Origin of the sequence: Paraburkholderia sp. SIMBA_054 (assembly GCF_046534875.1) — a bacterium.
GTDB lineage: Bacteria > Pseudomonadota > Gammaproteobacteria > Burkholderiales > Burkholderiaceae > Paraburkholderia > Paraburkholderia hospita.
The window spans coordinates 229,615-287,285 of the sequence record NZ_JAWRXV010000006.1; the positions used below are offsets into that span (position 1 = coordinate 229,615).

The window sequence follows — 57,671 nt, forward strand, 5'->3', positions numbered from 1 at the left end:
TCTGGAGACAACACCATGGCAACGCAAGCGGCAGGACTGGGCGCAGTCATCGAACCGAAAGATGGGCTGTCATACGTGCGCGGTTCGACTGACATACCGCTCAGCGAGTCGACGGTCGGACAGTTTCTTGTCGATACGGCACGGCGCTTCCCCGAGCGGCCGGCTGTGGTGTTTCGTGAACAGGAGATTCGTTGGTGTTGGCAGGAGTTTCAGCAAGAAGTCGACATTTTGGCGTCGGGATTGCTGGAGCTGGGCATCCAGAAGGGCGACCGCGTTGGCATCTGGTCGCCGAACCGCGTCGAGTGGTTGATGACGCAATTTGCGACGGCGCGTATCGGCGCAGTGCTCGTCAATATCAACCCAGCCTATCGCCTGGCCGAGCTTGAGTACGCGCTGAACAAGGTCGGTTGCAAGGCGATTATCTCTGCGGAGAAATTCAAGTCGTCGATGTATCTGCAGATGCTGCAGGAGCTGGCGCCCGAACTGGCGTCGGCCACGCCCGGAGATCTGCGCGCCGCACGGCTACCCGACTTGCGCATCGTGATCCGGATGTGCGACACCGAGACGCCCGGCATGCTCACGTTCTCGGACGTCATCGAACGGGGGCGCACCGCATTCGATCCCGCAAGACTCGACGCAATCGGCGCAACGCTCGACGCGAACGACCCGATCAATATCCAGTTCACGAGCGGCACGACGGGCAATCCGAAAGGCGCGACGCTGACGCACCGGAACGTCGTGAATAACGCACGCTATATCGCGATGGCGATGCGGCTCACGGAGCAGGATTCCCTGTGCATCCCGGTACCGCTGTATCACTGCTTCGGAATGGTGCTCGCGGTGCTGGCGTGCGTTTCGGTGGGAGCTGCGATGGTGTTCCCCGGCGAGGCATTCGACCCGGGCGCGACGCTGAAAGCCGTCGCCGAGGAGAAGTGCACGGCGCTGCATGGCGTGCCGACCATGTTCATTGCTGAACTGGATCATCCCGACTTCGCGATTTTCGATCTGTCGCGGCTGCGCACGGGCATCATGGCGGGCTCGCCGTGCCCGATCGAAACGATGAAACGCGTCGTGTCGCAGATGCACCTCGCCGAAATCACGATTGCCTACGGAATGACGGAGACGAGTCCCGTGTCGTTCCAGAGCTCGACGACCGATCCCTTGGACAAACGGACGACCACAGTCGGCCGGATTCAGCCGCATCTGGAAGTGAAGGTAGTCGATCCGCTCGGCAATATCGTGCCCGTGGGCGAAACGGGCGAGCTGTGCACGCGCGGCTATTCGGTAATGGACGGCTATTGGGGCGACGAAGCCAAGACACGCGAAAGCGTTGTCGACGGCTGGATGCACACCGGTGACCTGGCGACGATCGACGCCGAGGGTTACTGCAACATCGTCGGCCGCCTGAAGGACATGCTGATTCGCGGCGGCGAGAACATCTACCCGCGCGAAATCGAGGAGTTTCTGTTTCGCCACCCGAAGATTCAGAGCGCGCAGGTGTTCGGCGTGCCGGATTCGAAGTACGGCGAGGAAGTGTGCGCGTGGATCGTCGTGCGGGCCGGTGAGCATCTTACGGCCGAGGATGTGCAGGAGTTTTGCCGCGGCCAGATCGCGCACTACAAGATCCCGAAGTACATCCGCTTTGTCGACGAGCTTCCGATGACGGTGACCGGCAAGGTTCAGAAGTTCGTGATGCGCGAACGGATGATCGACGAGCTTCGTTTGAAAGAAGACAAGACCGCCTGACGTAGCGAAGTTGCATCCCGAAGCAGAAAAGCGAAACGCCGTGTGCAGGGCACACGGCGTTTCGCTTTGAGGGGAAAGTGCCCGCTCGCGCACAGAAGCTTGATGGCGCGCAAACGTTTGGCAGGGCAAAAAAAAAGCGGGCCTGGAGCCCGCTAAAAACCACACGCTACGGGGTTAGCGCGAGGAGACCATTGGAGGAACCGACTACTCGGCGCGATCGACGCCGATCACGATTCCAGCAGAGATGCCCCTTTGAAGAGCTTCGACGCTTGTCCGTCGACCGGTCAGGAAGCTGTGTTCAAAGACACTACTACCCGGCCGCATCCGTGCTGAACCCGTGAAAGGCATTGTGGGCGAATTACCCGGCTCGCGCGGTAACAAAGTGTTTCAGGTTGTAACGCCCGTCAGATAAGGCGTTGCGGGATTTTTTGCGATATCGAAACGCCTGTTCGGCAAATATTGCCGATACCTTTCGAGGCCATTGCGCCGCCTTTCGCCCGACCGTTCAAATCGGATACTGCGCTGCGCTATCCCGTTTTCAGCGGTTCGCCGTTCGTCCGGCCCGCCCGCGCAAGGCTCCAAAGTCGAATGCTCATACGGATCACGCGGGTACTTGTTTAAAACTGCCGTTTGCCATACAGCGTCAAAAATGCTGCGGTACAGCAATAACCGACCGTCCTGACGGGACTTGTCAGCGATCACGCGAGGACTCAAATACGCCAGAGCGATCTTCAGGCAGCCGCATGTACCAATCGGTAAGTGCGACTGCCCCGGCCGTCACAATCTCGGCGTTATTTCAGCCACTTGTCGGATATCGACTGGTATTCCCCCGACGCGCGAGCGAGGTGCAACCACTGGTCGACATACTGCTGAAACACCACATCGCCACGCGGCACCAGCCATGCCTTTTCTCCATACTGGAACGGTTTGTCAGGATGTACCGCGCACAAACCGGGATTGAGCTTTTGCTGCAACAGCGTCTCAGACGCGTCCGTCACCATCACATCCGCCTTGCCGGCCAGAATCTGCTTGAAGATCGTCACATTGTCCGGATAGAGGACCTGGTTCGCATGCGGAAAGAACTGCTTCGCGAACCGCTCATTGGTGCCGCCCGGATTGAAGATTACGCGGGTAGTCGATTGGTCGATCTGCGCGACTGTCTGGTACTTCTCGACGTCGTCGCAACGCACGATGGGCGACTTTCCGTCCACCTGATACGCGACCGTGAAGAAAGCCCGCTTTTGCCGATCCAGCGTCGTCGACACACCGCCGACGGCGACATCGCACTTCGCAACGAAGTCGGTCATCAGGTTCGACCACGACGTCTTCACGAACTCCGCCTTAACGCCGAGCGATTTCGCCAGCGACTCGGCCATGTCGATGTCGATGCCTTCGAACTGGCCGTCCTGTTTATAGAACGAGTACGGCTTGTAGTCGCCCGTCGTGCACGCCCGCATTGTGCCTCGCGCGAGAATCTCATCGAGCCGCGACGATGCCGCAGGTGCGACACTTTGCGCCTGGACCGCGCCGGCGCAGCAGATGGCGCCAAGAAGGGCCAACGTAGCTTTCTTCATCGAGTCTCCTTTATCGTTATCTATGTGGGTGCAACGGAATCGATAATAGTCCGCACAACTACCGGTGACCATCGACCCGAAGGCATAGGACAAACAGCAATTGCCAGGATTACGGAGGCGGCGTCGGGCGCTCAGCGGTTAAAATGCCTCTTTGCCTTCAGTCGCGAGCGCCGTGGCCCACAACCTCCTCAACGACACTTTCCTGCGCGCGTTGTTGCGCCAGCCGACCGAGTACACGCCGATCTGGCTGATGCGCCAGGCAGGACGCTATCTGCCGGAGTACAACGCGACGCGTAGCCGCGCGGGCAGCTTCCTCGGGCTCGCGAAGAATCCCGATTACGCGACGGAAGTCACGTTGCAGCCGCTCGAACGCTATCCGCTCGACGCCGCGATTCTTTTCTCCGACATCCTGACCATCCCCGACGCGATGGGTCTCGGCCTCGATTTCCAGGTCGGCGAAGGGCCGAAGTTCGCGCGTCCGGTGCGCACTGAAGAGGACGTCGCGCGTCTGGCTGTGCCGGATATCGACAGCACGTTGCGTTACGTCACCGACGCGGTGCGCCAGATCCGCACCGCGCTCACCGACGCGCAAGGCCGTCAGCGCGTGCCGCTGATCGGCTTCTCGGGCAGCCCGTGGACGCTTGCGTGCTATATGGTCGAAGGCGGCGGCTCCGACGATTTCCGGACCGTGAAGTCAATGCTGTATGCCCGTCCCGATCTGATGCATCGCATCCTGGACGTCAACGCGAAGGCGGTTGCGGCCTATCTGAACGCGCAGATCGAAGCGGGCGCGCAAGCCGTGATGATTTTCGACACGTGGGGCGGGGCGCTCGCCGACGGCATCTATCAGCGCTTCTCACTGCACTACATCCAGCAGGTCGTGAGTCAGTTGAAGCGCGAGCACGACGGCAACCGCGTGCCCGTTATCACCTTCACGAAGGGCGGCGGCTTGTGGCTCGAAGAGATCGCCGCGACGGGCGTCGATGCTGTCGGGCTCGACTGGACGGTGAACCTGGGCAAGGCGCGCGAGCGCGTCGGCGGCAAGGTGGCGCTACAGGGCAACATCGATCCTTCCGTGCTGTTCGCGCCGCCGTCGACGATCCGCATCGAAGCGCGCGCGGTGCTCGACAGCTTCGGTAATTTCCCCGGTCACGTCTTCAATCTTGGACATGGTATTTCGCAGTTCACGCCGCCCGAAAACGTCGCCGAACTGGTCGATGAAGTGCATCGGCATAGCCGCACGATCCGGTCGGCGGGTGGCGACGCCAAGGCGTGAAAGGCATCCGGATTGTGACGTTTTTGTTGCGATGCAACGACATGGGCTCTCGGTGTGAGGGGAAAATAGCGTTCCAAAGTCCGCCCCGAGGCCCTCTTAGCGTTGTCAAGACTTGACTTATGCACACTTGTCACGCTGCGGCGCAGTAGAGGGATCGATCGTCGCAGCCGGCTTGAAAAGTACGCGGAAATCTGTTGAAGGCCTTGAGCGACAAGGGTTTCCGGGTTCCTAAGACAAATGTGCGTTATCCCACACAGAGGCCCGTACCACGGCCCTTGCGGGACATCCGGGCCAAGTTCTCAACAAAGTTATCCACAGGCAGGCGAGATCAGGCGCAATTGTCGATGCAAAATCAAAACTTAGCGCCGAAATTGAAGTTTTACTTTAAGTGTGTCGGCAGCGGCTCTCGGCCTGTGAATAACTTTTCATGCGAACGGTGCCTATGCGGGTCGTCGATCTGACGAGCACCTACGTCCGCGTCGCGCTCGATCATCCTCTGCCGACGCTTTTTGATTACCGCTGTGACGCCTCACTGGCGCCGGCGCCGGGCATGCTCGTCAGCGTGCCGTTCGGCAAGCGGCATATTGTGGGCCTCGTCATGGAAGTGACTGCTCACAGTGACGTGCCCCCCGACCGTCTGAAGTCGGTCCATAGCGTCTGCGCCGCTTGCCCGCCGCTTTCAGAACATTGGCTGCAACTCACGCAGTTCGCCGCCGACTACTACCAGCGCGGCATCGGTGAAGTCGCGCTGCCAGCGCTTCCCCAGGCATTACGCGATGCGGCGCGCTGGACGCGGCTTTTCGCTCCCGAGGAGCGCTATCGTCTGTTGCCCGCAGGGCGCGCCGCGTTGCCCGACGCGCTTCCTGCCCGTGCCACGGCGTTGCGCCGTCTTGCGGCCGCGCTCGCGGAAGCCGACACGCTGCCCGCCGCGGAAGCCCGCGCGTTGCACGCGAAGGCAACCGCGACGCTCGACGCGTGGCAAGCCGAAGGTTGGGTCGCGCTCGAAGTGGTCGATCCCGCCGCGCACAGCCTTTCGCGGGATCACACTCCGCGCAGCGCGACGCTGCCGACGCTCACAGACGAGCAAACCGCCGCCGTCGAAGCGATCCGCGACGCGCAAGCCTTCGCGCCGTTCCTGTTGCATGGCGTGACGGGCAGCGGCAAGACGGAGGTCTACTTGCGGGCGCTGGCGGGACTGCTGGCGACCAATCCGCAGGCGCAGGCGCTCGTCCTCGTGCCCGAGATCAATCTGACGCCGCAATTCGAGGCTGCGTTCCGCGCGCGCTTCGCGTCGATGGACGATACCGAAATCGTCACGCTGCACAGCGGTCTTGCCGAGGGCGAGCGCGCCCGCAACTGGTTTGCCGCGCACACCGGGCGGGCGCGCATCGTACTGGGCACGCGGCTCGCCGTGCTGGCGTCGCTGCCGCATCTGGCCATCATCGTCGTCGACGAGGAGCACGACCCGGCGTACAAGCAGCAGGAAGGCTTGCGCTATTCCGCGCGCGATCTCGCCATCTGGCGAGCGAAGCAAGTGGACGTGCCCGTCGTGCTCGGCTCGGCTACGCCGTCGCTGGAAAGCTGGTGGCAGGTCGAGCAAGGACGCTACACGCGGCTCACGTTAACGCGCCGCGCCGTCGCTGACGCAGTGCTGCCAACCGTCCACCTCGTCGACCTGGAAGACGAGCAGCGGCGTGGACGCGCTTCAGTGGAGGGCTTGTCGGGGCCGCTGATCGCGGCACTGAAGGCGCGCCTCGAGCGAAAGGAACAGAGTCTCGTGTTCCTCAACCGTCGCGGCTACGCGCCGCAGCTGGCGTGCGACGCATGCGGATGGGTCGCGGGCTGCCCGCGATGCAGTGCCTACGTCGTGCTGCACAAGCCGGAGCGCGCACTGCGCTGCCACCACTGCGGCTGGGAATCGCGCATTCCGCGCTCGTGTCCGGAATGCGGCAATGTCGATATCGCGCCGCTCGGACGCGGAACGCAGCGTATCGAAGAAGCGCTCGCCGGCGCGGTGCCGGGCGCGCGCGTGCTGCGCATCGATGCCGACAGCACGCGGCGCAAGGGCAGCGCGCAGGCGTTGTTTTCGGACGTGCACGCGGGCGAGGTGGATATTCTCGTCGGCACGCAGATGATCGCGAAGGGCCACGATTTTCGCCGGGTGTCGCTGGTGGGCGTGCTGAACGCCGACACAGCGCTGTTTTCCCACGACTTCCGCGCGAGCGAGCGCCTTTTCGCGCAACTGATGCAGGTGAGCGGCCGGGCGGGCCGCGCCGGTCTGCCAGGCGAGGTGCTGGTGCAAACGCGCTATCCGCGTCATGCGCTGTATCACGCGCTGGCTCGCCACGATTACGTCGGCTTCGCCAATTCGACGCTGGCCGAACGGCGCGACGCGCATCTGCCGCCGTTCGTCTATCAGGCGATGCTGCGCGCCGAAGGCCGCACACTGGACGCCGCGCTGACGTTCCTGCAACAGGCGGCGGCCGTGCTGACCGACATTCCCGCTGCCAGCCGCGTGACCGTCTACGACGCCGTGCCGCTCACCATCGTCAAGGTGATGCACGTGCATCGCGCGCAATTGCTGATTGAAAGCGCGTCGCGGGCGGCGTTGCAGACGACGCTACGTGCCTGGCAACCCGTGTTGCGCACACTGAAAGGCGTGCTGCGCTGGAGCATCGAAGTCGACCCGCTCGACATCTAGCGAGCCGGACTGTAAGCCGTTTGTCGTCAAACCGCGCGTATCTGCCCGTAAATCCATTTAAGTCATATCGATAAAACGAAAGGTCGTTTCGTTTCGCGACATCGCTCGACTATATTTCGCCGGATCGGCGCATGAATCACAACAATCGATAGCGCGTGCGCCGCCAACTTTGATCGGGGCACAACGATGAGCGATACAAGACACACCTTGCCGGCGGGCGCACAGCCTTCGCGACGGGCAAGCACGACAGGCGGCGGCGGACTTTTTTCGACGGAAGACTGGTGGGCCGTATGGGTCGGCCTGCTGGTGATCGTGGTTGCGTGGGCGCTGTTTGCGTCGGGCAGCAGCATCAAGTGGCTTGCGACGGCGCCCGCGAAATGGACCGACCCCGGCGCGGCCGGACAAGACCTGGTCAAGCATCTGCCGAACTACATCGCGCTGTTCGCCGTGTTTGCCGTGCTGTTCGGCGTCAGCCTGAGCGTGCTCAAGCAGCGCATCGCACACTTCCTGGCGTCGTTCGCGATCCTGTTCGCCGTGTCGGTGCTGATTTTCGAAGTCGGCGCGTGGGCCAATGCGTCGAAGTACAACCTGGAGCCGCCGCTCGTCGCGCTCGCGCTTGGCTTGCTGATCTCGAATGTGTTCCGTCTGCCCGAATGGTTTTCGGCGGGATTGCGCGTCGAGTTTTACATCAAGGTGGGGATCGTGCTGCTCGGCGCGACGCTGCCGTTCACGCTGCTCGTCTGGGCGGGCCCGGTTGCCGTCGGACAGGCGACGATCGTTTCCCTCGTCACGTTCTTCGTGATCTTCTTCGCCGCGAAGGCGCTCGGCCTGGACAAGCGGTTCGCCGCGGTGCTCGGCGTCGGCGGTGCGGTATGCGGCGTGTCGGCGGCGATCGCGATTGCGGGCGCGGTCCGCGCGAAACGCGAGCATGCGTCGGTGGCGATCACGCTGGTGATCCTGTGGGCGATCGTGATGATCTTCGTGCTGCCGTTCGCCTCGCGCTCGCTCGGACTGTCGACGGCCGTCGCGGGCGCATGGATCGGCACTTCGGAATTCGCCGACGCCGCGGGCATTGCCGCCGCCCAGGCGTACGGGGACTTCGCGAAGCATGCGGGCGGCGCGATCGCGGGATCGCCCGAAGCGTCGCTTCAGGCGTTCACGCTGATGAAGGTGGTTGGCCGCGACATCTGGATCGGCATCTGGGCGTTCCTGCTCGCGATCGTCGCGACGACGCGCTGGGAGTCCAGCGAAAGCGGCGTAACCGCAAAGGCCGACGCGCGCGAAATCTGGGCGCGCTTTCCGAAGTTCGTGATCGGTTTCGTGATTGCGTCGGCGCTCGTCACGTGGATCGCGAGCCACTACTCGCTCGCCGACTACCGCAAGGTGGTGACGCCGGAATTCGTCGCGCCGATTACCGCGCTGCGCACATGGGCGTTCATCCTCTGCTTCTTCAGCATCGGACTGACGACGCGCGTTCGCTCACTGGCGGCCACGGGCATCAAGCCGTTCATCGCGTTCACGGTTGGCGTCGCCGTCAATATCGCCATCGGCTACGCGCTGTCCGCGCACGTGTTCGCACCGTATTGGAATAGCTTGGGGCAGGGCTCGTGAGCGCGCCCGTCCTCGACGACGCTATCGACGCGCAGCCCGGCGAGCGCCGGCCGTGCTGCGCGGATTGCCGGTTTCGCGCCGAGGATCGGCATTCGCTTGAGCAGAGCATTCCGGGCCTCGCTGTATTCGGGTCGGGCTTCGGCGCCAGTGTCGCCGACAGCCGCCTGTGTCTGGTTCACGACCAGCTCGTCGCGCCGCTCGACAGCTGCCGCCGATTCGCGCGGATGCGCTGACGGCATCCGCGTCATCGAGGCGCGTATTTGCAGCGCGCCTCGCACCTCGAAACGCTTAGCCGCGAATCGACTTCGGCTGCGCGTCGCGCTCGTCGTCGCGCACTTCAATGGGCACCAGTTCGCGGCGCGACACACCCGTCGCGCCGCGGATGAACAGCACCATGCACGTCGCGAACATCATCCAGACCCCGGTCACTACCAGCCATTTTTCCATTTTGGTCACCCCGTATAGCGAGACTTCGAACCCCGTACCGTGCGTCATTGCGCATTCATGACCGGTATAACGGCGCGATTTTCGTTTCGATAAGGGTTGCCTGAAAATAAACCGATCCAGGGAAAACACCGAGCGCAACCGCGTGCATCCAGACGGTGCACACCGGCCGCAAACCCTTGTGTGACGGGCGTTACTAAAGGGTGCAACCGTTTCTCGCCACTGGTTGCACCTTTTTATTGAGAGGGGTACGATTCGGCCAACTCTTAAGTCTTTGGCCGGCGTCCGCCCGGCGCATAAAGAAGGAACCATGGCGAGCACCACTCTTGGCGTCAAAGTCGACGATCTGTTGCGTACCCGGCTGAAAGATGCCGCCACGCGTCTCGAACGCACCCCGCACTGGCTGATCAAGCAGGCGATCTTCGCGTACCTGGAGAAGATCGAACACGGTCAACTTCCCGCCGAACTGTCGGGCCACCATAACGCAACCGAACTGGTCGAAGGCGCCGCCGATTCCGACGATAGCGACGGGCTGCATCCGTTCCTCGAATTCGCGCAGAGCGTGCAGCCGCAGTCGGTGCTGCGCGCGGCGATCACGGCGGCGTATCGCCGTCCCGAACCGGAGTGCGTGCCGTTCCTGCTCGGCCAGGCGCGCCTGCCCGCGAATATCGCGAGCGACGTGCAGACCCTGGCGGGCAAGCTCGTCGAAACGCTGCGCGGCAAAAGCAAGGGCGGCGGCGTCGAAGGGCTGATCCACGAGTTCTCGCTGTCGAGCCAGGAAGGCGTCGCGCTGATGTGCCTCGCCGAAGCGCTGCTGCGCATTCCCGATCGCGCCACGCGCGATGCGCTGATCCGCGACAAGATCAGCAAGGGCGACTGGCGTTCGCACGTCGGTCATGCGCCGTCGCTGTTCGTGAACGCGGCGACTTGGGGCCTGATGATCACCGGCAAGCTGGTGACGACGAATAGCGAAACGGGTCTGTCGTCGGCGCTCACGCGCATGATCGGCAAGGGCGGCGAGCCGCTGATCCGCAAGGGCGTCGACATGGCGATGCGCCTGATGGGCGAGCAGTTCGTCACGGGCGAAAACATCTCGGAAGCGCTGGCGAACAGCCGCAAGTTCGAAGCGCGCGGATTCCGCTACTCGTACGACATGCTCGGCGAAGCCGCGACGACGGAAGCCGACGCACAGCGCTACTACGCGTCGTACGAACAGGCGATCCACGCGATCGGCAAGGCGGCAGGCGGCCGTGGCATCTACGAAGGCCCCGGCATTTCGATCAAGCTGTCCGCGCTGCATCCGCGCTATTCGCGTTCGCAGCAGGAACGCACGATGAGCGAGCTGCTGCCGCGCGTGCGCGCGCTGGCGATCCTCGCGCGCCGCTACGACATCGGCCTGAACATCGACGCTGAAGAAGCGGACCGCTTGGAAATCTCGCTCGATCTGCTCGAAGCGCTGTGCTTCGATCCTGAGCTGCAAGGCTGGAACGGCATCGGCTTCGTCGTGCAGGCGTACCAGAAGCGCTGCCCGTTCGTGATCGACTACATCGTCGATCTGGCACGCCGCAGCCGTCACCGCATCATGGTGCGTCTCGTAAAGGGCGCGTACTGGGATACGGAAATCAAGCGCGCGCAGGTGGATGGTCTCGAAGGCTATCCGGTGTACACGCGCAAGATCTATACGGACGTGTCGTATGTCGCGTGCGCGAAGAAGCTGCTCGGCGCGCCGGATGCCGTCTATCCGCAGTTCGCGACGCACAACGCGCACACGCTGTCCGCGATCTATCACCTCGCGGGTCAGAACTACTATCCCGGCCAGTACGAGTTCCAGTGCCTGCACGGCATGGGTGAGCCGCTGTACGAAGAAGTCACGGGCCGCGACAAGCTGAACCGGCCGTGCCGTGTGTATGCGCCCGTCGGCACGCATGAAACGCTGCTCGCGTATCTCGTGCGCCGCTTGCTGGAAAACGGCGCGAATACGTCGTTCGTGAACCGTATCGCCGATGAAAGCGTGGCGATCAAGGACCTCGTTGCCGATCCAGTCGAAGAAGCCTCGAAGGTCGTGCCGCTCGGCGCGCCGCACGCGAAGATTCCGCTGCCGCGCAATCTTTTCGGTGCGGAGCGTACCAACTCGATGGGCCTCGATCTGTCGAACGAACATCGTCTCGCGTCGCTGTCGTCGGCGTTGCTGGCGAGCGCGCATCATCCGTGGCGCGCCGCGCCGATGCTCGAAGACAACGAAATCGCCGTCGGCAATGCACGCGACGTGCGCAATCCGTCGGATCATCGCGACCTTGTCGGCACGGTTGTCGAAGCGACGCCGGAACATGTGAGCGCTGCGCTCTCGCACGCCGTCGCTGCCGCGCCGATCTGGCAGGCGACGCCCGTCGAAGCGCGCGCCGATTGCCTCGCGCGTGCCGCCGATCTGCTCGAAGCGCAGATGCATACGCTGATGGGTCTCGTCGTGCGCGAAGCGGGCAAGTCGCTGCCGAACGCCGTCGCCGAAATCCGCGAAGCCATCGACTTCCTGCGCTACTACTCGACGCAGATTCGCGACGAATTTTCGAACGACACGCATCGTCCGCTCGGTCCCGTGGTGTGTATCAGCCCGTGGAATTTCCCGCTGGCGATCTTCATGGGTCAGGTTGCGGCTGCGCTCGCAGCAGGCAACACGGTGCTCGCGAAGCCTGCTGAACAGACGCCGCTGATCGCCGCGCAAGCCGTGCGCATTCTGCGCGAAGCCGGCGTGCCGGCAGGCGCTGTGCAACTGCTGCCGGGCGACGGTGAAACGGTCGGCGCCGCTCTGGTCGCCGATGCACGCACGCGTGCCGTGATGTTCACCGGCTCGACGGAAGTCGCGCGTCTGATCAACAAGACGCTGTCGAACCGTCTCGACCCCGAAGGCAAGCCGATTCCGCTGATCGCCGAAACGGGCGGTCAGAACGCGATGATCGTCGATTCGTCGGCGCTCGCGGAACAGGTGGTTGCGGACGTGCTGCAGTCGTCGTTCGATTCGGCCGGTCAACGTTGTTCGGCGCTGCGCGTTCTCTGTCTGCAGGACGACGTCGCGGATCGCACGCTCGAAATGCTGACGGGCGCGATGAAGGAACTGGCGGTTGGCAACCCGGATCGCTTGTCGGCCGATGTGGGTCCCGTGATCGATGCGGACGCGAAGCGCGGTATCGACGCGCACATCGCCGGGATGCGCGAGAAGGGCCGCAAGGTTACGCAATTGGCAATGCCGGACGGCTGCGCAGCCGGCACGTTTGTTCCGCCGACGCTGATCGAACTCGACAGCATCGACGAATTGAAGCGTGAAGTGTTTGGTCCGGTGCTGCACGTGGTGCGTTATCGCCGCAGCGCGCTCGACAAACTGCTCGAGCAGATCCGCGCAACGGGTTATGGCCTGACACTCGGCATCCATACGCGTATCGATGAAACGATCGCGCATGTGATCAGCCGCGCACACGTGGGCAACATCTACGTGAACCGTAACGTGATCGGTGCCGTGGTCGGCGTGCAGCCGTTCGGCGGCGAAGGGTTGTCGGGCACGGGTCCGAAGGCGGGCGGCGCGCTGTATCTGCAACGTCTGCTCGCGACGCGTCCCGCTGGTTTGCCGAAGTCGCTCGCGCAAACGCTGATGGTTGACGGTTCGCAAGCTGCATCGAACGGTGCGCAAAACGGCAACGCGGCAAGCGATAATCCTGCCGCAGCGCTGACAACACTGCGCGACTGGCTGATCGCGGAACGCGAGCCCGTACTGGCCGCGCGTTGCGATGGCTATCTGGCAAACATTCCGGCGGGCGCAACGGCCGTGCTGTCCGGTCCGACGGGCGAGCGCAACACGTACACACTCGGCGCGCGCGGTACGGTGCTGTGTGTCGCGTCGACGGCAAGCGGCGCGCGCGTGCAGTTCGCGGCGGCGCTGGCGACGGGCAACAAGGCGCTGTTCGAAGGCGCGGCGGGCGAGCAGCTGTATGCTGCGCTGCCGGCGCCGCTCAAGCAGTACGCGAGCGTGAAGAAGAACGCGGAAACATCGTTCGATGCCGCGCTCTTCGAAGGCGACAGCGACGAGCTGCTGACGCTCGTGAAGGACATCGCGAAGCGCGCGGGCCCGATCGTGTCGGTGCAGGGCGTTGCGGCGCGGGCGCTGGAAAGCGGCGATGAGGATTACGCACTCGAACGTCTGTTGACGGAGCGTTCGGTGAGCGTGAATACGGCAGCAGCAGGCGGTAATGCGAATTTGATGACGATCGGCTGAGCGAACCTTGCTTGATCGATTCAAAAAAATGGCGCGAGACGGCGACCCCGATCACCGCGCCGTCCACACCTGGTACCAAGGAGAAGCTATGCAACATACGATGAAAAAGCTGGCAGGCGCGACGCTGTTCGCTGCCATGTCGCTGGCGGGGACTGCGCACGCACAGCAGGTCGAAGACGTGAAGATCGGCTTCGCCGGCCCGATGACGGGCGCGCAGGCGCACTACGGCAAGGACTTCCAGAACGGCATCACGCTCGCAGTCGAAGACATGAACGCGACGAAGCCGGTGATCGGCGGCAAGCAGGTTCGCTTCGTGCTGGACACGGCCGACGACCAGGCTGACCCGCGCACGGGCACGACCGTCGCGCAGAAGCTCGTCGACGACAACATCAAGGGCATGCTCGGCCACTTCAACTCGGGCACGACGATCCCGGCATCGCGCATCTACGCGAACGCGGGCATTCCGCAGATCGCGATGGCGACGGCGCCGGAATACACGCAGCAAGGCTTCAAGACGACGTTCCGCATGATGACCTCGGACACGCAGCAAGGCTCCGTCGCGGGCACGTTCGCTGTGAAGACGCTGGGCATGAAGAAGATCGCGATCGTCGACGACCGTACGGCTTACGGCCAGGGTCTCGCGGATCAGTTCGAGAAGGCAGCGAAGGCTGCGGGTGGCACGATCGTCGATCGTGAGTTCACGAACGACAAGGCCGTCGACTTCAAGTCGATCCTGACGAAGCTGAAGTCGGTTCAGCCTGATCTGATCTATTACGGCGGCGCCGATTCGCAGGCTGCGCCGATGGTCAAGCAGATGAAGACGCTGGGGATCAAGGCGCCGCTGATGGGCGGTGAAATGGTCCACACGCCGACGTTCCTGCAAGTCGCAGGCGATTCGGCTAATGGTACGGTTGCCTCGCTGGCTGGTTTGCCGCTCGAAGAGATGCCTGGTGGCAAGGATTATGTTGCCAAGTATAAGAAGCGTTTTGGTGAGGACGTTCAGACGTATTCGCCGTACGCTTATGACGGCGCGATGGCCATGTTCGATGCCATGAAGAAGGCGAACTCGACGGATCCGGCTAAATACCTGCCGGTGCTGGCGAAGACGAGCATGCCGGCTGTGACGACCAAGGATCTGTCCTATGACCCGAAGGGCGATCTGAAGAACGGCGGTATCACGCTGTATAAGGTTGTCGATGGTAAGTGGACGACGCTGCAGAGCGTGGGTGGGAAGTAAGGTTTTTTTGCCTTGCGGCGCTTGGGTGGTTTAGCTGAGCGCTGCTGAGTTTTTATGAAGCCTCGTAGGGTTTTTTACTCTGCGAGGCTTTTGTGCTTTTTTGCGCTTGTCGATGGCATCCGCGATGCGGTGCTTGATGTGCAGGCGTCGCCCCTGTGCGGGGCGGCACCTACTTTTCTTTGCCGCCGCAAAGAAAAGTAGGCAAAAGAAAGCGGCTCACACCGATCCGCTTGACCCTTGCCTACGGGCCCTCAACGGCACGGGCTCCTTCTGCTCGGCGTTGAGGGGTTGCCTTGCTTCTGCTTACTCCCCGCGCAACTTCTTTCCCTGCTCGCGCACCTGTTCCAACGTCGCGCCCGGTGTGCTCGCTTCTTGAAGCAAGCGAATTTCAATCACCGCCGGTTTCTTGGATTCCTGCGCGCGCTTGAACGCCGGCATGAAGTCTTCCGTCCGCTCTACCGTTTCCCCATGTGCGCCGAACGACTTCGCGAACGCTGCAAAATCCGGGTTTGTCAGCCCCGTTCCGTGCACGCGGTTCGGATAATGCCGCTCCTGATGCATGCGGATCGTGCCGTACTGGCTGTTGTTCACGACGATGAAAATCACGGCCAGATCGTATTGCATCGCCGTGGCGATTTCCGATGACGACATCATGAAGCAGCCATCGCCCGCAAAAGCCACCACCGCGCGGTCCGGATACAGCGACTTCGCCGCAATCGCCGCCGGCACGCCATAGCCCATAGCGCCGCTCGTCGGCGCAAGCTGCGAGCGGAAGTGACGGTACGCGAAGTGCCGGTGCAGCCACGTCGCATAGTTGCCCGCGCCGTTGGTCAGGATCGCGTCCTTCGGCAAGTGCTCGCGCAGTTGCAACATGATCTCGCCAAGCTGCACGTCGCCCGGAATCTTGCGCGGCTTGCGCCATTCGAGGTACGCGTCGTGCGCTTCTTTTGCGGCGCCCTCCCACGCGGGTTTCGTCGGCGGCTTCAGTTGCGCCAGCATCGACGCGATTTCCGGCATGCCGGAGACAATCGGCAGATCGGCGGAATAGACGCGGCCGAGTTCTTCCGCGCCCTGGTGGACGTGGATCAACGTCTGCTTCGTCTTCGGAATGTCGAAGAGCGTGTAGCCGTTCGTCGTCGCTTCGCCCAGGCGTGGACCGAGCGCAAACAGCACGTCGGCATCCTGGATACGTTTGGCTAGCGCCGGGTTGATCCCGAGTCCGACGTCGCCCGCATAGTTCGGATGCTCGTTGTCGAGCGTGTCCTGGAAGCGGAATGCGAGGCCGATCGGGAGCTGCCAGTTTTCGATGAACGTGCGCAAGTCTTCGCATGCTTGCGGCGTCCAGCCGCTGCCGCCTGCGATCACCATCGGTTTCTTCGCGCCTTCGAGCAGGTCGCGCAAACGCTCGATCTGCTGCGGTGCGGGCGCTGCTGCAACACGCTGATAGGCGGGCGCGCCCGGCATCGCCGCGCACGCGTCGCTCAACATGTCTTCCGGCAGCGACAGCACGACAGGACCCGGACGGCCCGAGGTCGCCGTGTGGAACGCGTGGCTCATGTATTCGGGGATGCGGCGCGCGTCGTCGATCTGCGCGACCCACTTCGCCATCTGTCCAAACATGCGCCGATAGTCGATTTCCTGGAACGCCTCGCGGTCCAGATGCTCGCGTGCGCATTGGCCGATCAGCAGGATCATCGGCGTCGAGTCCTGAAACGCGGTGTGCACGCCAATCGATGCGTGCGTCGCGCCCGGGCCGCGCGTGACGATTGCAATGCCCGGCCGGCCCGTCAGCTTGCCGACGGCTTCCGCCATGTTGGCGGCGGCCGCTTCGTGACGGCACACGACCGTCTGAATTTGCGAAGCCTCGTCGTGCAGCGAATCGAGTACGGCCAGAAAACTTTCGCCGGGCACGCAGAACACGCGCTCGACGCCATGCGTCAACAGCGCGTCGACCATGAGCCGCGCGCCAGTAGTCATATTTGAAGCATCGGAAGACAGCGACATTGCGAAGACACCTCCAGTCAGAAGAGCTTCGACAGCTTACGCCGAGACCCTCGCCGATGTCATTCGTAAAAGCGGCATCAACATTCGATGATGTTCACCGCCAGCCCGCCGCGCGACGTTTCCTTGTACTTGGTCTTCATGTCGGCGCCCGTTTCGCGCATCGTCTTGATGACGGAATCGAGCGAAACATAATGACTGCCGTCGCCGCGCAGCGCCATGCGCGCGGCGTTCACCGCTTTTACCGACGCCATCGCATTGCGCTCGATGCAAGGAATCTGCACCGTCCCGCCGACGGGGTCGCACGTGAGGCCCAGGTTGTGTTCCATGCCGATTTCCGCGGCATTCTCGACCTGCAGCGGCGTGCCGCCCATCACGGCCGCGAGCGCGCCCGCCGCCATCGAGCATGCGACGCCCACTTCGCCCTGGCAGCCCACTTCCGCGCCGGAGATCGACGCGTTCAGCTTGTACAGAATGCCGATTGCAGCCGCCGTCATCAGAAAATCGAACACGCCTTGCTGGTTCGAGTTCGGCATGAAGCGCGTGTAGTAATGCAGCACGGCGGGGATGATGCCCGCTGCGCCGTTGGTCGGCGCAGTGACCACGCGGCCGCCCGCCGCGTTCTCTTCGTTGACGGCGATCGCGTACAGATTGATCCAGTCGATCATCGACAGCGGGTCTTGCAACGCGCGCTCCGGATTGCCCGTCAGCCCGCGATACAGTTGCGGCGCGCGCCGCTTCACCTGGAACGGGCCAGGCAGATTGCCGTCCGCGTCCGGATTGTTGATGCCGCAGCCGCGCGCGACGCACGATTGCATCACGTCCCAAATCTTCAGCAGGCCCGTGCGTGTTTCTTCATCCGTATGCCATGCGCGCTCGTTTTCCCACATCAGTTGCGCGATGCTCTTGCCCGTCGCCTTGCACATCTCCAGCAAATCGTTGCCGCTGCGGAACGGATGCGGCAACTGTTCGACGGCGGCGAGCACCTTCGTATTCGGCGCGCCTGCCGTCACGACAAAACCGCCGCCAACCGACAGATACGTCGATTCGCGCAGCGTCTCGCCGTTCGCATCGAAAGCGCGCAGCTTGAGGCCGTTCGGATGCTCGGGCAGTGCCTGCCGGTAGAACGAAATGTGGTCCTTCTGCACGAAGGGAATTGGGTGCGTGCCGAGCAGGGGAAGCGTGCGTGACGTGCGGACCTGTTCGAGGCGGGCCGCAATCGTGTCGGGATCGACGGTATCGGGCGCGTCGCCGAGCAGGCCGAGCATCACGCCGCGATCGGTGCCGTGGCCTTTGCCCGTCGCACCGAGCGAACCATACAGATCGACTTTCACCGATGCCGTGTTGTCGAGCCGTCCGTCGCGCTCGAGCCCTTGCGCGAACATCAGCGCCGCGCGCATGGGACCGACCGTGTGCGAACTCGACGGGCCAATGCCGATTTTGAAGAGATCGAAAACGCTGACTGCCATCACTGCTCCTGCTAGCTGGAAATTCGTTTGTGCTGCACTGCGCGGGTAGCGCGGCAGCAGAATGTGCCGCGCGTGATCAACGCGCCGGCAACGGCAGACACACGGCGAGCCACGCGGGCGGCGTCGGTGCCAGTTTCAGCGCGACGGGCGTGTAGCGTCCGTCGAGCCGCGCGGCGAGGTGATACAGCTCAGCCGCATTCTTCGGGTCCCACTGACCACTATAGCCCGGCAAACCGGCCTCGCGGCGCTTTGTGTCGAAAGGCACGCTCGATCGCACGAATTCGTCGTGCGTTTTCGCGCCCATTGCATACGGCGTGAGCCAGTTCAACGCGGCGGCGAGCGTCGCGCCGCTCGGCGCGCGTTCGTTGAGCCAGTTGCGGTTGTGGCGGCGCGCGGCGAGCGCGGCCGTCACCAGCGGCTGCAGATCGTAAGTCACATAGTGCAGCGCATCGCGCTCGCCGAAATCGACGGTCGTGCCGTCGGGCGCGATGTTGTCGTTGACGTGCTCGACGTACAGGCGCTGCGCGGCCTCGATCATCTTGCGGTTGTCGAGCGTGAAAGCCGCCATGGCGATCAGCTTTACGCGGTGGCTCTGCCAATTGTTACGGAACGTGCCCGTCAGCGGCCGCTTTTGCGCGTCGATCTGCGCGATATAGCCGTTCGCGAGTTTCGCGAGGAACGTCATTGTTGCATTGCGCGTCTTCACGGGCAGGGCGCTCGCGGTCATGTCGTACGCGAGGATCAGCCCTTCGAACGGCGTTTCGTCGATCGGATTGAACGACGGCTGGTAGGTCGTGACCCATGCATACAGCAGGCGGTCGACCAGCTTCAGATAGCGGTCGTCGCTGGTGGCGCGCCACGCGAGGGCAGCATCGCGCAACAGGTCGAGATCTTTCTCCGCTTCCTTGCTCTGGTCGTAAATGCCCTCGTGAGGCAGCGTGCCTTCCGTATGCAACTGACGCACCGCGTGCGCCGGCTCGTTCAGATGCGCCTGGACGTTACTCACCAAAGCCTTGACGCCCGGATCGGAATTGGTTCGCTCGCTGGTTTGCAGCGCGGGCGCGGCGCAGAGGTTCATCGCGGCGTAGGCCGGGCCCGGCGGCAGCACGAATGCTCCTATGGCGAGCAACGTGGCGGCAATGCGCGGAAGAAACGGATGCGTCGATGATGCGCGCGCGCTACGGTGCATCGGCGCCTGACCGTTTCGCTTCATGCATGGCTCCTCTGGTTCGATCCAAGGTGAGATGTTAGCCGTCTGACGCGCAAAGCGACAGCCCGACGGGCGAACGTGCGAGGCTCAGCGCGTCGCGCGTCGCGCACGGGGCGTGTGGCCGTGGCGGCGGGCCGTCCGCCTCGTGTCGCGCCGCCTTATCGGCCGAATTGGCGTGGTTTTCGCCTGCATTTCCACGCGTCGTTTTTTCCGCATGTCGTCGATACTGCCTAACGTGTTACAGGGATTGCGTCGTGAGTGGACGGATCATGGACGGCAGCACGCCGCGTCAGACTCGAGGATAGACGTCGCCGTTGTAGAACGGATGACGCTCGCGCAACCGCTCGAAGATCGCGTCGGCGTCGCCCGCTGCGACGCCGGAGAAGGTGGTGCGGAAGGTGTCGAGCGAGCGCGCTTCGCTGGTCAGTTGCGCGGCAGTCGGAGGAGCACCGGCGCCCACGACCTCGATGTGGAAGGTAGGACCGTAGACAAAGGCGAAGATTTCGAGCGTACGGGCAGCGTGATAGCGGCTGGTGGAGACGAGAATGCGCGGGCCGCCGAAGGTGGTCGCGAGGTTGCGCCGGGTGAAGACGGCATCGCCGACTGTGTCGCGCGACGTGGTCTCCGCGATGATGCGCGATGCGTCGAGGTTCGCGTATTCGAGTGCGTAGCGGCGCATCGCGTCGGCGATGCAGATGTCCGAATCTTCGCGATATGCCCAACCGCACATCACCAGCAATGGCGCCCTGGCGGTTTTCATTGCTTCGATGCCGAGGTCTACGCGTGCGCGGGTTTCGTCGTTCAGGGTTCCGTCCGCATCCATCAGGTTCGCGAGGACCACGACGGCGTCGTAACGCGCGTCGGTGAAATCTTCAGGGTTCGGCATAGGCAAATGAAAGTACTGTTTTTGACGAGTGGCGAGGCGGCGCGGCCGCTGGCCGACTGGCTCGGCCAACGCGAAACGCTGACCGTGCGGGAGACGCCCGTGAGCGCGCAGGAAATCGCAGCGCTTGCGCCGGACCTGATTGTAAGTCACTCGTACCGTCACATTCTGAAGCGCGATGTTCTCGCTGCGGCGCCGGACCGGTTCATCAATCTCCATATCTCGCTGTTGCCGTACAACCGTGGCGCCGATCCGAACCTGTGGTCGTTCATCGACGAAACGCCCAAAGGCGTGTCGATCCACCTGATCGACGAGGGCATCGATACGGGCGCGCTCCTGCTGCAGCGCGAAGTTTCGTTCGACGAGGACAGCGAGACGCTCGGCAGCAGCTACGCGACATTGCAGCAGACGATCGGCGAACTGTTCATGGAGAACTGGTCTTCGCTGCGCGACGGACGAATCGCGCCGCGCGCGCAAAGCGGCGCCGGCACTTTTCATCGCGCGACCGAATTTGCGGCGCTCAAGGATTCGCTGCTGGGCAACGACGGATGGAACGTGCCTGTTCCCGTTCTTCGGCAGCGTTACCGCGCGTTGTCCCGTGAAGCGGGGCGCGGCGGCTGACGGAAACAGGCAGGCAATCGGAACGCACACGGCGGCTCACGAGAAGTACGGCTCGATATCAAGGAAGCGAACAATGTTGGACAACAAGGCAATTTTGATCACGGGTGGCACGGGTTCCTTCGGCCACAAGTTCATCTCGGCCGTGCTGGCGAAATACAAGCCATCGCGCGTCGTCGTGTTCTCGCGCGACGAGCTGAAGCAATACGAAATGCAGCAGAAATTCGACGCGCCGTGCATGCGGTATTTCCTCGGCGACGTGCGCGACGGCGAGCGCCTGCGCCAGGCCATGCGCGGCATCGATTACGTGGTGCATGCCGCCGCGCTCAAGCAGGTGCCTGCGGCCGAGTACAACCCGACGGAATGCATCCGCACGAACGTGACGGGCGCGGAGAACGTGATCAACGCCGCCATCGAGAACGGCGTCGAAAAAGTGATTGCGCTGTCCACCGACAAGGCCGCTAGCCCGATCAACCTGTATGGCGCGACCAAGCTGCTGTCCGACAAGCTGTTCGTGGCGGCGAACAATCTGGTCGGCAAGCATCGCACGCGCTTTGCTGTCGTGCGCTACGGCAACGTGGTCGGTTCGCGCGGCTCCGTGGTGCCGTTCTTCCGCAAGCTGATCGCCGAAGAGGCGAAGAGCCTTCCGATCACCGATCAGCGCATGACGCGCTTCTGGATCACGCTCGATCACGGCGTGGACTTCGTGCTGAAGAACTTTCAGCGCATGCAGGGCGGCGAGATCTTCGTGCCGAAAATTCCGTCCGTGAAGATCGTCGATCTGGCGAAGGCGATGGCGCCCCAGCTTGACCAGCACGTGATCGGCATTCGTCCCGGCGAGAAGCTGCACGAAATGATGATTGCGCGCGACGACAGTCTGCACACGCTTGAATATCACGATCACTACGTCATCACGCCGGCGATCCGTTTTGTCGTGCAAAGCGAGTACGAGACGAACGGCATGGGCGAGACGGGCAGTCGGGTAACGGAAGGCTTCAAGTACACATCCGACAACAACGGCTGGTTCCTCACGGTTGACGAACTGGCTGCCCTCGACAAGCAACATCCATGAGCACGTTCATTCCGTACGGCCGCCAATCGATCGACGACGCGGACATCGCCGCGGTCGAAGCGGTGCTGCGCTCCGACTGGCTCACACAAGGCCCGGCGATTGCCGCTTTCGAGGAAGAGCTGGCTCGCCGCGCCAGCGCGCGTCACGCGGTCGCCGTATGCAACGCGACTGCCGCGCTGCATATCGCGTGCGTCGCCGCAGGGCTGGGGCCGGGCGACCGCCTGTGGACCGTGCCGAACACGTTCGTCGCATCGGCGAATTGCGGCCGGTATTGCGGCGCGGACGTCGATTTCGTCGATATCGATCCGCTGACGTGGTGCATGGACGCCAACCTGCTCGAAGTGAAGTTGCAGGCGGCGCGTCGCGCGGGCACCTTGCCGAAGGTCGTGATTCCCGTCGCGTTCGCGGGCGGCAGTTGCGATATGAAGCGCGTGAAGCGTCTGTCCGACGAATACGGCTTTACGGTGATCGAAGATGCTTCGCATGCTGTCGGTGCATCGTACGCGGGGCGCCCCGTTGGTTGCGGCGACTACGCGCACATGACGGTGTTCAGCTTTCATCCCGTGAAGATCGTGACCACGGGTGAGGGCGGCGCCGTGCTGACCAACGATCCCGGGTTGTGCGATCGCCTGCGCCGCTTGCGCAGTCACGGCATCACGCGCGATCCCGCACAGATGGATGAGCCGGACGTTGGCGCGTGGTCGTACGAGATGCAGGAGCTCGGCTTCAACTATCGGATCACCGATATCCAGGCGGTACTCGGGCTGTCGCAGCTCAAGCGGCTGGATGGCTTTCTCGCGCGACGTCGCATGCTCGTGCAACGCTACGATACGCTGCTGAAGAATCTGCCGCTGCAATTGCCGCAGCTCGATGCGCTCGACGAATCGGCGTGGCATCTCTATGTCGTGCGCGTGAAGGACAACAGTGCGCATGCCGATCGCCGCGCGGTGTTCGATGCGTTGCGAGCCGCCGACATCGGCGTCAACGTTCACTACATCCCCGTTCATCTGCAACCGTACTACCGCCGCCTCGGCTTCAAGCCCGGCGACTTTCCGCAAGCGGAGCAGTATTACCGTGAGGCGCTCAGCCTGCCGCTCTACGCGGCCCTGACCGATGCGCAGCAGGATCGCGTGGTGGCGCAACTAAAGCGGGTGCTCGGATGAGCCGCGTCGCCATTATTCCCGCACGCGGGGGCAGCAAGCGCATTCCGCACAAGAACGTTCGCCTGTTTGACGGCGTGCCCATCATCGCGCACTCGATTCGCGCGGCGCTCGATAGCGCGCTGTTTGATCGCGTCGTGGTCAGCACAGACAGCGAGGACATCGCGGCCGTCGCGCGCGAGTACGGCGCGCAGACGCCGTTCATGCGTCCCCCGGAGCTGTCCAACGACCATGCCGGCACGCTTGAAGTCGTACAGCACGCGTTGAGCGCGCTCGGTGAACACTACGAATACGCGTGCTGCATTTACGCCACCGCGCCGTTCATCGACGTTCGCTACTTGCGCGAAGGTATCTCGATGCTCGAGGCGCATCGCGAGAAGTCGTATGCGTTTTCGGTGACGACCTTCGCGTTCCCCGTGCAGCGGGCATTGCGGCTGACGACCGACGGCGGGCTCGATGCCGTCTATCCCGAACATCGTCTGACGCGTTCGCAGGACTTGCCGGAAACGTGGCATGACGCCGGGCAGTTCTACTGGGGACGCACGCAAGCATGGCAGCGCGGCGACACGCTTTTTTCGCCGCTGTCGATGCCCGTCGTGCTGCCGCGCCATCTCGTGCAGGACATCGACACGCCCGAAGACTGGCGGCGCGCCGAGCTGATGTTCGCGGCGCTTCGGGCGCTCGCGCAATCGAACGGATGAAGCGGGAACGCGCAATACATAGGAACTGCGTGTCCCGATGACGGGACGCGCGGAAGGCGTGAGGAAACTATCGATGAAAGAAATCAGAATCGCGAACCGGTCCGTCGGCCCCGGCAGTCAGCCGTTCGTGATCGCGGAAATGTCCGGCAATCACAACCAGTCGCTCGAACGCGCGCTGGAAATCGTCGAAGCGGCGGCACGCAGCGGCGCGCACGCGCTCAAGCTGCAAACCTATACGCCCGACACGATGACGCTCGACATCGACGAAGGCGAATTCCATATCGGCGACGAGAATAGCCTGTGGGCGGGCAAATCGCTCTATGCGCTGTATCAGCAGGCCTATACGCCGTGGGAATGGCACAAGCCGCTGTTCGATCGCGCGAACGAACTGGGCATGCTCGCCTTCTCGACACCGTTCGACGAAACCGCCGTCGACTTTCTGGAAACACTCGACGTCCCCGCGTACAAGATTGCGAGCTTCGAGAACACCGATCTGCCGCTGATCCGGCGCGTCGCCGCGACAGGCAAGCCGATGATCATCTCGACGGGCATGGCGAGCGTCGCGGAACTCGACGAGGCCGTGCGCGCGGCGCGCGGCGCCGGTTGCGAAGATCTGATCCTGCTCAAGTGCACAAGCTCGTATCCCGCCACGCCCGAGCACAGCAACATTCGCACGATTCCCCACATGCGCGAGCTGTTCGATTGCCAGGTGGGCCTGTCGGATCACACGATGGGCGTCGGCGCTGCCGTCGCGGCCATTGCGCTCGGCGCGACCGTCGTCGAAAAGCACTTCACGTTGCGGCGCGCCGACGGCGGCGTTGACTCGGCGTTCTCGCTGGAGCCGGATGAGATGCGTTCGCTCGTGATCGAAACGGAGCGTGCATGGCAGGCGCTTGGTCACGCAACTTATGGGACCAACGAACAGGAGCGCAAGTCGATGGTCTTCCGGCGCTCGCTGTATGTGGTCAAGGATGTCGGCGCGGGAGAAGCGCTGACGCTCGACAACGTCCGCGCGATCCGGCCTGGACTCGGCATGGCGCCGAAGCATCTGGATACGGTGATCGGCATGACGGCGCGCGCGCCGATCAGGCGCGGCACGGCTCTTACCTGGGACATTCTGAAATGAGCGCACAACCCAACAACGCTGGGCCGCTGGATCGCAAGGATCTGATCCAGTGGAAAACCGATGCGTGGAAAGATCCGGGCATGGTGAACTGGTACTCGGGCCGGATGGTTCAAAGCGAGACCACCAACCTGCTGAAGAACGCCGTCGAGATCAACACGATCCGGCGTCACGCTCGCGGGCCGAAGATCATCGACATCGGCGTCGGCACCGGCCGGGCCGCGCTGCCGCTCGTCGCCGACGGTTACGACGTGATGGGCGTGGACAGCTCTCAGGCGATGCTCGACGAGACGCGGCGCCTCGCGAACGGCTCGCCGATCCGTTTGCAGGTCGGCGACGTCGCGAGCTTGCCGTGCGACGACGCGTCCTTCGACTGCGCCGTCTCGCTGAACGTGCTCGTGCATTTTCCGAACTGGCGTGAAGCGCTGCTCGAATGGAAGCGCGTCGTGCGTCCGGGCGGCCGGATCATCTTCGACATTCACACGCAGGATCACGCCGTCGCTGCGTATGGCGCGGACAAATCCCAATGGCCCGACGCGCTGCGCGCCACCGACGAAGCAGGCAAGTTTGGCCTGTACATGTCGCGTGCGAGTATCGCCGAACTCGTCGAGTTCGCCGATGCACAGGGCTTTGCAATCGAAACGGTTGTGCCTTACGGAGCATTTCTCGGCGGCGGTAATACGAACTGGCTGCTGTATGAGTCGCTCGAGCAGAAGGCGAGCTGGAAGCGCACGCTGTCGTGGTTCGCGCGCGACCAGGGCCTGTTCGATCTCGGGCTTTTCATCGAAGAGGCGATCGTCGCGCATCTCGCGCCGAAGGTCGCGGGCCGCATGTTCGTCGTGCTGGACAACCGGGCCGACCCGGCGGCCAACGCGCGTTTCGCGGCGGACATGGCCGCGCGCAACGCGGCGCTCGATTCCCTCGATTTCGCCAATCTCGTGCAATGGCTGCCGCTCGCGCCCGAAGCGATGAGCGCGGAACTGGACAAGCTGCTCAAGCCGTTGCGTAGCCGGCACTTATTCTTTCTGTTGTTCCAATGCCTGCTGACGCGCTTTCCGAACTTCGAGTTTCGCGGCGCCGTGTCACCGCAGATGCTGCGCGAACTGTCGACATGGCTCGTCAGCAATGCGCTCGACCAGAAGTCGACGGAGATTGCACGCGGCTGGTCGGCGGAACTCGCAGACAAGTTCAAGGCGGGCACCGACGTGACTGTCGGCGCGGAATACAACCTGGTTCGGGCACTGCTGTCCCGATACTTCGGAATTTTTAGCGAGGGCCGGCAATGAAGCAGAAGGCCATTATCAGTCTGCTTTGGGGCAAACACTTCGGCGCGCTGCAGCAGTTCCTGCAGATGCATGAACCGTTGACGGTCATTGCATCGATGGGTTCACTGTCGCCGCAGATGCAGGCGGCCGTTGCGCAGACGGGCAGCACGCTCGTGTCGATCGACGGCTTCGCGCAGGACTCGAACGCGGCGCAGACGGTGAGCGCGGAGACGCAGCAGCTGCTGGGCGCCTTCGAGCGTCACATCCAGTTGCAGCCGGAATTTTGCGGTTTCGCCGCCGATGCGTCGGACAAGCTGCGGCCGGTCGTGTTCGAGAGCGTCAAGGGCGATCTGCCTGCCATCGTTCAGTTGCTCGAATGCCTGAAGCGCGCGGCCGAGCAGTACGACATCGCGCTACTCGTCACCAACGAGGATATGACGCGCGTCGGCAAGACGGCGACGGCATGGGCTCGCGCGCAGGGCATTCCGAGCGTGCATCTCGCGCACTCGATCGCGCTCGTCGATCCGTACACGGTGCACAACGAACTGATCGCGGACAAGCTCGTCGTGTATGGACAGCGCGGCATAGAGGGTTATCGCGATCTGGGCGTCGCGGCGGAACGGCTGATCGCGACGGGCAATCCCGCGTGGGACGGCTATGCGACGCTGCGCAAGCAGAAGCCGGCATGCCGTCAGCAGCTGAACACGAAGTACGGGCTGAAGGCAGAATTGCCGCTCGTCGTATTCGGCACGACGTGGGCCGCGAATCTTAGCGCGCACTGCATCGAAGACATCTATGACGCGTCGGTGCGTGCGTTCATGATCGCGTGCGAAAGCCTGAAAAGGGCGGGTATTCAGATCAACGCCGTCATCAAGGATCGGCCGTCGAATGCCGCGTTCGGCGAGACGCGTTGCGCCGAAATTCTCGCGAAGCTGGGCGCATCGGGAGACGGCTATTACTACGCGAGCGACGACACGGAGCTGTTCGCTGCCGGCGCCGACGTGCTCGTTGCCGTGGACTCGAACTATCTCGTCGAAGGCATGCTGGTGCACACGCCCGTCGTCAATCTGATGAACACGGCGGGTATGTTGATGGGCCCGTGCTTCGAGGCAGAAACGGGCGTTGTCGAAGTCGAGGCGCACGAGCTGGCGTTGGCGCTTCAACAGATCCTTACCAACCCGGAATTGCGCACGGGCCTGGTTCAACTTGGCCAGAAGCGCGCGGCGCACTACAACCACAACGACGGCGATGGGATGGCGACAGTGCGGGTCGCGCAGGTACTGACCGGTGCCGCGAGGGGGCTCGCGCCGCGTATGCAGCGCCATGTGTGGCAACAGTATCTGGACGTCGAGTCGGGCGAGATCGCGGAGGGTTACCACACGCCGGGCCGTCCCAACCTGGTTGCGATGTATTCGAACGATCCGGCGATCGTGATCGATATCGGCTGCGCAGCGGGCAGCACGGCGGCGTTGATCAAGGAGCGCTTCCCGACCAGTCAGGTCTGGGGCATCGAAATGAACCGGGCGGCCGCGCAGGTGGCTAGCAGCAAGATCGATCGCGTGCTGGTCGGCAAGTTTGAGGACTTCGATCTTGAGCGCGAAGGCATCGCGAAGGGCACCCTCGACGGCGTGTTGCTCGCTGATGTGCTCGAGCACATGTACAACCCTTGGGACGTGATGGTGAAGCTGCGTCCCTACATGTCGCCGAAGGGCCAGTTGGTGCTGAGTATCCCCAACGTGCGCAACCTGATGCTGATGGACGATCTGAGCAAAGGCAAATGGACCTATGCCGCGGCCGGCCTGCTCGATATCACGCATATTCGCTTCTTCACGCTCGCAGAGATTGTGAAGTTCGTCGCGGAGACGGGATATCGGATCGTGCGCGCCGAGCACGCGATCGACGGCAGGCTTAGAGACCTCTGGAATCAGAACCAGTCGATCACCGCGCCCACCGAGATCAACATGGATCGGATGAAGCTCAAGGACGTGACGCGCGACGAATTGCTCGAGTTGTGCACGATCCAGTTCCATCTGGTGCTGGAAAAGGATCCGCTGCAAGGCTGACGCACGCTGCCCGCGTGCAAACGAAAAAGGCCCGGTGACGAAGTCGTCACCGGGCCTTGCTGTTTCGGCTGCTGGTTCGGATCGCCCGCGTCACGGCGGGCGAATCCGGATTCGTCACCCGTAATCGGCCACGGGCACGCACGAGCAGAACAGGTTGCGGTCGCCGTACACGTTGTCGGCACGGCCGACGGGCGGCCAGTACTTCTTCGCGACCAGCGATGGCAACGGATACGCCGCCGTTTCGCGTGCATAACCGTGCGTCCATTCGTTCGCGACGACGACAGCCGCCGTGTGCGGCGCGTGCTTCAGCGGATTGTCTTCGCGATCGCTGCGGCCTTCCTCCACGGCGCGGATTTCGTTGCGAATCGCGATCATCGCTTCGATGAAGCGATCCAGCTCTTCCTTCGATTCCGATTCGGTCGGTTCGACCATCAGCGTGCCCGGCACCGGGAAGCTCATCGTCGGCGCGTGGAAGCCGTAGTCCATCAGGCGTTTCGCGACATCGTCGACGGAGATGCCGCTCGTTTCCTTGATGGGGCGCAGATCGAGAATGCACTCGTGCGCAACCAGCCCGCCCGGGCCCGAATACAGCACCGGGTAATGCGGCGCGAGCTTGTTCGCGACGTAGTTCGCGTTGAGGATCGCGGTTTCGGTGGCGGCCGTCAGGTTCTTCGCGCCCATCATCGCGATGTACATCCACGAGATCGGCAGGATCGATGCCGAGCCATAAGGCGCAGCGGAGACGGCACCGATGCCGTTCGCATCGCGTTCATAGCCCGTCGAGGTCTGGTTCGGCAGGAACTTCGCCAGATGCGCGCCGACGGCGACAGGGCCGACGCCCGGTCCGCCGCCGCCGTGCGGAATGCAGAACGTCTTGTGCAGGTTCAGGTGCGAGACATCGCCGCCGAACTGGCCCGGCGCCGCGAGGCCGACCATCGCGTTCATGTTCGCGCCGTCCACATAGACCTGGCCGCCGTGCGCGTGCACGATCTCGCAGACTTCGCGGATGTTCTGCTCGAACACGCCGTGCGTCGACGGGTACGTGATCATGATCGCCGCGAGCTTGTCGGCGTGTTGCGCGGCCTTCTTCTTCAGGTCTTCGATATCGACGTTGCCTTGCGCGTCGCACGCAACGACGACGACCTGCATGCCCGCCATCTGCGCCGACGCCGGGTTCGTGCCGTGCGCCGAAGCGGGAATCAGGCACACGTTACGATGACCTTCGCCGCGCGATTCGTGATACGCGTGGATGATCAGCAGACCCGCGTACTCGCCTTGCGAGCCGGCGTTCGGTTGCAGCGACACGGCCGCGTAGCCGGTTGCGGCGACCAGCATCTGTTCGAGCTGATCGATCATTTCACGGTAGCCGACGGTTTGCTCGGCGGGCGCGAACGGGTGAATCTGGCCGAACTCGGGCCACGTGACGGGCAGCATTTCCGACGTCGCGTTGAGCTTCATCGTGCACGAGCCGAGCGGAATCATCGAGCGGTCGAGCGCGAGGTCCTTGTCCGACAGGCTGCGCAGATAGCGCAGCATTTCCGTTTCCGAATGGTGACGGTTGAACACGTGGTGCGTCAGATACGCGCTTTCGCGTTCGAGCGTGGTCGGGAACGTGTTCGACGCGCCAAGCTTTGCATCGAGTTCGTCGATTTGCGGCACGGCTTCGACGAATGCAGCTTGCGCGAACGCGGCGAGCAGATCTGCGAGATCGGCGCGGGTGGTCGTTTCGTCGATCGACAGACCGACGCGCGTGTCGCTCACGTGACGCAGGTTGATGCCCTTCGCTGTCGCGGCGTCGCGCAGTGCCTGGGTGCGGGCACCCGTTTCGAACGTGAGTGTGTCGAAGAACGATTGGTTGATGAGCGTATAGCCGAGTTGCTTCGCGCCTTCCGCGAGCAGTGCGGCGATGCGGTTCACGCGTTGCGCGATCATCTTCAGGCCGCGCGGGCCGTGATAGACGGCGTACATGCTGGCCATGATCGCGAGCAGCGCTTGCGCCGTGCACACATTCGACGTCGCCTTTTCGCGGCGGATGTGCTGTTCGCGCGTTTGCAGCGCGAGACGCAGCGCGGGATTGCCTTGCGCATCGACGGTCACGCCGACCAGACGGCCCGGCATCTGGCGCTTGAATTCGTCGCGCACGGCGAGATACGCCGCATGTGGGCCGCCGAAGCCGACGGGCACGCCAAAGCGCTGCGAGTTGCCGACAGCCACGTCCGCACCCCATTCGCCCGGCGGCGTGAGCATCGTCAGCGCGAGCAGATCGGCGGCGGCGACCACGTGGCCGCCCGCTGCGTGGATCGCTTCAGCGAGTGCGCGGTAGTCGTGCACGTCGCCGTTCACGCCCGGGTATTGCAGCAGCACGCCGAACGCATTCGACGCAGCCGCATCAGCAGCCGGGCCGACCTTCACTTCGATGCCGACGGGCTTCGCGCGCGTCTTCACGACTTCGATGGTTTGCGGCAGCACGTCGTCTGCCACATAGAAAATGTTCGACTTCGGCTTGCCCACGCGTTGCAGCAGCGTCATCGCTTCGGCGGCCGCCGTCGATTCGTCGAGCAGCGACGCGTTCGAGATCGCGAGACCCGTCAGGTCGACGATCATCTGCTGATAGTTCAGCAGCGCTTCGAGACGGCCTTGCGAGATTTCCGGCTGATACGGCGTGTATGCCGTGTACCACGCCGGATTTTCGAGCACGTTGCGCAGGATGACGGCGGGCGTGTGCGTGTTGTAATAGCCTTGGCCGATGTACGAGCGGAACACCTGGTTCTTGTCCGCGAGTTCGCGCAGCGCGGCGAGCGCTTCGGCTTCGCTCTTCGGCTGGGCGAACGGGCCGAGCGGCAGCGCGTCCTGGCGGCGAATCGTCTTCGGAATCACCGCGTCCATCAACGCGGCGCGCGATGCGAAGCCGAGGGCTTCGAGCATCGACTGCTGATCGGCCGTATCCGGGCCGATATGCCGTTCGGCGAAGGCGTCATGCACTTCGAGCGCGGCGAGCGAGAGAGGAGTGCGGTTCATCAGACGATCCGGGTGTTCGAGCTTCATGGAATGTTCCTGCTGGCGCGGCGTTCTTCTGTCGTGGCGGACGCCGCGCCGGTCGTGAGTAAGTGGCTTATTCGCCGATCGACTTGCCGTACGCGGCGGCGTCCATCAGACGGTCTTCCGAGGCGCCCGCGGCCGGCTTGATCTTGAACAGCCAGTTGTCGTAGGGCGCGCTGTTCACGGCGTCCGGCGTATCGGCGACGTTCTGGTTGGCCTCGATGATCTCGCCCGACACGGGCGCGTAGATATCGGACGCCGCCTTCACCGATTCGATGACGGCGACGGTATCGCCTGCCGAGACGGTCTGGCCCAGTTGCTGCAGTTCGAAGAAGACGATGTCGCCGAGCGCTTCCTGCGCGTGGTCGGTGATGCCGACCGTCAGCGTGCCGTCCGCCTCGGTGCGGACCCATTCGTGCGATTCGGTATATTTCAGATCGGCCGGGATGCTCATCGGATGCTCCTATGCGGTAATTCGGTTAATTTAAATAGTGGGACGCACGCGACGCTTTCGTGTCTGTCTGGTGACTGTGTCGTGACGCTGATCGTATGACCGATCAGCCGACGAGCACTTTGCCGTTGCGCACGAATGGCAGTTTAACCACGCTGGCGGGAAGTGCCTTGTCACGGATCTGAACGTGGACGACGTCGCCCGGCTGCACGCCCTTCGGCACGCGCGCAAAGGCGATCGATTCCTGCATGGTCGGCGAGAACGTGCCGCTCGTGATTTCGCCGTCGCCAGCGGGCGTGACGACCTTTTGGTGCGCGCGCAGCACGCCCGCAGCCTTGCCGTTGTCCTTGTGCAGGATCAGGCCGACAAACGACGACTTCGAACCATCAGCTTCGAGCTTTGCGCGGCCGATGAAATCGCGCGGCGCGGTCAGATCGACCGTCCATGCGAGGCCGGCGTCGAGGGGCGACACGTTGTCGTCCATATCCTGGCCGTACAGGTTCATGCCGGCTTCGAGGCGCAGCGTGTCGCGCGCGCCGAGACCGGCGGGGCGCACGCCTTGCGCCTGCAGCGCGTTCCACAGCGCTTCGACGTGATCGGCGGGAACGATGATTTCGAAGCCGTCTTCGCCCGTGTAGCCGGTGCGCGCGACCGTCAGCTCGCCAAATGGCGTATCGGTGACGCGCGCGGCGTTGAACGGCTTGAGGGCTTCGCTGGCGGCGCGCGCGTGGGGCACGGTCGCCCAGACTTTTTCGCGCGCGTTCGGACCTTGCACGGCGACGATCGCGTAGTCGCGGCGCGGCGTGATGGTCAGGCCGAAGCCTTGTTCGTCATTGAGCTTGGTGAACCACGCGACGTCTTTCTCGGCCGTGCCGGCATTCACGACGACGCGGAAATGATCTTCGCCGAAGTAATAGACGATCAGATCGTCGATCACGCCGCCTTCGGGGTTGAGCAGGCAGGAGTAAAGGGCTTTGCCCGGGGCTTGCAGCTTGCCGACGTTGTTCGCCAGCGCGCGCTCGAAGAAAGCGCGCACGCACTCGCCCGTGAAATCGACGACGCACATGTGGGATACGTCGAACATGCCGGCGTCGGTGCGCACGGCGCGATGCTCTTCGATCTGCGAGCCGTAATTGACGGGCATGTCCCACCCGCCGAAGTCGACCATGCGGGCATTGAGCGCACGGTGCGTGGCGTGGAGCGGGGTGTGTTTGAGTTCGGTCATCGGGGCCTCGGGGCGTCGCTAAACAGGAAAGGCCATGCGGCGAAACCCCTCGCGGCCTGATCCCATCTCGGGCCAACGAGCGATAACTGCATGCCCCCTCTGTCCTCGATACCTGAGAGATTGCGCTGCCGTCAGCGAGTGCTGATGGGCTGGCGCGCGCCCCTTCGGTGGGCAGCCTGCGCGAGCATTCGCGCTACTGCCGCTCTCCAGAGTGCGAAAAACAGGCGCTCGTTCAAATGAGGTCGTTATGACCGGATGACGAGCGGGTTTTTCGACGCGGTCGGTCCTTTTGCCTGAGAGTTTGCGGGTGTGCCCCTTCGGCGGCGCTGGCTGCTGGACGTTCTGAAAACGACAGCGGACGGCGCGCTCTCCCGACGCGTGCGGCGAATGTACGCGAGGGGCGAAGGGATGTCAAATTGGCGCGCCGGGCTTGAGCGGGCGCGGCTGAGCCGGCGGTCGACGCGACGCCGTGGTCAAAAAAGCGCCGCTCGCGAGGCAAGGTAAGCACGCGCCGAACGGTCGGCACGGCACGTGCCACCGTCAATCAGCGGTTGATGGCCGCCGACGCCGTATCCAGTTCCTGATTCAGCACGCGCTGCTCGTCGCCCGTGAGGCCGCCGCCGTGTTGTCCGGCCATGTCGTGCGCTTCGTGGCGGATCGTATCGAGCCGGCGGTGCAGCGCGGCGCCTTCGGGCGGCGGATAGTGGCCCTGGTTCACGCGCGCGTCGACGTTGCGGCCCATGTTGTCGATGCGGCCGTCGACCTGCTCGAGGCGATGCACGGCCATTTCGTGCGGATTCGGCGCGCGAGACGGCTCGGCGAGCTGCTGCGACGGTGAGGCCACGCACGCGGCTAGCGACGAAACCAGCGCGAAACAGCCAAGCGCGCGAACGATATGCTGCATATTCCTTCCTTTCTGTTTGATCCCGAATGGATACCGGAGGGCCACGAAGGCCAACACCCTGACGGGTGGCAGCGAAATCGCCGCCACCCTGACCGCTACGCGCCTCGCCTGAATGCCAGGCGCACGCCTTCCTTCTCACTGCGATTCGCAAGCTCGATGATGGTCATGACGTCCACCGCGTCAGCCGCGCTAACCGGGAACGGCACGCCGTCATGGATCGATGCCGCCAGCGCGCGGTAGAACTCGGCGTACGCGCCGTCGCGCGTCGGCAGATCGCGCTGCACTTCCTGTTCGCCTTCCAGCACGCGCAGCGCGCCCGCTTCATTGCCGCCGCCGAAACCGGCATCGCCCGGACGCAAGCCCGCCTTCAACTGATCTTCCTGCGTGTCCAGCCCGTTCTTCACATAACTGCCGCGCGTGCCGTGGATCGTGTAGCGCGGCGCGACGATCGCCGTCAGCGCGCTCGCGTGCAGCACCACTTCATGGTTCGCGTAGCCGAGCAGCAGATGCACGTAATCCGGCGCGCTCGCATTGTCGCGGTATGCCTTCACCGTTGCATAGACCGTTTCGGGCACGCCGAACAGCGTCAATGCCTGATCGATCAGATGCGGGCCGAGATCGAACAGCAGGCCGCCGCCACGCGACGCCTCTTCGCGCCAGCGTTGCCGGATGCCCGGGCGAAAGCGGTCGAAGTGCGATTCGAAATGCGTGATGCGGCCGAGTTCGCCGCTCGCGATCAGGTCGCGCACGGTCATGAAATCGCCGTCCCAGCGACGGTTGTGGAACGGCGCGAATACCAGCCCCTTGCTTTGCGCGAGATCGGCGAGCGTACATGCATCGGCGGCGGAGAGCGTGACGGGCTTGTCGACGACGACATGCTTGCCCGCTTCGAGCGTGCGGCGTGCGAGGTCGAAGTGCGTGTCGTTCGGCGTCGCGATCACGACGCATTCGATGTCCGACAGCGCGAGCAGCGCGTCGATATCGGCGACGATCGTTGCGTTCGGATAATCGGCGCGCGCCTTGTCCGGCTGGCCCGTGGCAATCGCGGCGACGCTCGCGCGTCCGCAGTGTTCGATCACCGGCGCGTGAAATGTGGCGCCGGCAAAGCCGTAGCCCATCAAGCCAATTTTCAGCGATGAAGACATGCGTGTTCCCTGCAAAACCGGCGCGCCGCGGGGGCGGCGCACAACGCCGCAATTTTGGCATAGCTGCGCTTTGCTTCGTGGCGCATCGGGCGGCGCGCGCCGCGCGGATCTCGTCAGGAAGACATAAGCCGAGGCATCGGAAAGGGCATTCGTGTTAACATCGCGGTTCTCACGCGAACGGCAAAAAGCGCATGGAATCAATTGCGTGGCGCATCGGCGGCGGGTTGGCGGCGCGCCGCGCGGCCACCTGATCCGACGCGTCGCAAGCGCCGTCTCGCTGCATGTTCTCGGGCCGTTCGTAGCGAAGCGCCCTCAATCCCGGTCTCAATCCCTTACTCATCCACACACGATGTCCGCAGGCCTGAATTCCGCCCAAAGCGAAGCGGTGCGCTATCTCGACGGTCCGTGCCTCGTGCTCGCGGGCGCGGGCAGCGGCAAGACGCGCGTGATCACGCAGAAGATCGCGCACCTGATCGAAAACAAAGGCTTCGAGCCGCGCCATATCGCCGCCGTCACCTTCACGAACAAGGCCGCTGCGGAAATGCGCGAGCGCGTGAGCAAGCTGCTCGAAGGCAAGACGCTCACGACGCCCGGCAAGGAAGGGCGCAAGGTGCCCGTCAACCAGCTGACGGTGAGCACGTTCCACTCGCTCGGCGTGCAGATTCTGCGTCAGGAGGCGGAGCATGTCGGCCTGAAGCCGCAATTCTCGATCATGGATTCCGACGACTGCTTCGGCATGATCCAGGAGCAGGTCGGCTCGACGGACAAGGGCTTCATCCGCAAGATCCAGTCGATCATCTCGCTGTGGAAGAACGGCCTCATCATGCCGGATGAAGCGATGGCGATTGCGGCGAACGAGGACGAGCATCAGGCGGCCATCGTTTATCGCAACTACGTCGCGACGCTGCACGCGTATCAGGCCGTCGATTTCGACGATCTGATCCGCCTGCCCGCCGAGCTCTTCAAGAACAACGAGCAGGTGCGCGACCGCTGGCAGAACAAGCTGCGCTATCTGCTGATCGACGAGTATCAGGACACCAACGCGTGTCAGTACGAACTGGTGAAACTGCTGGCGGGCCCCCGCGCCGCGTTCACGGCCGTCGGCGACGACGATCAGGCGATCTACGGCTGGCGCGGCGCAACGCTCGAAAACCTCGCGCAGCTCGGCAAGGATTTTCCGAAGCTGCACGTGATCAAGCTCGAGCAGAACTACCGCTCGACGGTCCGCATCCTGACGGCAGCGAATAACGTGATCGCGAACAATCCGAAGCTCTTCGAGAAGAAGCTGTGGTCCGAGCACGGCATGGGCGATTCGATCTCCGTCACCGGGTGCAACGACGAGGAGCACGAAGCGGAGTCGGTCGTGTTTCGCCTGTCGGCGCACAAGTTCGAGCGTCGCGCGCAGTTTCGCGATTACGCGATCCTCTATCGCGGCAACTTTCAGGCGCGCATCTTCGAACAGGTGCTGCGCCGCGAGCGGATTCCGTATGTGCTGTCGGGCGGCCAGTCGTTCTTCGACAAGGCCGAGATCAAGGACATCTGCGCGTACCTGCGTTTGATCGCCAATGCCGACGACGATCCCGCGTTCATCCGCGCGATCACGACGCCGCGCCGTGGCGTCGGCAATACGACGCTCGAAGCGCTCGGCGCGTTCGCGGGGCAGGCGAAGGTGTCGCTGTTCGAGGCCGTGTACATGGGCGGCATCGAGGCGCGGCTGTCGGCGCGCCAGGTCGAGCCGCTGCGCGTGTTCTGCGATTTCATGCAGCGTCTGCGAGACCGGGCCGATAAGGATGCGGCGACGTCCGTGCTCGACGACATGATGGAAGCGATCCACTACGAAGCCTATCTGTACGACGCATTCGACGAGCGCCAGGCGCAGTCGAAATGGCAAAACGTGCTGGAGTTTTTGGAGTGGTTGAAGCGCAAGGGCACAAAGCCTGAACCGGCAGCAGGCACGGAACAGACAGGCTACGACAACGCCGATGGTCTCGCCGACACCGGCAAGAATCTGCTCGGACTGATTCAGACGGTTGCGTTGATGTCGATGCTTGAGGGCAAGGACGAAGACCCCGATGCGGTGCGGCTGTCGACGGTGCATGCATCGAAGGGGCTCGAATATCCGCATGTGTTCCTGGTCGGCGTCGAGGAAGGCATCATGCCGCATCGCGGCGGCACGGAAGACGACGGCCCGATCGACGACGAGCGCATCGAGGAAGAACGTCGGCTGATGTATGTCGCGATCACGCGTGCGCAGCGCAGCTTGCATCTGAACTGGTGCAAGAAGCGCAAGCGGGCGCGTGAGACGGTGGTGTGCGAGCCATCGCGCTTCATCCCGGAGATGGGGCTCGACGAAGCGCCGCCGCCGACGCCGGAAGAAGCGCCGATGTCGCCGAAGGATCGCCTGGCGAGTCTCAAGGCGCTGTTGCAGAAGGCTTGATCAGGCGAACGCACGCTGTGCGTGCATGCTGAAGGCATAAAAAATCCCCGCTCTCTCGAGGCGGGGATTTTTGTTTGCGCCGTGAAAGATGCGCGGTGCTTATTTCGACGCGTTGACCATGTAATCGACGGCGGCCTTCACATCAGCGTCCGACGCGCTCGATCCGCCTTTCGGCGGCATCGCGCCCTTGCCGTGCAGCGCGTAGTTGTAGACGGTTTCCATCGGCTCCTTCAGGCGCAGCGCCCAGGCGTCCTTGTCGCCGAATTTCGGCGCGTTCAGCACGCCCGCCGCGTGACAGGCCTGGCAGACCTGCTGATACAGCGCCTTGCCCGCCTGCGATGCGTCCGCGCTCTGCGTCGCGCCCGATGCGGGCGCCGCGCCTTGCGGCACATTGGCCATGGCGGCCATCGCGGCCGCCGCCTGGGTGCCTGCTGCATCGGAGGCACCGGCTGCGCCTGATGCCGCTTCGGCGCCCGAAGCCGCCGCTGCGCCAGAAGCGCCGGCCGGCCCTGCGGCTGGCTGACCCGGCATAGGCTTCGGCGGATCTGCGAACTTCGCGCCCGCGTTGTTCGCCATGTATGCGACGGCGAGGCCGATTTCGTAATCGCTGTAATCGTCCGGGCTCGTGCCGCCGCGCGCGGGCATCGCGCCCTTGCCCGTCAGCGCGTTGTGCCAGAGCGTATCGAAACCTTCGCCGATGCGCGGCGCCCAGTCGGCCGTGTTGGTGAACTTCGGCGCGCCTGCTGCGCCCGACGCGTGACACGTCGAACACACGGCTTTGTAGACTTCCTCGCCCGTCTTGTAGACGCGGGGCGCATCGGCGTCGCGGATGTCGACCTTGGCGAGGGGTTGGGTACGCGCGTCGACTGCGGCATCGGACAGACTGTCGGTGCCCGCGCCCGTGCGGGTCGAGTTGTCGACGTAATAGGCGAGCAGAATGATGATGATGACGGGGACAGCAAAACCCGCGATGACTGCGGCGATCAGCTGTCCGGGGGTTTTGATCGGGGCTCCGTGTGGTGCTTCGCTCATGCTTGTCTCGTCTCCCGTGGGTATTGTGAGCGGTACAGCGCGACGGCAACAACTTTGTTCTTGATCAGCCACGGACGATTATAGACGGAAGGTTTCGGCGTCGGCGAGCGGGCCCGGAAGGTGTTCAGTAGGCGTTTACGCGAACACTTTCGGGGTTTGTTGCGTGGCTGGCCGGAGCCGGCGAACCGTCCCGGGCCATTCGACTGCGTCTGCCGCCCCGCGCAAGCCCGCTCGCGGTGGACGGGCCGTCCGAAACCGGGTATGCTCTCGGTCTCGCTTTAGCGCCATATCTCGCATCAACTGCGTGATTTTGCAGCGCTTTTTGCCGAATGCGCCCGTAGCTCAATGGATAGAGTACTGCCCTCCGAAGGCAGGGGTTGCTGGTTCGATCCCAGCCGGGCGCGCCAAAACGCATCGTGCGTGGCGGTTAAGCACAACAACATCACATCAGCACCCGCGCCAAACCCGCTCCTATGCGGGTTTTTTTACGCCTTCTTCTTGCGCAGTCCACTGCGCAATGCCTTTGCGTCGTTCCCCACAGTCCCCCGAAATAAGCCCATTAACTCCATCTGATCCACCAATCGCCCATCCGCCCTCGCGGACAGAATAGCGTCACGGTAGCTCATTGCGGGTCGAGTTTCCGTTGCAGCCGGCGCGTGTTTTGCCGGCAGCGCGTCGCCATTACGCGAGCGCTGTCCGGCACGACGCCCGCGCGCTCATCGACACTTTTTCTGTTCCGTTTTCATGAAGCCCATTCGCCTGGTTTGCGGCACGCGTGCCTCTTACGACGATTTCCCTCAGAAGACCGCGCTCGGCCGTTCGCTTTCGCTGTTCCGTCACGCAAGCCCGCCGCAACTGATGCTGTTCGACAACAACCGGGCCGGTCTTTCGTCGATCTATAACTACGCGATCGAACAGTCCCGCAACGACCCGGCGATCCTCGTCTTCCTGCACGACGACCTGCATCTGTGCGACTTCTACTGGATGGACCGCATTCGCGACGCCGTCACGCAATTCGATATCGTCGGTCTGGCGGGCAACACGCGCCGCTTGCCGGGCCAGCCGTCGTGGTTCTTCCGGGACGCGTCCTTCACGCGCGACGACGCGCAGTATCTGAGCGGCGTCGTCGGTCACGGCAGCGGCTTTCCGTGCACGAACATGTCGATCTACGGGCCGCCCGGCCGCGAATGCAAGCTGCTCGACGGCCTGCTGCTCGCCGCCGATAGCGAGCGCCTGATCGCCAGCGGCCTCACGTTCGACGAGCGCTTCGACTTCCATTTCTACGACCTCGATTTCTGCCGCCAGGCCGAGTCGCGCGGACTGCGCATGGGAACGTGGCCGATGAGCGTCGTGCACGAAAGCGGCGGATCGTTCGGCAGCCCCGCATGGCGCGGCGGCTACGAGCGCTACATGCAGAAGTACATGGGCGTGTAAGCGCGTCGCCATCCGCGCCACTTCAGGGTCCCCGATGCAAGCGCCTGCCGATCACGAATCTCTCACGAGCGGCGACGTCCAGATGGACGGGACGGCGCACGCGCCGTCGCCGGCTGCGCCCGCATTCGATGCCGCCGCCGCGCTGCACGCCGCGTTCGCGCATCATCAGGCGGGCCGCATGAGCGAAGCGGCTACGCTCTACAAACTGATTCTCCAGCACGACGCCGCGCATGCCGACGCGCTGCACTTTGTCGGCGTGCTCGCCTGCGACGTCGGCAACTTGCCGGCCGGCATCGACCTGATCGAAAAGTCGATCCAGCTGAATCCGAACGCGATCTACCTGAACAACCTCGGCAACATGCGCGGGCGCGCGCGCAATCATCAGGGCGCGATCGCCGCGTATCGCGCGGCGCTGTCGCTCGCGCCCGATTACGCGGAAGCGCACAGCAACCTCGGCCACGCGCTGCGCGAAGCGGGGGATTCGCCGGCCGCGGTCGACAGTTGCACGCACGCGGTCCGGCTCAAGCCGGAGTTTGCGCAAGCGTGGATCAATCTCGGCAACGCGTTGCTGGATCTGGGTAGTGACGAAGGGGCGCTCGACAGCTACATCAAGGCGCTCGCGCTGAATCCGAACGACGCGAACGCGCACAACAACGTCGGCAACATCCTGGAAAAGTACGGCCGCACCGCGAGCGCCGCCGAGGCTTATCAGCGCGCGCTCGCGCTGGAACCGGGACGCGCGTCGTTGCACAACAACCTCGGCAACGTGCTGCGCGATCAGGGCTTGCTCGATCAGGCGACGGCCAGCTACCGGCAGGCTCTCGCGCTCGATCCCGGCTTCGCGCAGGCGCACAGCAATCTGCTGCTGTTGCTCAATACGCGGCCTGATGTGAGCTTGCGCGAGCAGTTCAACGAAGCGCGGGCGTTCGGCGAACATCAGTCGGCGAAGGTGCAGTGCGTCGGGCATATGGCGCGCGCGAGCGAGGCAGAGAAGCGCCTGCGGGTCGGCTTCGTATCCGGCGATCTGAACTCGCATCCCGTCGGCTTTTTCCTCGAAAGCGTGCTCGGTCATCTCGACAGGGCGCGCATCGAACTCGTCGCCTACGCGACGCGCCAGCGCGATGACGCGGTGTCACAGCGCCTGATGCCGCATTTCAGCGCGTGGCACGACATCTCGCGGCTCGACGACGAAACCTGCGCGCTCCGCATCCGCGACGACGCGGTCGATATTCTCGTCGACCTGTCCGGGCACACGAATCACAACCGCCTGCCCGTATTCGCGTGGAAGCCCGCGCCCGTTCAGGCGACGTGGCTCGGCTACTTCGCGACGACGGGCCTTGCGTCGATCGATTACGTGATCGCGGATCGGCACGTCTTGCCATTCGATGAGTCGTCGCAATTCGTCGAAGCGCCGTGGCATCTACCCGACAGTTACCTGTGCTTCACGCCGCCGCCTTTCGATATCGAAGTCGGCGCTCTGCCCGCCGGCGACAACGGCGCGATCACCTTCGGCTGCTTCAACCATCTGGTGAAGCTCAACGATGCCGTCATCGCCTTGTGGTCGCGCGTGCTCGACGCCGTGCCCGGTTCGTGCCTGCTGCTTAAGACGCGCCAGCTCGACGATCCAGCCGTGCAGCGCGCGACACTCGAACGGTTCGCCGCGCACGGCATCGACGGTGCGCGTCTGCTGCTCGAAGGCCAGTCGCCGCGCGCCGAACTTCTCGCGGCATACCAGCGCGTCGACATCGCGCTCGACCCGTTCCCGTATGCGGGTGGCACGACGAGCGTCGAAGCGCTATGGATGGGCGTGCCCGTCCTGACGCGCCGCGGCGAACGCTTTCTGTCGCACGTCGGCGAAAGCATCGTGAACACGACGGGCTTGCCCGAATGGATCGCTGCGGACGACGCAGACTATCTGAGCAAAGCCCTGCGATTCAGCACGCAACGCGATGAGCTGGCAGCGCTCAGAAGCACGTTACGCGAACGCCTGCTGGCTTCGCCGCTATGCGACGCGCCGCGCTTTGCGCGGCATCTCGAAGACGCATTTCACGGCATGTGGGCGCGCCACGCCGCATGCCATCACACCAACGACGGGCTGCCCGCCCAACCGGATCGACATTCATCAGGAGACGCCCGCCAGCACGCGGAGCGCAATTTCGCATGACAGACTTCAATCAGAATCAGAACGGCTCGTGGCAGCGCATTCCGACGCCTGCCAACCTCGGTGCGGCGTCGCAGCCGCAAGCAGCGCCCGACACGGCAGCGCAGGCGCAGGTCGCGTCGATGCTGCAGACGGCCGTCGAGCATCACGAGGCCGAGCGCTTCGACGAAGCGGAAACGCTGTATCGCCAGATTCTCGCGATCGATCCGAACCACGCGGACGCGATGCATCTGCTCGGCCTGATTGCGCACGAGTTCGGCCAGTACCAGACCGCCTGCGATCTGATCATGGCGGCCATCACGCGCAATCCGCAGGCGTTCTATTACTACAACCTCGGCAACGTGATGCAGGCCAACAACCGGCCGGCCGCTGCCGCCGAATGTTTCCGCCAGGCGCTCGTGCTGCAGCCGGAATATGTCGACGCGCACAACAACCTCGGCAACGCGCAGCGCGCGCTGAAGGATCATCACGGCGCCGTGCAGTCGTTCTGCCAGGCCATCAATCTCAAGCCGGATCACGCGCGCGCGTACAACAATCTCGCGAACACGCTGATGGAACTCGACGAGCTCGACGCGGCTATCGAAGCGTGGCGCAACGCGATCGCGCTGCGTCCGGAGTTCGCTGAGCCGCGCAGCAACCTGCTGTTCGCGCTGAACTATAAGCAGCAGACCACGCCGCAAGCGTATCTGGAAGAAGCGCTGCGCTTCGGCGAAGCAATGGAGGCGCGCGCGCAGCCGTTCACGACGTGGCTCGTTGACGCGGGCTCACGCGCGGACCGTCCGCTGCGCGTCGGCATCGTGTCCGGCGATCTGAAGAAGCACCCTGTCGGTTACTTCATCGAAAGCGTGCTCGCGAATCTGGATTCGTCACGCGTACATCTGGTCGCTTACCCGACGCGCGATGTCGAAGACGAACTGACGGCGCGCATCAAGCCGGCGTTCTCCGCGTGGACCAGCCTCGCCGGCGTCAGCGACGAAGCGGCCGCGCAGCGCATCCGCAACGACGGCATCGACATTCTGATCGACGCATCCGGCCACAGCACCTATAACCGCCTGCCGCTTTTCGCATGGAAGCCGGCGCCCGTGCAGGTCAGCTGGCCGGGATACTTCGCGAGCACGGGTGTGCGCGCGATCGACTACATCCTCGGTGACGCGCATGTGCTGCCCGAAGCGGAAGAAGCGCATTTCGTCGAAAAGCCGTGGCGTCTGCCGGACAGCTATCTGTGCTTCACGCCGCCCGCCGATCCCGTCGAAACCGGCACGCTGCCGATGCTCGCGAACGGTCACATCACGTTCGGCTACTTCGGCAACGTGACGAAGGTCACGGATCATGTCGTCGGCGTATGGTCGACGCTTCTGCAGAAAGTGCCCGGCGCGACGCTGTTCCTCAAGTCCGGCCAGTTCGACGACGCGCATGTGCGCGATTCATTCGTGCGCCGCTTCGCGATGCGCGGCGTTCCGGCGTCGCGGCTGATTATCGAAGGGCGCTCGGCGCGCGACGCGTACCTGGCCGCCTACCGCCGTGTCGACATGATGCTGAGCCCGTTCCCGTACGGCGGCGGCACGACGACGGCCGAAGCGTTCTGGATGGGCGTGCCCGTGCTGGTTCGCCACGGCGATCGCTTCGTCACGCACATTGCGGAAACGATGTGCCAAACGGCGGGCCTCGCCGACTGGATCGCCGCCGACGATGCAGCATACATCGACAAAGCCGTCGCCTTTGCCGCGGATCGCGAACGGCTGTCCGCGCTGCGCGGCAATCTGCGCGCGCAACTGCTCGCCTCGCCGCTGTGCGACGCGACGCGCTTCGCGCGCAACCTGGAAGGCGCGCTGCACGGCATGTGGGAGCAGCGCGTCGCGCAGGTCGCAGAGGCGGCGCAGTGAGCGCACAGTCGGTCCTGATTACGGGCGGCGCGGGGTTTCTCGGCTCGCATCTGTGTGACCGGCTGGTGGCAGCCGGTCACGACGTGATGTGCGTCGACAACTTTCACACAGGCAGCAAGCAGACCATTCACCACCTGATCGGCAAGGTGAATTTCGAAGTGATTCGCCATGATGTGTGGCTGCCGCTCTATGTCGAAGCAGACCGCGTGTTCAACATGGCGTGCCCGGCGAGCCCTGTGCATTACCAGAGCGATCCCGTATCGACGGTGAAGACGGCCGTGCTCGGCGCGATCAATATGCTCGGGCTTGCGAAGCGCTGCGGCGCGCGCATCCTTCAGGCATCGACAAGCGAAGTCTACGGCGACGCACAGCAGCATCCGCAGCCGGAAACGTATTGGGGCAACGTGAACCCGAACGGCCCGCGCGCGTGCTACGACGAAGGCAAGCGCTGCGCGGAAACGCTGTTCTTCGACTATCACCGGCAGCACGGCGTCGACATTCGCATCGCGCGAATCTTCAATACGTACGGTCCGCGCATGCGTCCCGACGATGGCCGCGTGGTCTCGAACTTCATCATGCAGGCGCTGCAGGGCGAGCCGATCACGCTTTACGGCGACGGCAGCCAGACGCGCTCGTTCTGCTATGTCGACGATCTGGTCGAAGGCCTGATGCGCCTGATGGATCACGAAGGCGAGCCGGGGCCGTTCAACATCGGCAATCCGAGCGAAATCACGATCCGCGAGCTGGCGGAAACGGTGCTGCGTCTGACGGGCTCGCGCTCGCGCATCGAATATCGGCCGCTGCCGTCGGACGACCCGGTGCAGCGGCGTCCCGACATCGCGAAGGCCCGCCAGCATCTCGACTGGGAGCCGGGCGTGATGCTCGAAGATGGTCTGAAGGAGACCATCGCGTACTTCAAAAAGGTAGTGAAGCAATGAGTTGCGATCTGATCGAAGCGGTTTGCCCCGTTTGCTCGAACACCGTCGCCGCGCGCTTTTTCCCGGCCGGCGAGCAGACTCTGGCGACGCTCGCGTGGCCCGGCTCGGCGGATGCTGCGCAAGCGCTGCCACGCCACGCGCAGGATTTCGTGCAGTGCCCGTCGTGCACGCACGTGTGGAATCACCGCTTCGAGTACGACGCGATTCCGTATCAAAGCAATCCGAACCGGATGTTCAACAACGGCAGCATCTGGAAGGGCCATCTCGCGGACACGCGCGATCTCGTGCTGTCGCGCCTGCCCGATGCGCCGAACGTCGTCGAGATCGGTTGCGGCGAAGGGCACTTCGTGCGCGGACTCGCGCAGGCACGGCCGGGTGGCCGCTTTATCGGTTTCGATCCGAATGCGACGCCTGAGACGGGTTTGGGCGTCGAGTTTCATCCGCGCCTGTTCGAGCCGCTCGCGGATATGAAGGCGTTTCAGCCGGACGCCGTCGTGATTCGCCATGTGCTCGAGCATCTGACGGAACCGGCGCGGCTCCTCGAAGCGCTTGCGTGGGGCGCGGTGTCGACGGGCAAGGACAGCTGGCTATTCGCCGAAGTGCCGTGCATCGACCGCGTGTTCGACACCCAGCGTCTCGCCGACTTCTTCTATGAGCATGTGTCGCACTTCACGACGGAATCGTTCCGTGCGCTGATGTCGCGCGCCGGCGAAATCGTCACGCTCGATCACGGCTACGACGGCGAAGTCGTCTACGCGCTCGTGAAGCTCGGGGTGCCTGCGCATGCGCGCTCGCGCGCGGAAGCCGCGACGCGGTTTGCCGAGCGCACCGTCACGAGCCGCGCGACCATCGCGCAGCAGTTGTCGCAGCTGAGCGCGTCGGGCAAACGCGTCGCGATCTGGGGCGGCACGGGCAAGGCGGCGGCGTTCATCCATCACTTCGGCGCGGATGCCGTGCGCTTTCCGCTCGTCGTCGATTCGGACCCGGGCAAGGTCGGCACCTTCGTGCCCGGCACGGGCCAGCGGATCGAGTTCCGCGACGTGCTGAAGCAGACCGACGTCGAGGTGATCGTGATTCCGACGCAATGGCGGGCCCGCGACATCATCGCCGAGATGACGCGCGAAGGCATCGCGACTAAGAGCGTGATGATCGAGCACGACGGCGGGCTCGTCGATTTCTTCGCGCAGTCGCATCCTTATTGAACGCGGCCGGACGTTTGAATATGCACGACATTCCGAGTCTTTTGAACGCCGCGCTCGCCCACCATCAGGCGGGACGTCTCGCCGATGCGCAGGCGCTTTACGACGCCATTCTGCAGAGCGAGCCCGCGCAATCCGACGCACTGCATTTCTCCGGGCTGCTAGCTTGCCAGACGAATCGCGAGGATGCGGGCATCGCGTTGATGCACGCGTCGATTGCCGCTAATCCAAATGCCGTCTACTACAACAATCTCGGCAACGTGTTGCTCGGACGCCGCCAACTCGGCGAAGCGATTGAAGGCTACCGGCATGCTGTGACGCTGCGCCCCGATTACGCAGAAGCACACAACAACCTCGGCAACGCGCTGCGCGCTGCGGGCGACGCCAACGCGTCGATGCTGAGTTGCGCGAGGGCGATCGAGCTGCGCCCCGGCTATGCGGAGGCCTACAACAATCTCGGCAACGCGCTGAAGGATCTCGGCGATCTCGACAACGCGGTGCTCGCGTACGGGAAGGCTGTGTCGTTCCGGCCCGACTACGCGGACGCGTTCAGCAATCTCGCGCGTGCGCAGGCGGGGCGAGGCAACGCGGACGAGTCGATTGCCGCGTTCCGTCGTGCGATCGCGCTCGATCCGAACCGCGTCGACAGTCACGACAGTCTCGCGACGCTGCTGCATGCGAGCGGCGATGTGGACGCGGCGATCGCCGTACTGCAACGCGCAGCGCGGCTCGATCCTGCCGATGCCGCGCGTCATCGCAAGCTCGCGCAATGGCTGCGGGGCCGCGAGCGCTGGGACGAAGCGGCGCAAGCGTTCACGAGCGCAGTGGAGCTTGCACCCAGCGGCGCATCGGGTTATCTGGACCTGGGCGACACGTACGAGCAGGGCGACAAGCTCGACGCGGCGATCCTCTGCTACCGGACGGCAACTGAACTCGCGCCGCGCGACGGGCACGCGCATCATCGGCTGGCCGTCGCGCTGCTCAAGCAGCGCCGTGCCGATGAAGCGCTCGAGAGCGTGCGAAAAGCGGTTGCGCTGGAACCGCATTCGGCTGTGCCGCACGTGAATCTGGGCGATGTGTTGAGCGTACTCGGCGACGCGGAAGGTGCGATTGCGAGCTACAGGCGCGGCATCGCGCTCGACGGTGAAATGGAACTCGCGCACAACCGGCTGCTGTTCGATCTCGCGACCCACGCGCCGACTCCGCCTTCCGTCACGCTGGCCGCCGCGCGCGAATTCGGCACGCGTATGGCCGCGCGTGCGCGCCGCTGCGAACATCCGACACCGCGAAACGATGGACGCAAGCTGCGCATCGGTTTCGTGTCCGGCGATCTGCAACTGCATCCCGTGGGAATTTTCATCGAATCGGTGATGGAGCATTTCGCGGACGGCAGCTTCGATCTGATCGCCTATTCGACGCGTGCCAAGGAAGACGATATTACGGCGCGCCTGAAACAGCGCTTCACCGCATGGCGCAGCCTCGTGAACGTGCCCGACAATCAGGCCGTGCGAATGATCCGCGACGATCGCATCGACATCCTCGTCGACCTGTCGGGCCATACGGTGCACAACCGCTTGCCCGTATTCGCGTGGAAGCCCGCGCCCGTGCAGGTGAGCTGGCTCGGCTACTTCGGCACGACGGGGTTGAATGAAATCGACTACGTCCTCGGCGATCCACATGTGCTGCCCGCCGATGAAGCGTCGCACTATGTCGAGAAGACGTGGCGGCTGCCCGACAGCTATCTGTGCTTTACGCCGCCCAAAGACGATGTGACAGTCGGCCGGCTGCCGATGACGCTCAATGACCACGTGACCTTCGGCTATTTCGGCAAGCTCGTGAAGATCACGCCCAACGTGATCGTCGAATGGTCACGCATTCTGCATGCGGTGCCGGGTGCGAAGCTGATGATGAAATCGCACGAACTCGGCGCGGAGCATGCGCGCCGCTCGACGCTGGAGCAATTCGCCGGGCAGGGTATCGACGCGTCGCGTCTGATTCTCGAAGGCGGCTCGCCGCGTCACGAGTATCTCGCGTCGTACAACCGCGTCGACATCATGCTGAGTCCGTTTCCGTACCCGGGCGGCACGACGACGGCGGAAGCGCTGTGGATGGGTACGCCCGTGGTCGCGCTCAAGGGCGATCGGTTCGTCACGCATATCTGCGAGAGCGTGCTGAACGCGGCGGGACTCGCCGAATGGATCGCGCGCGACGAAGACGAATACCTCGCGCTGGCCGGCGCGTGGGCCACGCAGCCCGAGCGCCTTGCCGCGTTGCGCGCGGGTTTGCGCGCGCAGACGCTCGCGTCGCCGCTGTGCGATGCGCGGCGCTTCGCGAAGAATCTCAAAGCAGCATTCGAAGGCATGTGGGCGCAGTACACCGAGCCGCAAGCTGCATGACGCGAGGCGGGCACGCTCGTCCCGTCTCCGAAGAACCAAAGGATCACAGTGGATCACGCTAACCTTCTCAACACCGCGCTCGCGCATCATCAGGCCGGCCGGCTCGCCGAAGCCAAGGCGATCTACGACGAGATCCTGCGCGTCAATCCGCGGCATTCGGATGCGCTGCATTTTCTCGGGCTGCTCGCCTGCCAGATTCAACAGCACGAAGCAGGCATCACGCTGATGCGCCAGTCGATCGCGATTCTGCCGAACGCGATTTACCACAACAACCTCGGCAACGCTTTGCGCGAGCACGGCCAGCTGAAGCAGGCGATCGACAGTTATCGCGAGGCTGTGGCGCTTAATCCGGGTTACGCGGAAGCGCACAACAATCTCGGCAACGCGCTGCGCGAAGATCGTCAGCCGGATGCGGCGATGCGCAGCAGCGCACAAGCCATCGAATTGCGGCCCGGTTACGCCGAAGCGTACAACAACCTCGGCAACGCGCTGAAGGATCTCGGCGAGGCCGATAGCGCGGTGCTCGCGTATCGCAAGGCGATTTCGTTCAGGCGCGACTACGCGGATGCTCACAACAACCTCGGCAACGCGCTGATGGAGCAGGGCAAGTACGACGAGGCGATCGACAGCTATCGCAGCGCGATTGCGCTCGATTCGAACCGCGCGCTGATGCACAACAGTCTCGGCACGCTGCTGCTCGCGCGCGGCGAACTCGCCGAGGCGGCAGCGAGCCTTCGCAGGGCGGTCGAGCTCGACCCCGATCGGCCCGGTGTGCACAACAATCTGGCCAACACGCTGCGCGACATGGGTGAGCGCGAAGCCGCAGCCGTGCATTATTCGAAGGCGATGCAGCTCGCGCAGGCGATCGTCGATTCCTGGCTGGGCGGCGCGGCAATGGCAACATCCATAGCGCGCGTCCAGTCGGGCGAGCCGCGCATGACGCTGGCCGAAGCCTATGCGACGCTCGGCAATGCGTGGTACGGACTCTTTCGCTACGAGGAAGCGATCGACAGTTATCGGCGCTCGGTCGCGCTCGCTGACGACGATGCCGAAGTGCATCACAACCTCGCGGTCGCGTATCTGAGGACAGAACACCCAGGCGAGGCGCTGCACTACGCGCGCAAGGCGCTCGAGCTGAAGGATGGCTCGTCGCGGATGCACATCAACCTCGGCGACGTGTTGCGCTCGCTGGGCGAACTCGACGCAGCCGCGAGCAGCTATCGGAGCGCGATTGAACGGTCGCCCGATGCCGACGTCGCGCACACAGCGTTGCTGTTTTGCGAGGCCAGCATGTCGCAGCGGCCCGTCAGCGACTATCTCGCCGATGCCGTCTATTTCGGCGAGCGTATCGCTGCCAATGTCACGCCGTTCACGCACACGCGCGCGCCGCGCGGCAAACGACCTTTGCGCGTCGGCTTCGTGTCGGGCGATCTGCGCACGCATCCCGTCGGCATCTTCACCGAAAGCGTACTGCGTCACATCGATGCGTCACGAGTCGAACTGATCGCGTACCAGACCAACGACATCGAAGACGAAATCACGCAACGTCTGAAGCCGCTCTTTGACGTCTGGACACCGTTATGGAAGCTCTCTCGCGACGCCGCTGCGCAGCGCATCTTCGATGACGGCGTCGACATCCTGCTCGACATGGCGGGCCATACGGCATTCAACCGCCTGCCCGTGTTCGCGATGAAGCCGGCGCCCATCCAGGTGACGTGGCTTGGCTTTTTCGCATCGACAGGTATCGCGCAAATCGACTATGTGCTCGGCGATCGCTACGTGCTGCCGCCCGAAGAAGCGCATCACTTCATCGAAAAGCCATGGCGTCTGCCCGATGGCTATCTGTGCATGACGCCGCCGGAGTGCGATGTTCCCGTTGGTCCGCTGCCCATGCGAGTCAATGGCTTCGTCACGTTCGGCTATCTCGGCAAGCTCGCGAAGATGACGGATGACGTGCTCGATCTGTGGACCCGTGTATTGCGCGAGGTGCCCGGCTCACGTCTGCTCGTCAAGGCGCACGAACTCGACCGGAAGCATGCCGTCGACGCAACGCTTCAGCGCGTCGCGGAGCGTGGGATCGACGCGTCGCGACTCATCCTCGAAGGTGGATCGACGCGCAACGAATACTTCAAGACGTACCATCGCGTCGACATTGTGCTCAGTCCTTTCCCGTATCCGGGCGGCACGACGACGGCGGAAGCACTGTGGATGGGCTTGCCCGTGGTGGCGATGAAGGGCGACCGCTTCGTCGGCCATATCTGCGAGAGCGTGCTGCATTCCGCCGGCTTCGGCGAATGGATCTGCGACGATCAGGCTGGTTACGTCGAAAAGATCTGTGAACTGGCGGCCAATGTCGATGCGCTGGCGACACTGCGCGCCGGCATGCGCGAGCATGTGCTCGCCTCTGCAATGTGCGATGCGCGGAGATTCGCGAGCAACTTCGTCGACGCGCTGGAAGGAATGTGGCGCGTCTACGAGGAAGGCGCCAGCTAAGGCCGACTCTGGAAACTGCGATCGCGCCCGTGCGGCGCAATCGCAATCTTCACGCCTCGCCATGCCTCGCGCAGGCAAAAAAAAAAGCTGCATCGCTGCAGCTTTATCAATCCGCGCATTTCTTTTTTTTGGACTACGTCGCGCGGCGTTCTTCAGTTCGATTACTTAGAGCATGCCCGTCGAGTGATACAGGCTCACCGACTTGATGCGCCGGAGCGCATCGCCGTGCCGCTCGGTAAGACGGTCCATGCCGGTGCGGGTCTGCTGGCTGATGCCGGCGTCGATGCGCTGGATCGCGCGGATCTTGTCCAGCGCTTCCGGCGTCTGCTCCGGGCGCAGCGACATCAGCAGCGGCGAGCGCTCTTCGACGATCGCCGACGCACGCGCCCAGTCTTGTTGCGAAACCGCACTTTCGAGAGCGTGGGTCAGGTCGAGTGCGCGAGTCAGCGAATCGTTCATCACAGGTTCCATTGAGCGGGGTGTCTGTCCGCGTTACTTCGAGTTCAGCGAGCCTGTCAGGCCGCCGCCGCCGAACAGCTGGTTCAGGTAGGCCGTGTTGTTCGCCATCGTCGACATCAGGGTGTTCAGTGCCGTGAACTGCGCGTTGTATTGATCGGTCAGCGTGCTCTGATAGTTCGTGAGCTGCGTCGCCTGATCCGACAGATTGCTCAGGTCGGTGTTCAGGGCCTGCGTGCGCTGATCGATCGTGCCGCTCGTCTGCGTGTACGTGTTGATGAACGAGTTCAGCGTCGTGCCGATACCGTTCGTCTTGTTGAACACGGCCGCGACGGCCGAGCTGTTGCTCGTCAGCGCGGTCTGCAGCGCGGTCGAGTCGACCGACAGCGTGCCGTCGTGCTGCAGGTTGATACCGATCGACGACAGGCTGAACGTCTTGCCGCCGACGGTGACCCCGCCGCCGATCAGGCCGCCAAGACCGTTTGTGATCGTGTTCGTCATCGCGTCGCCGAGCAGCGCGCCCGCTTGCGAGCCCGTCGCCTGCGTCGGGTCCCAGGTCAGGCCCGTTTCGGTCGTGATGTAGTTGTTGTACGCGGTGACGAAATCGTTGATGGCCTTCGTCGAGGCCGTCGTGTCGTTGGTGATCGAGATCGTCTGCGTGCTGTTTGCCGACGCACCCGAGATGTCGATGCTCACGCCCGTGAGCGCCGACGTGATCGTGTTGCTGGCGCTCGTGATCGTGTTGCCGTCGAGCGAGAGCGTGGCGTCCTTGCCGGCCGCGACCTGCGTGAAGCTGGCCGTGTTCAGACCCGAATCGAGGCCTGCGCCTGCGGAAACCGTCACGTTGTTGGCCGCGCCCGTCTGCTTCGACGTCAAGACCAGATGCTGGCCGTCCGCTGCCGTGATGACGGCCGCCGATACGCCAGGATTGTTGTTTGCCGAGTTGATCGCGTTGGCGACGTCCGACAGCGAATCGGTCGATGCAACGCTGATCTGCATCGAGCTGCTGCCTACGCCGACGGTCAGCGTACCCGTGCCGAGGCTTGCGCCCGACGCGTAAGCCTGCGAGGAAATCTTGTTGGCCGTCGCGATGTTGGTGACGGCGAGTGTGTAGTTGCCGGCCACCGCGCCTTTGCTCGGGTCGGCCGTTGCCGTGACACCCGTGCCCGTGCCGCCGAGAGCGACCGCGAGCTGGTTGAGCGCCGTGCCGTCCGACAGGCCGCTCAACGCGGTCTGCAGCGACGAAAGCGCCGATTTGATCTTACCGATTGCGGACAGCTCTGCGTTGTCCGAATTCTGCTTAGTCGTGATTTGCGACGATTGAGCCGCCGTTTTCGCCGTTACGAGCGCTGACACCAGCGAGTTGACATCGAGGGTCGACTTGGTCGAGCCGCTGATAATGGACTGCGCCGCCTGCTGTAGCAGAGAAGTGATGTCAGCTGACGAATTCGAAGTCGACGTGGTGGTCATGCGGGTGCTCCGATTGGCGAAACAGGATGCTGTTTATTCGTGGCTTGTAAATGCATGATGGGAGGCGAACCTCCCAACCATGCGATCCAGTTACGTACCGAAGCCGGGCGCGAGCCGCGGCTTCGGGGTGCGGCGCCGTGCTGCGCGCCGCTAGTCGTCACTCTTACTGGAGGAGCTTCAGAACCTGTTGCGGCATCGAGTTCGCTTGCGCGAGCACCGAGATACCAGCTTGCTGCAGAACTTGAGCCTTCGACAGGTTCGCCGTTTCCGTCGCGAAGTCTGCGTCGGTGATCTGCGAACGTGCTGCGCTCATGTTCGTTGCTTGCGTGTTCGTCGTCGAGATTGCTGCCGAGAACGTGTTCTGCGTTGCACCCAGCGTTGCCTGGAAGGTGTTGACGCTCGTCAGCACGCTGTCGATCGTGCTCATTGCTGCCTGTGCGCCCGAAGCCGTCGAAACCGACACGCCGCTCACGCCGAGGTTGCCTGCATCCCACTTCTGCGTGCCGAAGTTAGCCGTGATCTGCTGGCCGTTGAATGCGCCGATCTGGAAGTTGACCGAGCCGATGCCGTTCAGGACCGATTGGCCGTTGAACGTCGTTTGTTGCGCGACGCGGGTGATTTCCGTCAGACGGGTCGAGACTTCCGACTGGAGGTTAGCCAGTGCGTTCGAGTCGAGCGAGCCGTCGCCTGCTTCAACTGCCAGCTGGCGGATACGTTGCAGGTTGTCGACGATCGATTGCAGCGCGCCGTTCGTGGTTTGCACCATCGAAATGCCGTTGTTCGCGTTTGCAGCACCTTGCGTCAGTGCGTTGATCGAAGCCGTTTGCGACGTCGAGATCGCGAGACCTGCCGCGTCGTCAGCAGCGGAATTCACACGCTTGCCCGACGACAGGCGGTTGATCGCCTGCGACAGTGCGCTTTGCGAACCCGACAGGTTGTTCTGCGCGGTCAGCGAAGCGATGTTGGTGTTGATGTTCAGCATTTTGCGTCCTCGTTTTTAAAACGCCTCGGATGGAGAGGCTGTTTTGGCTCGGCGTCGCGCTTGACGTGTGCATTGCGTCGCCGCCTGTCCTGGTTGACGGCGTGGTCAGAAGAAAACTTTAGGGGCGATCTCGCGAAATTTGGGGGCGCATGGGTGCGGCGCGGGTACGCGCGGGGGCGTCTGTGACGAATGTCAAGACGGCGTATCCTTGTTGGCCCGCTTTCTTTGCTCGTGGAGATGTCATGCAGAAACGCAATCTCGGCACGTCGCAATTGCAGGTCGCGCCGCTGATGTTCGGTGGGAATGTGTTCGGCTGGACGGCCGACGAAGCGACGTCGTTCTCCATCCTCGACGCGTTCGCCGACGCCGGCCTGAATTTCATCGACACCGCCGACGTCTATTCCGCCTGGGTGCCGAACAACCACGGCGGCGAGTCGGAGACGATCATCGGCAAGTGGTTCGCGAAGTCGGGCAAGCGCGACAGGATCGTGCTGTCGACCAAGGTCGGCATGCTGGGAAGCCGCAAGGGATTGTCGGCGGGCAACATCCGCGCGGCTGTCGAAGACTCGCTGCGGCGTCTGCAGACGGACTATATCGACGTGTATTTCTCGCATCTCGACGACGAGGAGACGCCGCTCGCGGAAACGCTGGGCGCGTATCAGCAGCTGGTCGAAGCGGGCAAGGTGCGGGTGATCGGCGCGTCGAACTACGGCGGCGCGCGCTTGCAGGAAGCGCTGCAGATCGCGCGGGACAACGGCCTGCCGCAATATCAGGTGATCCAGCCGGAGTACAACCTGTACGACCGCGCGGCCTACGAAACTGATCTCGAACCCGTTGCGCTCGCCGCGCGGCTGGGCGTCGTCTGCTATTACAGCCTCGCGAGCGGCTTTCTGTCGGGCAAGTACCGTTCGCGCGACGATCTGTCGAAAAGCGCGCGCGGCCGCAAGGTCGAGGGTTATCTGAATGACCGCGGCTTCGCGATCCTCGATGCACTCGACGAAGTGGCGCAGCGGCATGGCAGCACACCCGCCTCGGTGGCGCTCGCATGGCTGATTGCGCGGCCGAGTATCACGGCGCCGATCGCCAGCGCGACGTCGGTCAAACAGCTGGAAAGTCTTGTCGCGGCAGTGCATCTGACGCTCACCGACGCGGATTTGCGCATATTGAACGACGCAAGTGCCTGAACGGTATCGCTAAAATGCTGGTCTGAAAGCGAATTTCCTGGTATGATCGGGAGTGAATTGAGATCTTTGCTCGTTTCGTCATGGGTTGCTGGTGGCGAAACGCTAGCTAGGCGCGGCGCCGCAACGTGCGCTGCCCGCGTTTCGCGGTGAACTCCCACCTCTCTTTTCCGGCCTCCGTGGCCGCATTGCCTCTCGTTTTCAGTTGTGCTTCGCCAGTCTGAAACGACCGGAGGGCCGGCGCGTGTGTGGGTTGACCGCCACGCCATTAACCGTATCAAGCGTATTTAGGAATTACATGACGACGATTCTTCTGAAGGAAAACGAGCCGTTCGAAGTGGCAATCCGCCGCTTCCGCCGCGCAATCGAAAAGAATGGCCTGATCGCAGAACTGCGTGAGCGCCAGGCATACGAAAAGCCGACGACGGCACGTAAGCGCAAAAAGGCAGCTGCAGTGAAGCGCCTGCACAAGCGCCTGCGCAGCCAGATGCTGCCGAAGAAGCTGCACTAAGCACGCTTCCTCCGGTACGCGAAAGCACGCCAACGGCGGTGTGAGCTTCGAAAGAAGCCACACCGCCGTTTTTCATTTGTGGGCTTTGGTTCGCTCGCCGGACACCGGACATGGCGCGCGAAGCTTCGCGCGCTGACGCCGCTCGTGAGGCTAAAGGTCAGGCGGCTGTTTTAACGCGTTCGTCGGAAAGGACGAATTGGCGGGCGATCGAGCGTAGCCGGTCGCGCCATTCCCAAGTCCCGAAAACGTCGTGCACGTTTTGCAGGCAACTGAGCAATTCGACGGTGACGGGATCGTAGATGTTCAGGCGCGAACGCAATAGCGCCTTCTTCAGCGCGGCCATGCCGACGTCCATGTACATGGGCGTATCAGATGGCGTCTTGCCGACGTATCGCACGGGAATGCCTTCCATCGCGGTCATGTAGTCGCGCGGATGGATAAAACTACCGACCGGGCAGCCGCCGCAATAACCGCGGTAGGCGCCGCCACCGCGCGGCAGCAGCGCCGCGCGGCCCTGGCCGAACAGATGTTCGACTGCCCGGTCGAAAATTTCCTGATGTGTCAGGAAGTTATGATTTTTCATGTTGGTCTCCCCCCGCGCACTGCGCAGCGGTCATTCGTTTCTGGTGCAATCGCCGACAGTATTCCGTGACGTGCTCACGCCCGAAGCCGCGACGAGAGCATCATTTGCCGCCCAATTCACGGCTTGCGAAGCGCACGCCCTGCACCAGCGACGCCGCCGACGCCCGGCTGACTATCCCCGTCCGGAGGTGCGTCGAACGACATCGCATACATTAGTTATAACGAGCGGAATGCGGTAAAGGTCAGCCGTTGTGTTGGCTAGCGCTCAATGCGCGCATGGACGGCCGTCGCTCCGCTCGTCAACCTCTGTTCGAGGCCTTGCGGGAAGCGGGTTTGCGGGTGACGCTATGCAGCAGGCCACGCCCGTTCGAGCCGGGCGCGATGATGCCATGTGTTGCAACGGCGCGACACATACGCACAACCCATCGGAACAAGCCGCACTCGTCACTTCGCGCTCTTCTTGCGGCCTTTCTTCCCGAGCAGGGCGCACCGCGAATAGCAGGCGCAATCGGTCTGATGGTCGTTGACCATACCGACTGCCTGCATGAACGCGTAGCAGATGGTTGTGCCCACAAATTTGCAGCCATAGCCTTTGAGCGCTTTGCTGAGCGCGTCCGACACCTCCGTCGACGCCGGCGCATGCGTGTAGCTCGTCCAGGCGTTCTGGATCGGCGTGTTGTCGACGAACGACCACACGAAATTCGCTAGCGAACCATGCTCCGTCTGAATCTGCCTGACGGCTTTGGCATTGAGGACCGTCGACTCGATCTTGCCGCGATGGCGCACGATGTCTTCGTCGAGCACGAGCGCGTCGATCTTTTTCGCCGAGTAGCGGGCGACCTCGTCGATGTCGAAGTTCGAGAAGGCGCGCCGGTATCCGGCGCGTTTGTTCAGAATCGTCGACCACGAAAGCCCGGCCTGCGCGCCTTCGAGCACCAGCATCTCGAACAGATGCTGGTCATTGCGAGAAGGGACGCCCCATTCGGTGTCGTGATAGTGTGCGAGCGCTTCGCTCGTCGTCGCCCAGTTGCATCGCTGCTCCGCCACGTTCAGGCTCCTGCATGGTTGGTTGATCGCCCGTCTGTCGGGCCACGCCAGCATAGCGGAACGGGTTGCGGCCGCAACCTGGCCGATCGGCTAATTGTCGCGGGCGAAAAGACCTGCCACGCTATGCGGTAACACATCAATGAGCATATCGATGAATCAAGACCTCTATCTGATCGGCGTCGACGGTGGCGGCACCGGCACGCGCGTCGTGCTGGCGAACGCCGAAGGGCAGGAACTCGCGCAAGGCGCGGCGGGGCCATCCGGCCTTGCGTTGGGCGTCGAGCGCGCGT

General features: G+C 63.5%; 43 protein-coding genes, 1 tRNA gene and 2 riboswitches (1 of these 46 running past the window's edge). Of the genes, 26 read left to right on the top strand and 18 right to left on the bottom strand.

What is annotated here, in order from left to right; all coding sequences use genetic code 11:
* Positions 1 to 15 precede the first annotated feature (15 nt).
* Positions 16 to 1,746: an AMP-binding protein gene (locus SB822_RS09865; protein ID WP_090834693.1), complete on the top strand. Its 1,731-nt coding sequence runs from the start codon at positions 16 to 18 to the stop codon at positions 1,744 to 1,746.
* Between the two features lie 387 nt (positions 1,747 to 2,133).
* On the opposite strand, the gene SB822_RS09870 is transcribed toward SB822_RS09865, so the two are convergent.
* Both SB822_RS09870 and SB822_RS09875 read right to left on the bottom strand, forming a co-directional pair.
* Positions 2,134 to 2,448 carry a hypothetical protein gene (locus SB822_RS09870; protein WP_158660525.1) on the bottom strand — a complete coding sequence of 105 codons (315 nt, stop codon included), beginning with the start codon at positions 2,446 to 2,448 and terminating at the stop codon, positions 2,134 to 2,136.
* A gap of 89 nt (positions 2,449 to 2,537) precedes the next feature.
* Positions 2,538 to 3,320: a transporter substrate-binding domain-containing protein gene (locus SB822_RS09875; protein ID WP_090834690.1), complete on the bottom strand. Its 783-nt coding sequence runs from the start codon at positions 3,318 to 3,320 to the stop codon at positions 2,538 to 2,540.
* A 172-nt stretch (positions 3,321 to 3,492) separates the two neighbouring features.
* Here SB822_RS09875 and hemE point away from each other — a divergent pair, with 172 nt between their 5' ends.
* From hemE to SB822_RS09895, 4 genes are all read left to right on the top strand, one after another.
* Positions 3,493 to 4,596, top strand: a complete 1,104-nt coding sequence (gene hemE, locus SB822_RS09880; RefSeq protein WP_007748976.1) for a uroporphyrinogen decarboxylase — start codon at positions 3,493 to 3,495, stop codon at positions 4,594 to 4,596.
* Positions 4,597 to 5,038: 442 nt separating this feature from the next.
* On the top strand, positions 5,039 to 7,297 hold the full coding sequence (locus tag SB822_RS09885; RefSeq protein ID WP_090834688.1) for a primosomal protein N': 2,259 nt from the start codon (positions 5,039 to 5,041) through the stop codon (positions 7,295 to 7,297).
* Between the two features lie 186 nt (positions 7,298 to 7,483).
* The gene (locus SB822_RS09890) at positions 7,484 to 8,908 is read left to right on the top strand and encodes a YeiH family protein (RefSeq protein ID WP_410854541.1); all 1,425 of its coding nucleotides are present in this window, start codon (positions 7,484 to 7,486) and stop codon (positions 8,906 to 8,908) included.
* A complete protein-coding gene (locus SB822_RS09895) occupies positions 8,905 to 9,141 on the top strand; it encodes a hypothetical protein (protein ID WP_007581629.1) in 237 nt (78 codons plus the stop codon). The genes SB822_RS09890 and SB822_RS09895 overlap by 4 nt, the downstream gene beginning before the upstream one ends.
* A gap of 55 nt (positions 9,142 to 9,196) precedes the next feature.
* On the opposite strand, the gene SB822_RS09900 is transcribed toward SB822_RS09895, so the two are convergent.
* Positions 9,197 to 9,403, bottom strand: a complete 207-nt coding sequence (locus tag SB822_RS09900) for a hypothetical protein (protein WP_007581627.1) — start codon at positions 9,401 to 9,403, stop codon at positions 9,197 to 9,199.
* Positions 9,404 to 9,662: 259 nt separating this feature from the next.
* On the opposite strand from SB822_RS09900, the gene putA reads away from it, so the two are divergent.
* Positions 9,663 to 13,613, top strand: a complete 3,951-nt coding sequence (putA, locus tag SB822_RS09905; protein ID WP_079483752.1) for a trifunctional transcriptional regulator/proline dehydrogenase/L-glutamate gamma-semialdehyde dehydrogenase — start codon at positions 9,663 to 9,665, stop codon at positions 13,611 to 13,613.
* Positions 13,614 to 13,701: 88 nt separating this feature from the next.
* Entirely contained in the window at positions 13,702 to 14,850 is a 1,149-nt protein-coding gene (locus SB822_RS09910) for a branched-chain amino acid ABC transporter substrate-binding protein (protein ID WP_079498624.1), read from the top strand.
* Between the two features lie 303 nt (positions 14,851 to 15,153).
* Here the strand turns inward: SB822_RS09910 and SB822_RS09915 are convergent, their stop codons facing one another.
* From SB822_RS09915 to SB822_RS09930, 4 genes are all read right to left on the bottom strand, one after another.
* Positions 15,154 to 16,854: a thiamine pyrophosphate-binding protein gene (locus SB822_RS09915; RefSeq protein WP_410854542.1), complete on the bottom strand. Its 1,701-nt coding sequence runs from the start codon at positions 16,852 to 16,854 to the stop codon at positions 15,154 to 15,156.
* Between the two features lie 77 nt (positions 16,855 to 16,931).
* Positions 16,932 to 18,320, bottom strand: coding sequence for an L-serine ammonia-lyase (locus tag SB822_RS09920; protein WP_410854543.1), 1,389 nt, complete (start codon positions 18,318 to 18,320; stop codon positions 16,932 to 16,934).
* A gap of 76 nt (positions 18,321 to 18,396) precedes the next feature.
* A complete protein-coding gene (locus SB822_RS09925) occupies positions 18,397 to 19,509 on the bottom strand; it encodes an alginate lyase family protein (RefSeq protein ID WP_410854577.1) in 1,113 nt (370 codons plus the stop codon).
* Between the two features lie 310 nt (positions 19,510 to 19,819).
* A complete protein-coding gene (locus SB822_RS09930) occupies positions 19,820 to 20,416 on the bottom strand; it encodes a YdcF family protein (protein ID WP_410854544.1) in 597 nt (198 codons plus the stop codon).
* A gap of 6 nt (positions 20,417 to 20,422) precedes the next feature.
* On the opposite strand from SB822_RS09930, the gene SB822_RS09935 reads away from it, so the two are divergent.
* The 7 genes from SB822_RS09935 to SB822_RS09965 all read left to right on the top strand — a co-directional run bounded on the left by SB822_RS09935 (position 20,423) and on the right by SB822_RS09965 (position 28,415).
* Positions 20,423 to 21,034 carry a formyltransferase family protein gene (locus tag SB822_RS09935; protein ID WP_079498630.1) on the top strand — a complete coding sequence of 204 codons (612 nt, stop codon included), beginning with the start codon at positions 20,423 to 20,425 and terminating at the stop codon, positions 21,032 to 21,034.
* Positions 21,035 to 21,107: 73 nt separating this feature from the next.
* Positions 21,108 to 22,103: a UDP-N-acetylglucosamine 4,6-dehydratase (inverting) gene (pseB, locus tag SB822_RS09940; RefSeq protein ID WP_410854545.1), complete on the top strand. Its 996-nt coding sequence runs from the start codon at positions 21,108 to 21,110 to the stop codon at positions 22,101 to 22,103.
* A complete protein-coding gene (gene pseC / locus SB822_RS09945; protein WP_410854546.1) occupies positions 22,100 to 23,266 on the top strand; it encodes a UDP-4-amino-4,6-dideoxy-N-acetyl-beta-L-altrosamine transaminase in 1,167 nt (388 codons plus the stop codon). The genes pseB and pseC overlap by 4 nt, the downstream gene beginning before the upstream one ends.
* The gene (gene pseF, locus SB822_RS09950; protein WP_090834665.1) at positions 23,263 to 23,964 is read left to right on the top strand and encodes a pseudaminic acid cytidylyltransferase; all 702 of its coding nucleotides are present in this window, start codon (positions 23,263 to 23,265) and stop codon (positions 23,962 to 23,964) included. Before pseC ends, pseF begins: the two co-directional genes overlap by 4 nt.
* A 73-nt stretch (positions 23,965 to 24,037) precedes the next feature.
* On the top strand, positions 24,038 to 25,090 hold the full coding sequence (gene pseI / locus SB822_RS09955) for a pseudaminic acid synthase (protein WP_410854547.1): 1,053 nt from the start codon (positions 24,038 to 24,040) through the stop codon (positions 25,088 to 25,090).
* Complete coding sequence (locus tag SB822_RS09960; RefSeq protein WP_410854548.1) at positions 25,087 to 26,373, top strand: class I SAM-dependent methyltransferase; 1,287 nt, start codon at positions 25,087 to 25,089, stop codon at positions 26,371 to 26,373. The genes pseI and SB822_RS09960 overlap by 4 nt, the downstream gene beginning before the upstream one ends.
* A complete protein-coding gene (locus SB822_RS09965; RefSeq protein WP_410854549.1) occupies positions 26,370 to 28,415 on the top strand; it encodes a methyltransferase domain-containing protein in 2,046 nt (681 codons plus the stop codon). Before SB822_RS09960 ends, SB822_RS09965 begins: the two co-directional genes overlap by 4 nt.
* A gap of 114 nt (positions 28,416 to 28,529) precedes the next feature.
* Here the strand turns inward: SB822_RS09965 and gcvP are convergent, their stop codons facing one another.
* From gcvP to SB822_RS09990, 5 genes are all read right to left on the bottom strand, one after another.
* The gene (gcvP, locus tag SB822_RS09970) at positions 28,530 to 31,460 is read right to left on the bottom strand and encodes an aminomethyl-transferring glycine dehydrogenase (protein WP_410854550.1); all 2,931 of its coding nucleotides are present in this window, start codon (positions 31,458 to 31,460) and stop codon (positions 28,530 to 28,532) included.
* Between the two features lie 67 nt (positions 31,461 to 31,527).
* The gene (gcvH, locus tag SB822_RS09975) at positions 31,528 to 31,908 is read right to left on the bottom strand and encodes a glycine cleavage system protein GcvH (RefSeq protein WP_007581595.1); all 381 of its coding nucleotides are present in this window, start codon (positions 31,906 to 31,908) and stop codon (positions 31,528 to 31,530) included.
* A gap of 103 nt (positions 31,909 to 32,011) precedes the next feature.
* The gene (gene gcvT / locus SB822_RS09980; RefSeq protein WP_410854551.1) at positions 32,012 to 33,130 is read right to left on the bottom strand and encodes a glycine cleavage system aminomethyltransferase GcvT; all 1,119 of its coding nucleotides are present in this window, start codon (positions 33,128 to 33,130) and stop codon (positions 32,012 to 32,014) included.
* A gap of 89 nt (positions 33,131 to 33,219) precedes the next feature.
* Positions 33,220 to 33,350: riboswitch (glycine riboswitch) on the bottom strand.
* A 50-nt stretch (positions 33,351 to 33,400) separates the two neighbouring features.
* Positions 33,401 to 33,514, bottom strand: a riboswitch (glycine riboswitch).
* A gap of 160 nt (positions 33,515 to 33,674) precedes the next feature.
* A complete protein-coding gene (locus SB822_RS09985) occupies positions 33,675 to 34,034 on the bottom strand; it encodes a hypothetical protein (RefSeq protein ID WP_007730944.1) in 360 nt (119 codons plus the stop codon).
* Positions 34,035 to 34,129: 95 nt separating this feature from the next.
* Positions 34,130 to 35,179, bottom strand: coding sequence for an oxidoreductase (locus tag SB822_RS09990; RefSeq protein ID WP_410854552.1), 1,050 nt, complete (start codon positions 35,177 to 35,179; stop codon positions 34,130 to 34,132).
* A gap of 349 nt (positions 35,180 to 35,528) precedes the next feature.
* On the opposite strand from SB822_RS09990, the gene SB822_RS09995 reads away from it, so the two are divergent.
* Positions 35,529 to 37,616: a UvrD-helicase domain-containing protein gene (locus tag SB822_RS09995; RefSeq protein ID WP_410854553.1), complete on the top strand. Its 2,088-nt coding sequence runs from the start codon at positions 35,529 to 35,531 to the stop codon at positions 37,614 to 37,616.
* A 99-nt stretch (positions 37,617 to 37,715) separates the two neighbouring features.
* On the opposite strand, the gene SB822_RS10000 is transcribed toward SB822_RS09995, so the two are convergent.
* Positions 37,716 to 38,648 (bottom strand): c-type cytochrome, encoded by a 933-nt coding sequence (locus SB822_RS10000; RefSeq protein ID WP_410854554.1) that lies wholly within the window; start codon positions 38,646 to 38,648, stop codon positions 37,716 to 37,718.
* 331 nt (positions 38,649 to 38,979) lie between these two features.
* On the opposite strand from SB822_RS10000, the gene SB822_RS10005 reads away from it, so the two are divergent.
* From SB822_RS10005 to SB822_RS10040, 8 genes are all read left to right on the top strand, one after another.
* Positions 38,980 to 39,055 (top strand) — tRNA-Arg (locus tag SB822_RS10005).
* Between the two features lie 337 nt (positions 39,056 to 39,392).
* Positions 39,393 to 40,082 (top strand): glycosyltransferase family 2 protein, encoded by a 690-nt coding sequence (locus SB822_RS10010; RefSeq protein ID WP_079498663.1) that lies wholly within the window; start codon positions 39,393 to 39,395, stop codon positions 40,080 to 40,082.
* 34 nt (positions 40,083 to 40,116) lie between these two features.
* The gene (locus SB822_RS10015) at positions 40,117 to 42,246 is read left to right on the top strand and encodes a tetratricopeptide repeat protein (RefSeq protein WP_410854555.1); all 2,130 of its coding nucleotides are present in this window, start codon (positions 40,117 to 40,119) and stop codon (positions 42,244 to 42,246) included.
* Entirely contained in the window at positions 42,243 to 44,126 is a 1,884-nt protein-coding gene (locus SB822_RS10020; RefSeq protein WP_410854556.1) for a tetratricopeptide repeat protein, read from the top strand. The genes SB822_RS10015 and SB822_RS10020 overlap by 4 nt, the downstream gene beginning before the upstream one ends.
* Positions 44,123 to 45,064 (top strand): UDP-glucuronic acid decarboxylase family protein, encoded by a 942-nt coding sequence (locus SB822_RS10025; protein WP_086910668.1) that lies wholly within the window; start codon positions 44,123 to 44,125, stop codon positions 45,062 to 45,064. The genes SB822_RS10020 and SB822_RS10025 overlap by 4 nt, the downstream gene beginning before the upstream one ends.
* The gene (locus tag SB822_RS10030; RefSeq protein WP_410854557.1) at positions 45,061 to 46,266 is read left to right on the top strand and encodes a class I SAM-dependent methyltransferase; all 1,206 of its coding nucleotides are present in this window, start codon (positions 45,061 to 45,063) and stop codon (positions 46,264 to 46,266) included. The genes SB822_RS10025 and SB822_RS10030 overlap by 4 nt, the downstream gene beginning before the upstream one ends.
* A gap of 20 nt (positions 46,267 to 46,286) precedes the next feature.
* A complete protein-coding gene (locus SB822_RS10035; RefSeq protein WP_410854558.1) occupies positions 46,287 to 48,659 on the top strand; it encodes a tetratricopeptide repeat protein in 2,373 nt (790 codons plus the stop codon).
* A gap of 48 nt (positions 48,660 to 48,707) precedes the next feature.
* Positions 48,708 to 51,152 (top strand): tetratricopeptide repeat protein, encoded by a 2,445-nt coding sequence (locus SB822_RS10040; RefSeq protein ID WP_410854559.1) that lies wholly within the window; start codon positions 48,708 to 48,710, stop codon positions 51,150 to 51,152.
* Between the two features lie 165 nt (positions 51,153 to 51,317).
* Here the strand turns inward: SB822_RS10040 and fliT are convergent, their stop codons facing one another.
* From fliT to SB822_RS10055, 3 genes are all read right to left on the bottom strand, one after another.
* A complete protein-coding gene (gene fliT, locus SB822_RS10045) occupies positions 51,318 to 51,611 on the bottom strand; it encodes a flagellar protein FliT (protein WP_318270942.1) in 294 nt (97 codons plus the stop codon).
* Between the two features lie 33 nt (positions 51,612 to 51,644).
* A complete protein-coding gene (fliD, locus tag SB822_RS10050; protein WP_007581566.1) occupies positions 51,645 to 53,078 on the bottom strand; it encodes a flagellar filament capping protein FliD in 1,434 nt (477 codons plus the stop codon).
* A 163-nt stretch (positions 53,079 to 53,241) separates the two neighbouring features.
* A complete protein-coding gene (locus SB822_RS10055; RefSeq protein ID WP_007581564.1) occupies positions 53,242 to 54,060 on the bottom strand; it encodes a flagellin domain-containing protein in 819 nt (272 codons plus the stop codon).
* Between the two features lie 242 nt (positions 54,061 to 54,302).
* Here SB822_RS10055 and SB822_RS10060 point away from each other — a divergent pair, with 242 nt between their 5' ends.
* Entirely contained in the window at positions 54,303 to 55,244 is a 942-nt protein-coding gene (locus SB822_RS10060; protein ID WP_410854560.1) for an aldo/keto reductase, read from the top strand.
* A gap of 295 nt (positions 55,245 to 55,539) precedes the next feature.
* On the top strand, positions 55,540 to 55,752 hold the full coding sequence (gene rpsU, locus SB822_RS10065; protein WP_007581560.1) for a 30S ribosomal protein S21: 213 nt from the start codon (positions 55,540 to 55,542) through the stop codon (positions 55,750 to 55,752).
* A gap of 157 nt (positions 55,753 to 55,909) precedes the next feature.
* Here the strand turns inward: rpsU and SB822_RS10070 are convergent, their stop codons facing one another.
* Together SB822_RS10070 and SB822_RS10075 are read right to left on the bottom strand one after the other, a co-directional pair.
* On the bottom strand, positions 55,910 to 56,335 hold the full coding sequence (locus SB822_RS10070; protein WP_410854561.1) for a hypothetical protein: 426 nt from the start codon (positions 56,333 to 56,335) through the stop codon (positions 55,910 to 55,912).
* Between the two features lie 443 nt (positions 56,336 to 56,778).
* Positions 56,779 to 57,381 carry a DNA-3-methyladenine glycosylase I gene (locus tag SB822_RS10075; RefSeq protein WP_410854562.1) on the bottom strand — a complete coding sequence of 201 codons (603 nt, stop codon included), beginning with the start codon at positions 57,379 to 57,381 and terminating at the stop codon, positions 56,779 to 56,781.
* Between the two features lie 151 nt (positions 57,382 to 57,532).
* On the opposite strand from SB822_RS10075, the gene SB822_RS10080 reads away from it, so the two are divergent.
* A protein-coding gene (locus SB822_RS10080) for a BadF/BadG/BcrA/BcrD ATPase family protein (RefSeq protein WP_410854563.1) crosses the window boundary here: on the top strand, positions 57,533 to 57,671 show its 5' end (the start). It continues 746 nt past the right edge of the window; the window shows 139 of its 885 coding nt (coding positions 1–139); the start codon lies at positions 57,533 to 57,535; its stop codon lies beyond the right edge, outside the window.

Excerpts from the sequence above, each read along its gene's own strand:
- pseI (WP_410854547.1), top strand. The coding sequence starts at position 24,038 with ATGAAAGAAATCAGAATCGCGAACCGGTCCGTCGGCCCCGGCAGTCAG.
- SB822_RS10015 (WP_410854555.1), top strand. The coding sequence starts at position 40,117 with ATGCAAGCGCCTGCCGATCACGAATCTCTCACGAGCGGCGACGTCCAG.
- SB822_RS09990 (WP_410854552.1), bottom strand. The coding sequence starts at position 35,179 with ATGTCTTCATCGCTGAAAATTGGCTTGATGGGCTACGGCTTTGCCGGC.
- SB822_RS09915 (WP_410854542.1), bottom strand. The coding sequence starts at position 16,854 with ATGTCGCTGTCTTCCGATGCTTCAAATATGACTACTGGCGCGCGGCTC.
- SB822_RS09885 (WP_090834688.1), top strand. The coding sequence starts at position 5,039 with ATGCGGGTCGTCGATCTGACGAGCACCTACGTCCGCGTCGCGCTCGAT.
- SB822_RS09890 (WP_410854541.1), top strand. The coding sequence starts at position 7,484 with ATGAGCGATACAAGACACACCTTGCCGGCGGGCGCACAGCCTTCGCGA.
- pseF (WP_090834665.1), top strand. The coding sequence starts at position 23,263 with ATGAGCCGCGTCGCCATTATTCCCGCACGCGGGGGCAGCAAGCGCATT.
- SB822_RS09935 (WP_079498630.1), top strand. The coding sequence starts at position 20,423 with ATGAAAGTACTGTTTTTGACGAGTGGCGAGGCGGCGCGGCCGCTGGCC.
- SB822_RS09910 (WP_079498624.1), top strand. The coding sequence starts at position 13,702 with ATGCAACATACGATGAAAAAGCTGGCAGGCGCGACGCTGTTCGCTGCC.
- putA (WP_079483752.1), top strand. The coding sequence starts at position 9,663 with ATGGCGAGCACCACTCTTGGCGTCAAAGTCGACGATCTGTTGCGTACC.
- SB822_RS10035 (WP_410854558.1), top strand. The coding sequence starts at position 46,287 with ATGCACGACATTCCGAGTCTTTTGAACGCCGCGCTCGCCCACCATCAG.
- SB822_RS09925 (WP_410854577.1), bottom strand. The coding sequence starts at position 19,509 with ATGCACCGTAGCGCGCGCGCATCATCGACGCATCCGTTTCTTCCGCGC.
- pseB (WP_410854545.1), top strand. The coding sequence starts at position 21,108 with ATGTTGGACAACAAGGCAATTTTGATCACGGGTGGCACGGGTTCCTTC.
- SB822_RS09985 (WP_007730944.1), bottom strand. The coding sequence starts at position 34,034 with ATGCAGCATATCGTTCGCGCGCTTGGCTGTTTCGCGCTGGTTTCGTCG.
- SB822_RS09920 (WP_410854543.1), bottom strand. The coding sequence starts at position 18,320 with ATGGCAGTCAGCGTTTTCGATCTCTTCAAAATCGGCATTGGCCCGTCG.
- SB822_RS10055 (WP_007581564.1), bottom strand. The coding sequence starts at position 54,060 with ATGCTGAACATCAACACCAACATCGCTTCGCTGACCGCGCAGAACAAC.
- SB822_RS09960 (WP_410854548.1), top strand. The coding sequence starts at position 25,087 with ATGAGCGCACAACCCAACAACGCTGGGCCGCTGGATCGCAAGGATCTG.
- SB822_RS10020 (WP_410854556.1), top strand. The coding sequence starts at position 42,243 with ATGACAGACTTCAATCAGAATCAGAACGGCTCGTGGCAGCGCATTCCG.
- fliD (WP_007581566.1), bottom strand. The coding sequence starts at position 53,078 with ATGACCACCACGTCGACTTCGAATTCGTCAGCTGACATCACTTCTCTG.
- SB822_RS09865 (WP_090834693.1), top strand. The coding sequence starts at position 16 with ATGGCAACGCAAGCGGCAGGACTGGGCGCAGTCATCGAACCGAAAGAT.
- SB822_RS10030 (WP_410854557.1), top strand. The coding sequence starts at position 45,061 with ATGAGTTGCGATCTGATCGAAGCGGTTTGCCCCGTTTGCTCGAACACC.
- gcvT (WP_410854551.1), bottom strand. The coding sequence starts at position 33,130 with ATGACCGAACTCAAACACACCCCGCTCCACGCCACGCACCGTGCGCTC.
- SB822_RS10000 (WP_410854554.1), bottom strand. The coding sequence starts at position 38,648 with ATGAGCGAAGCACCACACGGAGCCCCGATCAAAACCCCCGGACAGCTG.
- SB822_RS09995 (WP_410854553.1), top strand. The coding sequence starts at position 35,529 with ATGTCCGCAGGCCTGAATTCCGCCCAAAGCGAAGCGGTGCGCTATCTC.
- SB822_RS10070 (WP_410854561.1), bottom strand. The coding sequence starts at position 56,335 with ATGAAAAATCATAACTTCCTGACACATCAGGAAATTTTCGACCGGGCA.
- pseC (WP_410854546.1), top strand. The coding sequence starts at position 22,100 with ATGAGCACGTTCATTCCGTACGGCCGCCAATCGATCGACGACGCGGAC.
- SB822_RS10060 (WP_410854560.1), top strand. The coding sequence starts at position 54,303 with ATGCAGAAACGCAATCTCGGCACGTCGCAATTGCAGGTCGCGCCGCTG.
- SB822_RS09930 (WP_410854544.1), bottom strand. The coding sequence starts at position 20,416 with ATGCCGAACCCTGAAGATTTCACCGACGCGCGTTACGACGCCGTCGTG.
- fliT (WP_318270942.1), bottom strand. The coding sequence starts at position 51,611 with ATGAACGATTCGCTGACTCGCGCACTCGACCTGACCCACGCTCTCGAA.
- SB822_RS09900 (WP_007581627.1), bottom strand. The coding sequence starts at position 9,403 with ATGACGCACGGTACGGGGTTCGAAGTCTCGCTATACGGGGTGACCAAA.
- SB822_RS09875 (WP_090834690.1), bottom strand. The coding sequence starts at position 3,320 with ATGAAGAAAGCTACGTTGGCCCTTCTTGGCGCCATCTGCTGCGCCGGC.
- gcvH (WP_007581595.1), bottom strand. The coding sequence starts at position 31,908 with ATGAGCATCCCGGCCGATCTGAAATATACCGAATCGCACGAATGGGTC.
- rpsU (WP_007581560.1), top strand. The coding sequence starts at position 55,540 with ATGACGACGATTCTTCTGAAGGAAAACGAGCCGTTCGAAGTGGCAATC.
- SB822_RS09965 (WP_410854549.1), top strand. The coding sequence starts at position 26,370 with ATGAAGCAGAAGGCCATTATCAGTCTGCTTTGGGGCAAACACTTCGGC.
- SB822_RS10010 (WP_079498663.1), top strand. The coding sequence starts at position 39,393 with ATGAAGCCCATTCGCCTGGTTTGCGGCACGCGTGCCTCTTACGACGAT.
- gcvP (WP_410854550.1), bottom strand. The coding sequence starts at position 31,460 with ATGAAGCTCGAACACCCGGATCGTCTGATGAACCGCACTCCTCTCTCG.